At 62.4% G+C, this 40958-nt stretch carries 37 protein-coding genes, 1 tRNA gene and 1 other RNA gene (1 of these 39 cut by a window edge); 24 read left to right on the top strand and 15 right to left on the bottom strand.

What is annotated here, in order from left to right:
- Nucleotides 1-382: 382 nt before the first annotated feature.
- A complete protein-coding gene (locus GX444_15185) occupies nt 383-1963 on the top strand; it encodes a hypothetical protein (protein ID NLH49922.1) in 1581 nt (526 codons plus the stop codon).
- A 139-nt stretch (nt 1964-2102) separates the two neighbouring features.
- A tRNA-Thr gene (locus GX444_15180) sits at nt 2103-2174 on the top strand.
- Between the two features lie 101 nt (nt 2175-2275).
- On the opposite strand, the gene GX444_15175 is transcribed toward GX444_15180, so the two are convergent.
- Together GX444_15175 and GX444_15170 are read right to left on the bottom strand one after the other, a co-directional pair.
- Nucleotides 2276-2626: a hypothetical protein gene (locus GX444_15175; protein ID NLH49921.1), complete on the bottom strand. Its 351-nt coding sequence runs from the start codon at nt 2624-2626 to the stop codon at nt 2276-2278.
- A 6-nt stretch (nt 2627-2632) separates the two neighbouring features.
- The gene (locus GX444_15170; protein NLH49920.1) at nt 2633-3037 is read right to left on the bottom strand and encodes a hypothetical protein; all 405 of its coding nucleotides are present in this window, start codon (nt 3035-3037) and stop codon (nt 2633-2635) included.
- 214 nt (nt 3038-3251) lie between these two features.
- Here GX444_15170 and GX444_15165 point away from each other — a divergent pair, with 214 nt between their 5' ends.
- Nucleotides 3252-5183 (top strand): hypothetical protein, encoded by a 1932-nt coding sequence (locus GX444_15165; GenBank protein ID NLH49919.1) that lies wholly within the window; start codon nt 3252-3254, stop codon nt 5181-5183.
- 98 nt (nt 5184-5281) lie between these two features.
- Entirely contained in the window at nt 5282-7114 is a 1833-nt protein-coding gene (locus GX444_15160) for a hypothetical protein (GenBank protein ID NLH49918.1), read from the top strand.
- A gap of 3 nt (nt 7115-7117) precedes the next feature.
- On the opposite strand, the gene GX444_15155 is transcribed toward GX444_15160, so the two are convergent.
- From GX444_15155 to GX444_15135, 5 genes are all read right to left on the bottom strand, one after another.
- Complete coding sequence (locus tag GX444_15155) at nt 7118-8692, bottom strand: hypothetical protein (GenBank protein NLH49917.1); 1575 nt, start codon at nt 8690-8692, stop codon at nt 7118-7120.
- Nucleotides 8693-8711: 19 nt separating this feature from the next.
- Nucleotides 8712-10262 (bottom strand): class I SAM-dependent methyltransferase, encoded by a 1551-nt coding sequence (locus tag GX444_15150; protein NLH49916.1) that lies wholly within the window; start codon nt 10260-10262, stop codon nt 8712-8714.
- Nucleotides 10263-12113 (bottom strand): hypothetical protein, encoded by a 1851-nt coding sequence (locus GX444_15145; protein ID NLH49915.1) that lies wholly within the window; start codon nt 12111-12113, stop codon nt 10263-10265.
- A 313-nt stretch (nt 12114-12426) separates the two neighbouring features.
- On the bottom strand, nt 12427-13095 hold the full coding sequence (locus GX444_15140) for a hypothetical protein (GenBank protein NLH49914.1): 669 nt from the start codon (nt 13093-13095) through the stop codon (nt 12427-12429).
- Between the two features lie 118 nt (nt 13096-13213).
- Nucleotides 13214-13669, bottom strand: coding sequence for a hypothetical protein (locus GX444_15135; protein ID NLH49913.1), 456 nt, complete (start codon nt 13667-13669; stop codon nt 13214-13216).
- Nucleotides 13670-13747: 78 nt separating this feature from the next.
- Here GX444_15135 and GX444_15130 point away from each other — a divergent pair, with 78 nt between their 5' ends.
- A complete protein-coding gene (locus tag GX444_15130) occupies nt 13748-14098 on the top strand; it encodes a hypothetical protein (protein NLH49912.1) in 351 nt (116 codons plus the stop codon).
- A 2-nt stretch (nt 14099-14100) separates the two neighbouring features.
- On the opposite strand, the gene GX444_15125 is transcribed toward GX444_15130, so the two are convergent.
- The gene (locus GX444_15125) at nt 14101-15837 is read right to left on the bottom strand and encodes a S41 family peptidase (GenBank protein ID NLH49911.1); all 1737 of its coding nucleotides are present in this window, start codon (nt 15835-15837) and stop codon (nt 14101-14103) included.
- Between the two features lie 129 nt (nt 15838-15966).
- On the opposite strand from GX444_15125, the gene GX444_15120 reads away from it, so the two are divergent.
- From GX444_15120 to GX444_15085, 8 genes are all read left to right on the top strand, one after another.
- Nucleotides 15967-16680: an MBL fold metallo-hydrolase gene (locus GX444_15120; protein NLH49910.1), complete on the top strand. Its 714-nt coding sequence runs from the start codon at nt 15967-15969 to the stop codon at nt 16678-16680.
- Nucleotides 16681-16849: 169 nt separating this feature from the next.
- Nucleotides 16850-17377 carry a gamma carbonic anhydrase family protein gene (locus GX444_15115; GenBank protein NLH49909.1) on the top strand — a complete coding sequence of 176 codons (528 nt, stop codon included), beginning with the start codon at nt 16850-16852 and terminating at the stop codon, nt 17375-17377.
- Between the two features lie 12 nt (nt 17378-17389).
- Nucleotides 17390-19231, top strand: a complete 1842-nt coding sequence (locus GX444_15110) for a sigma 54-interacting transcriptional regulator (protein NLH49908.1) — start codon at nt 17390-17392, stop codon at nt 19229-19231.
- An 11-nt stretch (nt 19232-19242) separates the two neighbouring features.
- Complete coding sequence (locus tag GX444_15105) at nt 19243-20784, top strand: protein kinase (GenBank protein ID NLH49907.1); 1542 nt, start codon at nt 19243-19245, stop codon at nt 20782-20784.
- 605 nt (nt 20785-21389) lie between these two features.
- On the top strand, nt 21390-22190 hold the full coding sequence (locus GX444_15100; protein NLH49906.1) for a hypothetical protein: 801 nt from the start codon (nt 21390-21392) through the stop codon (nt 22188-22190).
- Nucleotides 22191-22220: 30 nt separating this feature from the next.
- Nucleotides 22221-22874: a DUF1566 domain-containing protein gene (locus GX444_15095; protein ID NLH49905.1), complete on the top strand. Its 654-nt coding sequence runs from the start codon at nt 22221-22223 to the stop codon at nt 22872-22874.
- A 148-nt stretch (nt 22875-23022) separates the two neighbouring features.
- Nucleotides 23023-23289, top strand: coding sequence for a hypothetical protein (locus GX444_15090; protein ID NLH49904.1), 267 nt, complete (start codon nt 23023-23025; stop codon nt 23287-23289).
- Nucleotides 23290-23338: 49 nt separating this feature from the next.
- A complete protein-coding gene (locus GX444_15085; GenBank protein NLH49903.1) occupies nt 23339-23806 on the top strand; it encodes a hypothetical protein in 468 nt (155 codons plus the stop codon).
- Nucleotides 23807-23953: 147 nt separating this feature from the next.
- Here the strand turns inward: GX444_15085 and GX444_15080 are convergent, their stop codons facing one another.
- The 7 genes from GX444_15080 to GX444_15050 all read right to left on the bottom strand — a co-directional run bounded on the left by GX444_15080 (nt 23954) and on the right by GX444_15050 (nt 29719).
- A complete protein-coding gene (locus tag GX444_15080; GenBank protein ID NLH49902.1) occupies nt 23954-24538 on the bottom strand; it encodes a gliding-motility protein MglA in 585 nt (194 codons plus the stop codon).
- 62 nt (nt 24539-24600) lie between these two features.
- Entirely contained in the window at nt 24601-25212 is a 612-nt protein-coding gene (recR, locus tag GX444_15075) for a recombination protein RecR (protein ID NLH49901.1), read from the bottom strand.
- 2 nt (nt 25213-25214) lie between these two features.
- Nucleotides 25215-25532: a YbaB/EbfC family nucleoid-associated protein gene (locus GX444_15070; protein NLH49900.1), complete on the bottom strand. Its 318-nt coding sequence runs from the start codon at nt 25530-25532 to the stop codon at nt 25215-25217.
- Between the two features lie 11 nt (nt 25533-25543).
- The gene (gene dnaX, locus GX444_15065; protein ID NLH49899.1) at nt 25544-27229 is read right to left on the bottom strand and encodes a DNA polymerase III subunit gamma/tau; all 1686 of its coding nucleotides are present in this window, start codon (nt 27227-27229) and stop codon (nt 25544-25546) included.
- 78 nt (nt 27230-27307) lie between these two features.
- Nucleotides 27308-27569: signal recognition particle sRNA large type (gene ffs / locus GX444_15060), an RNA gene on the bottom strand.
- Nucleotides 27570-27772: 203 nt separating this feature from the next.
- Nucleotides 27773-28975, bottom strand: a complete 1203-nt coding sequence (locus tag GX444_15055; protein ID NLH49898.1) for a hypothetical protein — start codon at nt 28973-28975, stop codon at nt 27773-27775.
- 102 nt (nt 28976-29077) lie between these two features.
- The gene (locus tag GX444_15050; GenBank protein NLH49897.1) at nt 29078-29719 is read right to left on the bottom strand and encodes a nicotinate-nucleotide adenylyltransferase; all 642 of its coding nucleotides are present in this window, start codon (nt 29717-29719) and stop codon (nt 29078-29080) included.
- Between the two features lie 73 nt (nt 29720-29792).
- On the opposite strand from GX444_15050, the gene folK reads away from it, so the two are divergent.
- The 11 genes from folK to GX444_14995 form a co-directional block, all read left to right on the top strand.
- Nucleotides 29793-30284 (top strand): 2-amino-4-hydroxy-6-hydroxymethyldihydropteridine diphosphokinase, encoded by a 492-nt coding sequence (gene folK / locus GX444_15045; protein NLH49896.1) that lies wholly within the window; start codon nt 29793-29795, stop codon nt 30282-30284.
- A gap of 80 nt (nt 30285-30364) precedes the next feature.
- Complete coding sequence (locus tag GX444_15040) at nt 30365-30622, top strand: MoaD/ThiS family protein (GenBank protein ID NLH49895.1); 258 nt, start codon at nt 30365-30367, stop codon at nt 30620-30622.
- A 55-nt stretch (nt 30623-30677) separates the two neighbouring features.
- Nucleotides 30678-32732 carry an aldehyde ferredoxin oxidoreductase family protein gene (locus GX444_15035; protein ID NLH49894.1) on the top strand — a complete coding sequence of 685 codons (2055 nt, stop codon included), beginning with the start codon at nt 30678-30680 and terminating at the stop codon, nt 32730-32732.
- Between the two features lie 79 nt (nt 32733-32811).
- Complete coding sequence (locus GX444_15030; protein ID NLH49893.1) at nt 32812-33963, top strand: hypothetical protein; 1152 nt, start codon at nt 32812-32814, stop codon at nt 33961-33963.
- A gap of 84 nt (nt 33964-34047) precedes the next feature.
- Entirely contained in the window at nt 34048-34944 is an 897-nt protein-coding gene (locus GX444_15025; GenBank protein NLH49892.1) for an ABC transporter substrate-binding protein, read from the top strand.
- Nucleotides 34941-35729 carry a heme ABC transporter ATP-binding protein gene (locus GX444_15020; GenBank protein NLH49891.1) on the top strand — a complete coding sequence of 263 codons (789 nt, stop codon included), beginning with the start codon at nt 34941-34943 and terminating at the stop codon, nt 35727-35729. Before GX444_15025 ends, GX444_15020 begins: the two co-directional genes overlap by 4 nt.
- Nucleotides 35723-36778: an iron ABC transporter permease gene (locus tag GX444_15015; GenBank protein NLH49890.1), complete on the top strand. Its 1056-nt coding sequence runs from the start codon at nt 35723-35725 to the stop codon at nt 36776-36778. Before GX444_15020 ends, GX444_15015 begins: the two co-directional genes overlap by 7 nt.
- A 102-nt stretch (nt 36779-36880) precedes the next feature.
- Nucleotides 36881-38101 carry a radical SAM protein gene (locus tag GX444_15010; GenBank protein ID NLH49889.1) on the top strand — a complete coding sequence of 407 codons (1221 nt, stop codon included), beginning with the start codon at nt 36881-36883 and terminating at the stop codon, nt 38099-38101.
- Nucleotides 38098-39339 carry an ABC transporter ATP-binding protein gene (locus tag GX444_15005; protein ID NLH49888.1) on the top strand — a complete coding sequence of 414 codons (1242 nt, stop codon included), beginning with the start codon at nt 38098-38100 and terminating at the stop codon, nt 39337-39339. The genes GX444_15010 and GX444_15005 overlap by 4 nt, the downstream gene beginning before the upstream one ends.
- Nucleotides 39336-40352 (top strand): radical SAM protein, encoded by a 1017-nt coding sequence (locus GX444_15000; GenBank protein NLH49887.1) that lies wholly within the window; start codon nt 39336-39338, stop codon nt 40350-40352. The genes GX444_15005 and GX444_15000 overlap by 4 nt, the downstream gene beginning before the upstream one ends.
- Before the next feature lie 154 nt (nt 40353-40506).
- On the top strand, nt 40507-40958 hold the start of the coding sequence (locus tag GX444_14995) for a radical SAM protein (GenBank protein ID NLH49886.1). The gene runs 1111 nt beyond the window's last position; only the first 452 of its 1563 coding nucleotides appear in the window; it begins with the start codon at nt 40507-40509; the stop codon falls past the right edge of the window.

Below are 40958 nucleotides of genomic sequence, written 5' to 3'. Positions count from 1 at the left end.
TCCTTGGACATCGATACCCCCGGGTGGTGCGGCCGTCGCGGTTGCGGCTCCCGTCGGCCTCCGGCCTCCGTCCGTCGCAACCGCAACACGACCCAACATCACTCTATCAGGTGTCTCGCCTTCAAAGGGGGTCAGTATGAAGAAGCCCTCATCCCCAACCCTTCTCCCACGTTAGGAGCGTGGAAGAAGGAAGCCAAACCCTTAGGCCTTTTCCTTCGCCTGCGCGCTGCGCGCGGGAGAGGGTCGGCGAAGCCGGGGTGAGGGCGAACCGACTTTCTTGATTTCGCGCGGTCGGTAGGCGAGGATGAGTCGCACCCGATGCCGGAGAAAACCTTTTGTCACGACCGACCGCCGAATGCCGATCACACCGGGACGCGCCGCGATGAACGAGCGCCGCCGTCGCCCCTGGCTGATGCTCGCCGTCGCGGCGACCGTCGCGGCCGTCGCCATCCGGCTGTGGCTGATCGACCTGCCGTTGGAACGCGACGAGGGCGGCTACGCGTACATCGCCGATCGCTGGCTGGCCGGCGAAACGCCCTATCACGACACCGTCGATTCCAAGCCGCCCGGCGTCTTCGCCGTTTATGCCCTGGCGCTGGCCGCGCACCGTAGCGTTGTCGCCATTCATGCGACCCTGATCGCGACGACGCTGCTGTCGGGGTTGCTCCTGTTCGGTCTGATCCGGCGCCGGTTCGGCGAGCGCGTCGCCGGCCTGGCCGCGGCCATGCTGGCGCTCGCGCAAGTCGCCCCCGCCTATTTCGGCTTTTCGGCGAACGCCGAAATGTACCTGGTCGTGGCCATACTGGCGGCCTTTCGGCTGGCGGACGCGCCGGGTTTCGCCAGTGCCTTCGCCGCCGGCGGACTGCTGGGCATCGCGGCGCTGTTCAAACCGGTGGCGCTGACCGAAGGCCTGCCGCTGGCGATTCTGCTGTTGTGGGGAGAGGAAACGCTTCGCCGGCGAATCGTTCGCGCGGCGGTCGCCTTGTCGGGTTTTGTTTTCGTCATCGTCGCCGTCTGGTCGTACTTCGCGCTACAGGGCGTGGGCCGCGAAATGGCCTTCTGGTCGTTCGGCTACAATTTCGGTTACGCGGGCCGGCTGACCGCCGCGCAACGGCTGGGATCGCTGCTTTACGAAATCGGGAAGCGCGACCTTTTAATGCGCGACGGGTTCGTCTGGCTGGCCGCGCTGGCCGGACTGGTTGTTTTTCTGCGGCGGCGGCGGCGCTTCGACTGGTTTGCGGCCACCTGGTTGTTTTCGGCGTTGCTGGGCGTCGCCGCGTCGGGCCGGTTCACGCCGCATTACTGGCAGCAGTGGTTGCCGCCGCTGTGCCTGGCGGCCGCGGTGGGCGCCGACGCCGTTTGGCGGCGGCTGGAGGAAAAGGGCCGGCGGCCGGTCGTCTTCGCGGCCGGCGCGCTGGGCGTCGCGCTGCTCGCGGTTTATCCAACGCTGACCGATTTGCCGCTCATCGCCCAGGGGCCGCGGCTCACGCGCACCCTGTTCGGCCTGAATCCTTTTCCGGAAGCGCCGCTGATCGGCGAATACCTGGCGCGGCACACCCGGCCGGACGAAACGATCTACATCGTCGGGTCGGAGCCCGAATTCCTGTTCCATGCCCGGCGCCGGCACGCTTCGCCGCTTCTCTTTTACGCGCCGCTGACCGCACCGACACCGCTGGCCGCCGATTTGCAGCGCCGGGTGTGGAACGATCTCGAACGGGAAAAACCGCGTTACCTCGTCTGGATGAACCTGAGCACTTCGCTTACGCTCGAGAAAAACTCGTCGCTCGACCTGTTGGCAGGCTTGAATTTCCTGCTGGCCGAGGCGTACGACCGCGAAGCGGCGCTCGTGGCGACCGCGCCCGACCGGACGGCGTTTTTGACCGCCGACCTGCCGCCGGCCGGCAAGGGACCGATCGTGCTCGACCTCTACCGGCGGCGCGATCCGCCTGCGGCGCCGAAGTGATCGCGGCGAAAAACAAACCGGACAAATCGGCCCGTTTTGCCAATAAAACGCCCGAAAAATGCACTTTTGCACCTTCCGAAAACGCCGAAAAAGGGGCTTGCATTAAATTTCCGAATCGCTATGATCTGCGTCTGCTCGCGCCTTCGTAGCTCAGTGGTAGAGCACCTCCTTGGTAAGGAGGGGGTCACCGGTTCAATCCCGGTCGAAGGCTCATTCACCCGCCCCCGAGGCGGGTTTTTTATTGCCGGCGACCATAAAAAAATGCCCGGCCGAGTGGCCGGGCGTGGATCTTCGTTTGCCTCTTCGTGATGGCTAGGGCCGCAGACGGGCCGCCAGGGATTCCACCCGCCGTTGCAGCCGTCGGATGCGTTCGCGCAAGCCGTCGACTTCCTCGCGGGTCGGAATCTGCAACGCGCGGGTGACCAGCGCGAAGCGCAGATCGACGAACCGGCTCATGTCCTCGCGGCTCTTTTTCGCCCGCTCGTGAAACGACGCGCCGAAGCGGACCGCTTCCTCGGGCGTGATCGACCCCTTGTCGGCCAGGTGGCCGATGAACGAGCCGATCTGCGTTTCCGTGCGGCTCAAGGCGTTCTGCGCTTCTCCCAGCAGCTCCTTGAGCACGTCCGGGACCAACGAAACCAGATGCGGTTTGGAATCGGTCATCGGGATTTACTTGCCCTTCTTCTTGCCTTTTTTCACCGCCGCTTTTTTCGCCGGGGCCTTCTTGGCCGCGGCCTTGATCGGCTTGTTCAGCGCCTTCAGGTCTTTCGACAACCGGGCGACGTCGGCTTTGACCACTTCGAGTTCGTCGCGGGTCGGCAGATTGAGCGCCTGCCACGTCTTGTTCATGCCGGAAGTCAGATAGCCTTCCACTTCGCCGCGTGCTTTTTGCACCTTTTTCAGCAGATCGTCAAACACCTTCTTGATCTCGCCGCTGTCGAGCTTACCGGCGTTCTCGACCAACCGGTCGCGCGCGGCCTCGATCGCTTTTTCGGCCTTGCCGAGCGGCTCGGCGACGCTGTTCAAACCGTCTTTGATGAAATCGGGAATCATTTTTTTCGCTTTTTCGACCATGACCACCCTCCTTGAGTAAAAAAAGCCTGGGCTTTTGGGTAAATCTCATTCAGTTGCGGGCAAAATATAACACGGTGCGTCATAACCGTCAAATGAAATGTTGCACTGCGTCAAAAATATTTATAAATCATTATTATCATTCATTTATTTTCAATAATTTGACAATGCATTTTCTGTAGTATAGGCTATGAAAAACCAAAATGAGGCCCGCCGGATGCCTGCCGTCGCCGATCGCCGCGAACCATTGTTGTTCCTGCTCGTTTTCGGTCTGGGCGCCTATTTGCGACTGACCGGCCTGGCCGCCGAAAGCCTCTGGACCGACGAGATCGCCGCGATTCTCGTCGCGCGGGTCGACAGCCTCCTGCAGGTGATCGTGAGCATCGCGGTGGCCGACGTGAACCCGCCGCTCTTCTATGTTCTGCTGCATTTCTGGCTGCGGCTAGGCGATGCGGAAGCGGTCGTGCGCCTGTTGCCGGCCCTCGCCGGCCTGGGGATGATCGTCCTGACCTGGCGACTCGGCCGCCGCCTGGGCGGGCCGCGAATCGGCCTGCTCGCCACATTGCTGGTCGCCCTTTCCCCCCTGGCCGTCTATCTGTCGCACGAGGTGCGCTATCACACGCTGGCGGGCTGTCTGGCGCTCGGGACGCTGCTCGCCGCGGGGCGCTATTTCGAAACGCCGAGCCGCCTCCACCGCAACGTTCTGGCGGTCACGCTGGCGCTTGGATTTTACACGCATTATTACCTGTTGCTGCTGCCGCTCGTGCTTTTCGTCTGGCGGCGGCGGTTGTCGCGCGACCGGCCGGCGCTGCCCGGCCTGCGCGGCCCGCTGCTGCGCACCGGCTTGCTGTTTCTGCCCTGGATCGCCATGATCGCCTATCAGTTCCACGCCGGCACGTATCGCTTCCGGCCATCGCAAAACATCCTGGAGACGCTGTTCGACCTGACCGGTTACCTGACCGTCGGCCAGGCGGACGCGCGGCTCTATCTCGATCCGGGCGGGTGGCGGCGGGTTTTGTTCCTGCCGCTGTTGGCGCCTTTCTGGGCCCTGTTGATCGCCGGGCTGCGGCGCCGCGAAGCCTGGGCGCGGTCGGCGGCCGCCGGCTTTTTCTGGCCGGTCGGAATCGTGCTGATCGCCTCGCTGTTCCTGCCGGTTTACGGCCACCGCTACTTCCTGCCGTTTCTGCCGCTCTGGTTCATCGTCCTGGCGGCGGGGGCGGACTCGCTGCAATCGTGGCGGAAGCCGTTGGGGGCGCTCGCCCTGTTGGCCGCGTGTCTCATGATGGTCGGCAGCAATTGGGCGCAGCGCACCGATCCGCGTTATCAGCGCGAGGATTGGCGGGGACTGGTCGACTATTTGCAGGAAGCGGGCGACAGCAACGTCGTGCTGGCGATCAACGACTACCAGAGCGGCCCCTGGCGCTATTACGCCGAGAAAATGTCGTGGCGCGACCCGCCGATCCGGTCGCTGTCCGGCGCGAACCGGCGTGATTTCTTCCGGCTCGATCCGCCGGCGACGGTGGCGGCGCGGCTGGCGGAGATCCGGCGCGGCGGTTTCGAACGCTACTGGGCGCTGGCTCACTTCGAGCAAATGTACGACCCGCGCGGCGAGGTGCGCGCGCTGCTGGATCGCGAACTGCTGGCCGATCCGAATTACGATCTGGAGGCGATGTTTCGCGTTCCGGTGCGCGTTTATTGGCGCGACCGCGAAACGGCGCGGCGGGCCGTCGGTTCGCACTTCGCACCGCGCGTCGATTTCGGCGCCGACGATTTCGACCGGCTGCAACTGGGCGGCGCCTGGACCCACGTGCAGGAGCCCTGGGCGTGGCTGGGCGACCGGGCCACGGTCGATCTGCATGCCGTCGCGGGCGCCGCGACCGTTCGCCTGCGGGTGCAGTATCCGCCGACATTTCACGACGGCCGGCCGGTGCGGCTGCAACTGGCCTGGAACGGCACGCCGCTGGCCGAATTCAGCATACAAAGCGCCGCGCCCGAAACGCTGGAAGCGCCGCTACCGCAAAAACTCGCTCCGGATTCCTTCGGAGAACTGACCCTGACCGCCGCCCCGACCTTCGACCCGGCCGTCAAAATCGGCGGCGCCGATCACACGCCGAAATCCGTGCTGGTCGATTGGGTGGAAGTGCAATAGACGATATGGGGGTTTCGGTTGATTTAATGGAATAATTTGACACCCGCCGGGGTTTCTCCTAACAATGGTGTCAGGCCCGTTTCGGAAGGAGTCCTACCGTGAAAGCGACGTTTTTCCTCTTGCTGCTGCTCGCGCTGCCGCTCGCCGGTTGCAACCTGAGTTGCCTGATCCCCGACGACGACGATAACGATGACGCCTCTCCCGCCGATGACGATGACGACGACAACGATGACAACGACGACAACGACAACGACGACAATGACGACAATGACGACAACGACGACAACGACGACAACGATGACAATGACGATAACGACGACAACGACGACCTGACCGGCAACTATTACGGCTCGATCGACCTGGACGGCGAACCGGGCTATGAATACCTCTACTACGATTACACGGTGTCCGGCTCGTTCCCCAACGCCGCCTATCATTACACGGTGCAGGTGCGCCGCGCGGCCGACGACTCGGTGGTGTGGGAACAGGGTTACGACGTCGGCAACGGGTCGATGATCTTTTCGCTGGCCGACCTGGACGGCGACGGCACCTTCGAGGTCATCGAGAATTTCATCTACTACAATCCGACCGGCGGCGAACTGATGGTGAAGGACGGCAACGAGGGCTTCGAAACCGTCTTGGATACCGGCCTGTTCGCCGACGTTTCATTGTACGCCGAAGGCGATTGGGACATCGACGCCGACGGTAGGCCCGAACTGATGGTCAAGGCCAACCCCTCCTACGGTTCCGGGCAGTCCGGTTGGATCCGCTGGTACGACGGGAATGACGACTACGCGACGGTCAAAGAGTTGGCCGGCGGCATCGAGAGCATCATCGACGTGAAGGTCGGCAGCGTCGACTCGCTCAAAACGCCGGTGGCTTTCGACGGCAGCAGCGCGGCGGAATACCTTTATTACGAAACCTATTTCACGGCGGCCGACCAAAAAACCAGTTACAACTACGACGTGCGCGTCCGTCGGGCGGACGACGACGCCGCCGTCTGGACCGCCACTTACAACATGCCCAGCGGCGCCTACATGAACTTCACCGTCGCCGACCTGGACGCCGACGGCACGTACGAAATCATCGAAACGGCCAATTTCTCCGGCACCGACAAAACCTCCGGCCAGGTCGATGTGCGCGACGGCAACGAGGACTTCATCATCGTCTTCAACACCCAGGAAGTGACCGACGCGACCTTGTCGGCGCGCGGCGGCTACGACATGAACCGCAACGGCTTGCCCGAGCTGTGGGTGCGCGCCACGCCGTCCGGCGACACCGCCGGTTGGATGCGCTGGTACGAGGCCGGAGCGGATTATCAACCCGTGCTGGAATGGCCGATCGCCGCCGGCGGCAAGCTCGACGTGGTGACGCGCCTCACCGCCGACAACCTGCTGGGGCCGGTCGATCTGGACGGCGAAGCGGGGCTCGAATACGTCGCGGTCGTCGGCACGCCGATCACGGCCGGCAAGGCGCTGACGGCCTGGGAGGTTTCGGTCATCGACGCGGCCAACGGCCAGGCGGTCTGGTCCAACACCTACGGCGTGAACGGCACGGTCGCGGCGCTGCTGGCCGATCTCGACCGCGATCAGACCTACGAACTGGTCGAACAGATCAATTACCAGGTCGCCTCGGGAATGGCGGATGTCATCGACTACCAGGGCCGCGTGGACGTGCGCGACGGCAACCAGAGTTTCGACGTGGTGTTCGACACGCAACTGACGGCGGACACGAATCTGTACGCCTGGGTCGATTGGGACATCGACCGCAACGGCCGGCCCGAGCTGCTCGTTTACTCCAATCCCGAGGAGGACAGCGGCGTGGCCTATTACTACCGCTGGTACGAAGGCCTGAACGATTACGCGAACAACAAGAAGATCGAGGCGGCCGGCGCCGCGGGGCTCTACATTCGCGGCGGCTATCTGCCTTAAGGCCTATTCGGCCGGACAACCCGCGTCGAGCCGCCGCCGCAGATCGTCCGCCGACCCCCGGCCGCAGGTTTCCCGCCGGTCGAACAGATTTTTCAGGCGGCAGCTTTCACGGGCTTCATCCGCCGCGGCCTCCCGCGGCGTCAGCAACACCACTTGATTGTCGAACACCTCGGCCACGCGGTAACGCGCGGCGAGCATTTCCAGAAATTTCTCCAGGTAGTCGCGCGGATGCCAGCCGCTGGGCGTGCAATTTTCGAGATAGGTGTAAAGGATCGCGCGCGGCGGCCGCGCCGCGAACTCGGCCAGGAATTCATCGAGCACCTCGGGCGGCGTCGTCCAGGGCATTAAAAAGCCGTAGCGCCCCGGCGGCTGGCGCCCGGTCAGATAGTAGTAGGTCGAATCGTGCGGGAAGACGAAAATCGGCTCGTCCGGGGCGGTCAGCGACTCGACGCGCGCGGCGACCGCCTGCCAGCGCGGCATTTCGAATTTCCCCACCCGACCGTGATATTGGGCCGACGCGAACCACGCCGCCGGCAGGCACAACAAGAGAAACGGCGCCCCGTAAACGAGCCGCGCCGTCCGCCTGGCGCCCGTCACCGCCAGCCCGAAACCGATGGCCGCCGGCGCCAGCGGCGGCAAAAAATGATAGGCGAACATCGCCGGAAAAATCATCAGGATCGTGGCGACCAGCGAAACCAGCAACAAGCGGCGGTTCAGCGCCGTCAGGCCGGCGCGCCGCGTCGACAAATAAGCGAGAGAGGCCGCCGCCAGCCACCAAAAAGGCAGCTCGAGGTAGAACTCCGCCTCGCTCGGCGGACAAAAATAGGTGCCGACCTGGAACCGCCGGAGCGGGAACAGGTAGCCGGCCAGCAGATCCTTCCATTCGCCCTGCCAGACGGCCATGACGAGCAAGGCGATCCAGGGCAGGAACAGACCGGCCGCGAGCATGCCCAGGCGGGTCAGCGCCCGTCCTCGCCCTTGCCTCAAAAAGGAGGCGAGAACAACGGCGAGCGCCAAGCCAGCCGCCGGCCAGGTCGTCTGCTTGATGACGGTGGCCAGAAAATAGGCGAGCCCCGCCAGCAGGAACTTCCACCGCGGCGGCGTCGTTTCGTCGTCCCGCCCGGCCAGCAGATAAACAGGCGCCAGCAACAGCGGTGTCAACAGGCTTTCGGGTTCCCACAGCCGGCCGAGAAAAAACAGGTGAAAGATCGCGAAACAGGCGGCGGCGATCAACCCCGCCGCCGGACGGCCGTAGCGCCGGCCGAGGCCCAGCAGCAGGAGCAGCGTCGTGAGCATGGCGGCGGTCGCCGCGTAACGCAGCACCGTGAAACGATCGCCGAACACCCGGAACAATCCGGCGGTGACCCAGTAGATCCCCGGCCCGGTTTCGTTGAAGGCATCGCGGTACATCGCCTTGCCGTGCGACAGCAGGCGGCCGGTATTGGCGCGGCAACCCTCGTCCAGAAAAGGCGACGAATCGGTGAGGTAAAGGTGGACCGCCAGCGTCGCCGCCAGCAAGAAAGCGCCGAGCAGCCAGCCGGCTAACAGCGCACGGCGGTCGGGAACGGTGTTTTGCATCGCCGCCATTGTCCGCGATTTAAGCTTTTTCGCCAAACGGCGCGTCCGGCCCGGCCAACAGGCGCCGGGCGCGCGGCGAGCGCAGATCGACGATCCCGTTTTCCACCGGATAAACCCGCTCGCATTGCGGGCAGCGATAGCTCGCGATCCGGCCGTCCTCGGCCGGGTCCGCGGTCAGCGGCGGTCGATCGATCGCCTGCACCGGGCAGCTTTGCACCAGTTCCCACGGCAACTCCGCGCGGGGATCGACCGGTTCGGCGCGACCTTCGTGCACCTGGAAAAACGGGCCGACGCATCGCCCGCCGCAAAATTCCGGCCGGCAATCCTCGCCCACCCACCAGCAAGAAGGACAGCCCAGCGCCTCGTCGAGCCGGTCGGCGGGCGGTTCATTCCGGCCGATCGGAATCCACCACGGCGCTTCGCCGTCCCGGCTGAAGACGAAATGTTCCAGCCGCGCCGGCTGCTCGCCGCTGTCGACCCGCAGGTGAATGGTGCCGCGCGGCACCGCCGCCGGGGGCAATTCCAACCAAAGCCCGTTGCCGTTATCGCGGTTGCGCAACGCGACCGGCCGGCGCTCGACGAACACCCGCAGGCGATGGATGTTTTCGCCGCTGAGCCACAGGCGATTGTGCTCCGGGCGTTTGCGCAGCAGGAACTCGACCGCGCCGCGGGTCGGCGCATGCTGCGCGGCGACCGCGCGGCCGTCGGTCAGGCATTGCACGTGCGATTCGGGATTTTTTCGGCAGAACGCGCCGATTGCGCCGCCGAAGAGCTGCACCTCGGCCTTGACGGCCAACGCCGGGCCGAGCGGCGCCAGCAACAGGCGGCCCAGCGGGCCGGCGCTGCGAATCCGTTCGGTGATATACGGCGCGTATTGCATCTCGACTTCCTCGAACGCGGCGGCGAGCATGTCCTTGTAGGCGCGGCGGCTGAACTGCATTTCCGCGACCCCGGCGGCCACAGCCTCGCGGCCGTCGATATCGACCAGCCAGGGCAACACGTGCCAGCGCAGCAACCGGCGCGCGAGCGGGCCGAGCGAATGCAGGGCGCGGGTCCGGGTCAGGTGCAGCGACAGCCGCCGCCGCACGGGTTCGTCGCCCACGAGAAAACAACCGCCGGGAGTCAGCACGCGGCGCAGTTCGGCCAGCACCGGCCGCGGATCGGGAAAATGGTGCAAGGTGCCCCAGGCCAGGGCGAACGGCAAACTTTCGTTGCGGAGCGGCAGTGCGTGGGCGTCTCCCCAGACGCGGCGCGGCAGGTGATCGACCGCCAATCGCTCGGCGTAGGCCGTCATGGCGGCCAGCGCCTCGCGGCTGATGTCCAAGGCCATGCCCTCGGCCCGCAAATCGCCCGCCAGAATCAGGCTGTTGGCTCCGGTCTCCGCGCCAATTTCCAAAAACGGCGTCAACCGCCGCTCGCCAAGCGCGAGATGCCGGAAAATGTCGCGCCGTTCCCGCAGGCACAGTTCCATGTACGACAGGGTTTGTTCGTTGACGCCCAGGGCGTGAAAACGGCGAAAAGCCACCTCGCCTTGCAACTGGCGATCGTTCTGGGGAGTGAAGAGTGGCATCTACCGTTCCTGGTAGATCCGGCGGATATATTCCTTGGCCTCGCGGCAGTCGTGATCGACTTCGAGCGCCTTGACGAAATACAGTTCGGCCATGCTGCGGTCGCGTTCGGCGAAGTACATCTTGCCCAGCACCACGTACCCGGTCGCCTTGGCGGGGTTCTGATCGATGCCTTCCTGCACCAGCGTGGCGGCCTGAATGAAGCGATCCGGCTCGTTGGGAAAGGCGTTGTAGAAAGCCCACCCTTGATAAACCGTGGCTTCCGGCGTGTCGTAGCCGTGTTCGAGGGCGATGGTCAGCGCCCGATAAGCGCGCTCCCATTCCTCTTGATCGAGCAGCGCGACCGCCATTTGAAACAACTGAACCGGCGGATCGTTTTCAGAAAATTCCGGCGCGGCCTCCGCCTCCGGTTCCGGCAAATCCGGCAAGTCGGCGAAAGCCGGTTCGTCGGCGACGGCCGGCGCGACGCTCTCCGCCTCGGCCGGCGGCTCTTCCGCCGTCGACCATTCGTCCGCCGCCGGCGGTTCTTCCGCCGACGACCATTCTTCCGCCGCCGGCGGTTCTTCCGCCGTCGACCATTCTTCCGCCGCCGGCGATTCGGCCGCTTCGCTCTCTTCAAACGGCGCCGAGGAGAGCGGCCGCTCCGCCGCAGAATTCTCGGCGCCGCCGGTCACCGCATCAGGCGCGGATTCGAGCGGCGCGAATTCCTCCGGTTCCGCCTCCTCGCGGGTCACGATGGTCGCGCGCGGTTGCCGGGTCGTTTCCGCGGCGTCGATGCTCGCGTTCAACAGATCGGCGAGGCTCTGTTCCTTTTTCGTCAGCGGTTTTTCTTCCGGCGCGGTCAATTTTTTGCCCGCCGCCACGGTTTCCAGCGCAGCGACGGTGTTCTGCAATTCCTGGATTTTTTGTTGCAGGCGGCGGCGCAATTCCGCGGTGGCGTCGTCAGCGGGCGGCGCGGGGCTTTCCGGCCCCTCGTCGGGAAATATTTCCTGAAGATCGACCCGCTCGGCACCCAGATCCTTGATCAATTGCCGCTTTGTCGCTTCCTCGCTTTGGACCTGGCGCTGAATGCGTTCGACGCTGGCTTCCGCCTGGCGGAACAAGCGATTGAGGATCGATCCGGCCGGAGCGGGCATTTCCGCCTGAATTCGGCGGGTTTTGCCTTTGGACTCGAATTTCGCGCTTTCGAGGGTCAACAAGGCGAAAACCAGGGCGCGGGCGTCGTTCGGTTTCAGGGCGGATTTTTCGATGATTTCGGCCAGCGTCGCGCCTTCGCCGATCCATGCGGCGATCTGCCGTTCGTCGTCGGTCAACAACAATTCGTCGAGGGGAATCGGCGGATCCGCCTGGATTTTCAGCGGCGTCTGCGCCCGTTTTTCCAACCGGGTTTCGATCATGCCGGCGTGATAGCGCTGCCGGATTCCATCGATGATGCGGCGCAGGGTGCGCAACGGATCGGCTTCGCCCTCGAATCCCGGCAAGCCGGACTTTTCATAAAAGCGATACTCGCCGCGGCGCCACGAAAACAACCCGAGCAGGTTCACTTCGTAATACCGCTCGGCCAGCCGCCGCACCATGGCTTCGTCGACGACCCGTTGATTGAGCAGCAACCGCAAGGCCGTGGTTTTTTCCTGTTCCGCCTTTTTCCGGAACTTTTCCAGCTCCTCGGCGGCAATCAAACCGAAGCGCGACAGGTATTGGGCGAAGTCGTCCTGATCGTACAGGCCACGGACGTACAGCACCGGACAGCCCTTGAACAGGTAGACGATCAGATCGTCGAAACCGTCGTTGAAGGCCAGGATACCGGTCTTGCGCGCCTTGAAAAAGCCGAAAAGCAGTTTGGCAACGTGCACTTGATCAAGGTTGCCCCGAATCGAAGCCACACCAAATTTATCGGCGCCGGTATTCATGGGAATCATGTTCGGCATAATGTCGGTTTGAATCCGCCCTGTCAAGAATTGACGTCAAATCCTCGCGTTGCCGATACATTTTTTTTTACCGCCCGGCCGCCCCGGTTTTTTCCTCGATTTTCTCCACTGTTCCGTTTTGATGGAATATCAAGAAAATCGCTAAAAAACCGGGGACCGGGCGGCGGCGGGAAAAAGCCGAAAAAAAAACCGGCCGGGCGGTTTCGCCCGGCCGGTCCGGTTGATTCGGGAAAAGCGATTAGAAACCGCAGGCGGAACCGTGCACGTCCTCCAACGCATCGCCGTTGGATTCTTTCAGGGTTTCGGAATTCGGATTGTCGACCGTATCGTCGTCGGCGGTATCGTCGTCGGCGGTATCGTCATCCGATTGGTTATAGGCGCAGTCGATAACGCATTGGCTGAGTTCGATGCAATCTTCCCAGCTCGTGTAGGCACAGTTCGTATAGCAATCCCACAGGTTACCGCCGGTAGTCTCGCAATCGTTCAGGGCGGGGGTGCGGTCGATCGGCTGATCGTTCTCCGGGTTGTACAACGTGTCGTCGCAGAGATCGTAAATGAATTCGATCGTGAAGTTGCACATCGTGACGCCGTTGTAGCATTCGTCGATGCAAGCCGCGACCTCGCCGCAATCGTTGGCGGTATTCAGGGCGCAGCCGGTCCAGCAGGATTTCAAGGTCAGATCGGTCTGATTTTCGCAATAAGCCACGGCCTCGGAGTAATTCAATACATTACCCTCGATGCCCAGGTGCAGTTTGCATTCGGTGTACAGGACGTTCAACGCGTCGCGACAGAGACCCTGCTCGACATCCTTGGCGATCACCGGATCGGCATCCAGCACCAGAATCACTCCACCAGCCAAACAAGCGATCGCGGCCGCCAGGACCAACAGCATTAGACGGTTATTCATCAACCCCTCCAGACTACAGAGTAGGGACGCATTTTATCTTCATTGGCCGTTGGGGGTCAAGTTTGCCCTGATTCCGCCTTTTTACCCCGGCCGCCGGGAAAAACCCGCCACCCCGGATTCACGGTTTGAAGAAATAAACCGCCGCCAGGCCGAGCAGCATGACGAAGATGAAGATCAACAAAGCCAACGGCGGCGAACAGGAAAATCCCTGCGGCTCGATCGGCGCGGCCGCCGGAAAATCCGGCTCGGGATTGCCGGACCCTCTCCCCGGCTCGCCGGCGGCGGCCAGCAGCGTGGCCCAGTGCGGATCGCCGTCGCAAAAAGCGGTCGCGACCCGCACCGCCTCTTCGTAATTCAGGCTTTGGTAAACCAGCACGCTATCGTCGACGCCCTCCGCAATGTGCCCAACGTCGAAGCGATCGCCGGTCTTGAGAATTTCCAGGTACTCCTTCTCCTGCCGGCCGACGGTGAAATAGTCCGCGTCGCCCCGAAAGGGATAGTCGCGCAGCAGGCGGATCACTTCGCCGGCGGTGGCCAGGGCAACCTGCCCGGCTTGCCTATAGACGGTAAACATGTTCATTATCCTAGCGCGTTTCCCCGGTGCGAACCAGCAGCGGCGCGAAACGGCTTTTCTTTAATTTCGGGAAGCATCATGAGATATTGCCGTCCGCTCCTGCTGTCGATGATCCTGTTGCCGCTGTTCGGTTGCCGCTGGTTCGGCCACCAGGCCGAGGAACAACAAGCCCTGCTGCAACGCGGGCAAGCGGCCGCCACGGCGCAGGAAGCGGTCTTGCACAACACCCCCGGCGAAACCGCCCGTTACGCCGACCGGCTCGAGGAATTGCTCGCCTGGGAACCCTCGCTGACCGACGACCCGACCGTGACCTTCGAATTCAAGGTTTCCGCCGATGACGACAGCGCCTTCGTGCTGCGCCGCGCCGGCGACGACTGGCGCGTCTGGTGCGACGCCGATCCGGGTTGTCGGGTGGAAGAAAAGAAGTAGCGCTATTTTTTCGCGGCGGCGGGCGCCGCCGGCTCGAACGCGCCGGGCACCTTGTCCAGCATCGCCTGCGCCTGCGCGGTCAGACCGCCGATTGAAAAGTCGGTCGCCTCGTCCAGCAGCTTGCGGACGAAGACCAGCAGAAAATCCGCGTCGTCGGAAAACGCCTCGGCGTCGCTTTTGATCAGGCCCTTCGCCAGGTAATGGTCGTAGAGGTTTTTCGCGTTGACCTCGAGCAGCGGCTGTTGCGCCGGCCGCTTGTTCGAATTGTCGATATGTCCTTCCAGCTTGGCTTCCGAATACAGGTCGCGGTCGGGGTCGTCGCTGTCGAAGCGGATGTGCGGCGTGATGCCGTGCGCCTGGATCGATTCGCCCGACGGCGTGTAGTACATCGCGGTCGTCAGCCGCAGCCCGGCCTCGTTGCGCAATTCGAAAATCGACTGCACCGAGCCCTTGCCGAAGGTCTGCCAGCCGACGACCAGGCCGCGCTGGTGATCCTTGAGCGCCCCGGCGACGATTTCGGAAGCGCTGGCGCTGCCGTTGTTGACCAGCACCACCAGCGGCACTCGCGTCCAGGCGCCCCGGCTGCTGGCGTAGCGCTCGCGTTCCTCCAGCGAACCGCGGCCGATGGTGTTGACGATCAGCCCGCCGGTCAGGAATTTGTCGGTGACCGCCACGGCCTGATCGAGCAAGCCGCCGGGGTCGTTGCGCAGATCGAGAATCAGCGCGCGCAGGCCGCCCGGCGCGGCGCTGAATTCCCGCAATGCCTTTTCCAGGTCGTCGGCGGTGCGCGCGTTGAATTGAATCACCCGCACGTGGCCGATGCGCCCCGGCAGCAGCTTGCTCTTGATCGCGATCGCCTCGATGCGCGTCCGGGCCAGTGTGACGTCGAAGGTCTTGTCCTCGCCCGGCCGCCTGATGGTCAGCACCACCGTCGTGCCGATCTTGCCGCGGATGCGCTTGACCGCCCAATCGATCGTCTGGCCGATCGTCTCGAGGTGGTCGATGGCGGTGATGCGATCCTTGCTGCGCAAGCCCTGTTGCTGGGCCGGCGCGCCCTCGAGCGGCGAAACGATGGTTAAAAATCCGCCCACCATGCTGATCTCGATGCCGACGCCGCCGAAGCTGCCTTCGGTTTCCTGCTTGAGCTGCTTGTAGTCGGTCAGTTCGAGAAACCCGGAATGCGGATCGAGCTTGTAGAGCATGGAATCCAGCGCCATCTGTTGCAGTTCTTCCGGCGACTGCTTGAGCCGCAAGGCGCTCCGGCAAAAGGCCACGCCGTCGAGCAGAACCCGCGCCAGGGCGCGTTTGTCCGCCGGCAGGTCGCGATCGAAGATCTGGCCGCCGCCCTCGATGCGCAGGTGGGTCGGGGCGACGGTCACTTTCACGTCGTCGAACGGGGTGGGAATCGGCGTCGGGGAGGCGTCCTCGGTTTCTTCCATCACCGGCGGCGTCACGTCCTCGCCCCGGTCGCGGGCGCGGAGGAATTCCTTGATTTTTTCGGTCTGCACCTCGATCTGGACGTCTTTTTTCAGGTGGTCGACCAAACCGGCCAGGGCGTTGGCGGTGATTTCGCGCGGATCGACCTTCTCGACGTAGTAACGTTCCACCAGGTCGAACACGTCGAGGATGACGGCCGTTTGCGGATCGGAATGGCAGCCCGCCGCCCAACCGAGCAGGATGGACAGCCCGATGGCGGCGCCCAACAAGCGCCATTGCCGCGCGAATCGATGAACCGGCACCTTGCCCCCTTGTGCCAAGGAATAAGGGTTTTATTTAGGTGTCCGCCCCGCCATTTGTCAACCTGGATCTCTTCGGTTGACACTCGCCCGCCCGGCTTTATCCTGCAAGGCACAGGAGGAGGCGCGACCGTGCAGATCGAAAAAGTGGAGAGCGGCTTTTTCAAGACCAACACCTACCTGGCGATCGACGAGGAAACGGGGCAGGCGCTGCTCGTCGACCCGGCGGGCGACTGGCCGCGCATCGCGACGATGATCAAGACCACCCGGGCCCGGGTCGCCGCCATCGTCAACACCCACGCGCATTACGACCACGTCAACCGCAACGCCGAGGCCAAGCGGCTGACCGGCGCGCCGCTGCTCATCCACGAGGCCGAGGCCGGCCGCCTGACGAGTTTCTCCGCCGCCTCGCTGTTGCTTCGGGGCCGCCCGCGGCTCAGCCCGCCGCCCGACCGGCTGCTGCGCGACGGCGACACGATCGAAATCGGCGCGCTGCGCTTCGAGGTGATCCACACGCCCGGCCATTCGCCCGGCGGCATCTGCCTGCGTTCGAAAAAATCGATCTTCTGCGGCGACGCCATCTTCCAGGGCGCCATCGGCAGCACCGACCTGAAGGGCGGCGATTACGACACGCTCGTCGCCGCCATCAAGGACAAGCTCTTCGTGCTGTCCGACGATATTTTCCTCCACCCCGGCCACGGCCCGCGCACGACCATCGAACAGGAACGCAAGTTCAATATCTTCGTCCGGCTGCGCCCGGAGCAGATCGACGAATTGATGTTCGGCCCGACGAAAAAAAAGGCAAAACCCCCAACGGCTGACGAACCGTCTCAAGGGAAAGATTGAACCAATGATCGGGTGCCACGGTTTTGGACGGCCGACGGCCAAAGCCGTGCTGGTCGCCGGCAAGGATTGAAACCATGAACGACATCTTGATCCTTCCTCTTAAATGGGTGCCACGGTTTTGGACGGCCGACGGCCAAAGCCGTGCTGGTCGCCGGCAAGGATTGAAACCATGAACGACACCTTGATCCTTCCCTTCGGTGAAACCCGGCCGCGCCTCGATCCGACCGCGTTCGTCGCCCCCGGCGCGGTGGTCGTCGGCGACGTGACGCTCGGCCCGGAGTCGAGCCTCTGGTTCGGCGCGGTCGTCCGCGGCGACGAACACCCGGTGGTCATCGGCGCGCGCACCAACATCCAGGATTTGACGGTCTGCCACGAAACGAGCTGGATCGGTCCGCTGACGATCGGCGACGACGTCACCGTCGGCCACCGCGCCATCCTGCACGGCTGCACGATCGGCGACCGCTGCATGATCGGCATGGGCGCCATCCTGCTCGACGGCTGCGAAATCGGCGCCGAATCCATCGTCGCCGCCGGCGCGGTCGTCCCCGAAAGGATGATCGTCCCCCCGCGCAGCCTCGTCGCCGGCGTCCCCGCCGTCGTCAAACGCGCCTTGACGGAAAGTGATCTGAAGCGTATCACCAAAGCTGCTAAACATTATGTGGAACGAGCCAGAGTATATGCACATTTCTTGAAATAGAGGATGTTGCCGATGGCGGTTTTGGTTTTTATTAAATCCTCTCGGATCAATGACTATTATGATCTGACGAAAAAGACAGTAGCCGTCGGTCGCGACGATACTTGCGAGATTTGTCTGGGCGACGGCAGCGTTTCGCGCCGGCATGCGCTGATTCAACATGAAAACGGCGCTTTTTGGCTCAAGGATCTCGGCAGTAAAAACGGGACTCGCCGAAACCAGGAAACCATCGACCGGATCTTACTGCAAAATGGTGATCGGCTTTCATTTGGCAACATCAACGCGATTTTCTATCTCGATCCGCCGACCGAAACCGCGATTGCTCCCCATGTTTCGGAAGAAACTTATTTATTTCAAACCGATACCCTGACGGCCGAACAGGAACGATTGCATTTCCTTTACGACTTGGCGGCGAATGCCGCAACAATGAATCAGCCGCGAGCGCTGGCGCCGCTAGTGCTTGAAGCCATGGGCGAACAATTGGGCGCCGAGCATACCTATTTCGGACTAGTGGAAAACGATACCCTAACCCAAGGTTTCTTTCGTTCTTTCACCGGCGAAACAGAACCATTTCTCCTGTCCCGTACCATCCTGACCAAGGTCATCAAAAGCCGAAAAGCCCTGCTTTTACAAAACGCCGCTCTGGAATCGACGTTGCAGGACAAAACCAGTGTTATCAATACGCGAACCAAATCCGTGGCCTGTGTGCCGCTGGGTGTGGGCGAACGGTTATCGGGCATTTTATATGCCGATACCCGTTCACTGGTAAAAGCATTTACTAAAAACGATCTCGCTTTTATGGCGGCAATCGGAGCGATCCTCGGTTCCTTGCTGCTTCAATGGCGAACCATTGTTGACTTGCGTTCGGCCAATCTTGAGTTGCAGGATCGTTTGGATGGTTATCGCCTGATCGGTTCCAGTCCGCGCCTGACCGAAACGCGCGAGACGCTTGAAAAATTCGCCCGCAAAGGTGAATCCTCGGTGTTGATTAACGGAGAAAGCGGCACCGGCAAGGAACTCGCCGCTCGAATGATTCATTTATTATCCAACCGCGCCAACCGTCCCTTCAACGCGGTAAACTGCGCCGCTTTACCGAAAGACCTGATCGAGGATGAATTATTCGGCCATGCCAAGGGAGCTTTCACCTCGGCGAATCACGACCGGCACGGTCTGTTTCAAATGACCGATGGCGGTTCGTTGTTTCTGGATGAAATCGGAGAAATGCCCCTGGCAATGCAAGCCAAGCTGTTGCGAGTGTTGGAAACCGGCGAAGTGCGCCCGATCGGCGACGATAAAACCGTTCGCGTATCGGTGCGAATCATTGCCGCCACCAATCGCGATCTGCCACAAATGCTGCGGGAAGGTACTTTTCGTCAGGATTTATTCTATCGCCTGCACGTCTTGTCGCTTCGTTTACCGGCCTTACGCGAGCACGCCGACGACATCCCTGAACTAAGCGACTATTTTTTGCGCGAGTTGCGCGGCAAGGTCAGTACCCGAGTAACCGGTTTTTCCGTCGAAGCGTTGGCGGCAATGAGTCGTTATGCATGGCCGGGAAACGTGCGCGAATTGAAAAACGTCATCGAACGCGCCCTTTATCTGGCTGACGATTCGCTGATCGAACCGGCGCATCTCCTCCTGGCCGGCGACGACGAAACGCCCGACGTAGAATCGGGAAGCGAGGATCATTACGCGTTGAAACAAGACGGTCCATTGGAAAAGGAAATCGAACAATTGGAGCGCGCTCGTATTTTGGCCGCGTTGGGAAAATATCATTGGCATAAATCGAATACCGCCGCCGAACTCGGGATAACTCGAAAAACCCTGGCGGCCAAAATCAAGAAATACACCCTTTAGAGCGAGGCGACTTGGCAAAACCACTGAACATCGGCCCTTATAAAATCATCCGTCCGCTTGCCGAAGGAGGGATGGGCCAGGTTTTCCTTGCCAAGTGCTCGTTCGCGGGCGGTATCGAACGGCAATGCGTGGTGAAAACCATTCGTCCCACGCATGCCGAAAAACCGGAATATGAAAAAATGTTCCGTCGCGAAGCCAAGATTCTCGCCGCCCTCAATCACCAAAACATCGTCCAGGTTTTCGATTTCAATGTTGACGGCGACCTGTTGTATCTCGTTATGGAATTTATCGATGGACGCGATTTGCAGCAACTCATTTACAGCGCGCGGCAAAAAGACGGTAAATTGCCATTGCGCGTAGTGCTGCGACTGGCGATTGAAATACTTCGTGGACTTGATTACGCACATCGCCGCACCGATGAAAAAGGACAAAGTTTGGGTATTATCCATCGTGACCTGACGCCCAACAACATCATGATTTCCCGCGAGGGTGAGGTTAAAATCACCGACTTCGGACTGGCCAAAGCCATGTTTGCCGATAGCCAAAGTCAAGTTGGCACCGTTAAAGGCAAATTGCACTACCTCGCTCCCGAACAGATTGAAAGCAAATCGCTCGATGTTCGAACCGATCTTTTTTCGATGGGCATCCTGCTCTATGAGATGATCACCGGAGAAAAACCATTTCAAGCGGATTCTATTTCGGGATTGCTGGCGAAAATCGTCACTGGCGATTATCCTCCACCGTCCAGCCGGGCCGATGTTCCGTCGGCCATCGAACAAACGATCAAACGCGCCTTGGCCAAGAATCCGGCCGATCGTTTTACTTCGGCAGCCGACATGTTGGCGGAAATCGAACAAATCCAAGCAGAACTAGCCCCCTCGCCAAGTACCTTGTTACGCGATGCCTATGCCGAATTCTGCTCCCCCGAAGAATCGCCAGTCGAGGAAATAGTGGAACGGCGTTTTACCGGGGAAACCTTGACCGTCAATCACGATGCCCCCGCCAGCGCTCGAAGCCGCATCACTGTGCGTTGGCACTGGCCCGTCGCGGCCCTCGTCATCCTAGTAATTCTGGCGGCGATCGCGATCGCTTTTAGACCTGAAACCACTTCGCCGACCGCGCCGGAAAATGAAATCGCAAATCCACCGCCCACACCGACTGTTGAGCCGATGAACCCGACTCCGGATATCGTTCTCCCACCGGAAATACCGCTGAAAACCGAAACACTGCCGATCGTGAAAAAGCCGACGCCGACTCCTGCTATTCCCCAGTTCACGGTTAAACCCGCGCTGACACCCGAATCGACTCCCGTTCCGACACCAACGCCGACCGCCGAGCCGGGTTACCTGATCGTCGGCGACCTAAACCCCTATGCCGAGGTCTATGTTGACGGTGTTTACAAAGACACCAGCCCGACAGGAAAAATCGCGTTGTCGGCGGGGCCACATTCAATCACTTTAAAAAACCCTAAACTTAGCACGTCCGCCCTTTATTCATTGACGATCTATCCCGGGAAAATATCCAGCTTGACGAAATGGCCCGCGACAAATTAGTCGAATCTTTTACTCGCAATTTGTAACCAATCTACTCATTTCGTGACGAAAGGCACAATTTAATTTGCTCTTTCGAAATACCATCCAATGCATTACTCAATTTATTTTCCCATGATATCAATTACTTTCGCATAATCCATTCAACACAAGCCATTTGGCACATTTGTTGATTAGTCCTTCTTTCGTAAATGAAAATAGATGCAAAAGGAGGATTGTCCATGGGAAATAGGTCATTGCTTTTCGTTGTATCGTTGCTGCTTTTTTTTGTTATACCCTACTATACCATTGCCTGTTCGAGTGCCCCGGCTCCCAGGTATGATCCTCAGCCATCCTATGTTTCGCCGGAGTCTTGTGCCGAACGATGCAAATGGGCACAAAATAACTACCGTCAAAAATCCGCGGCACTCTCTGCCATAATCGCTGGAAAAACCTTCTCGGATTATCAATCGTCTCAACAGAAAAACGTATGGAACGCCTTGGCTGGAGTTGCGGCCGGCGCTACCGCGAAAAGCGTCGCGGAGTCGGAGGTCGAGGTTGCTAGGCAACAAATGATCCAGATGTGCGGTTGTCAATAATTCAACACGAGTAAATACTATGGAAAGGAGGTGAAAAAGGACACCATGCGAACGTTTTTTATTGGGATGCAAATTCTGGCGTTGATAGTGCTGCTGGTTTGCGGAACTCCGCTTGCGGCAAGCGCCTCATCCATCTGTTCCGAGATCTTGGCCAAGGGCAACAGCCTTTATCAGGACATGAAGTACGCGGAATCCTCCGGGCTTCTGAGCGAGGTTCTGGCTGAGCCTGCCTTATGCACGGCCCAGGAACAAGCCGAGATACACGTGCTGCTGAGTAAACTGAAATTGGTGGAGGGAAATCGCGATGCCGCGATCAACGAAATGACGGCGGCATTGAAGCTCGATTCCTTCATCAGTTTGGATTCGCAAACCACATCGCCCAAGGTGATCCAGGTTTTACACGAGGCGCGTTTGTTGTTGGAAAAGGAAGCAACGGATACCAAGAAGGTCTTAACAAAGCCGGCGAACAAGGTATCTTCCGGAAAGCGGATCGCCGCTTGGACCACTCTGGGCTTGGGTTCGGCGAGTGCTTTGGCCGGCGGAACACTTTTTGGTTTGGCTCTCAACGAAGACCGACTGCAAAAGGATGCCGCGTCGAACAAAGACTGGGATGATCGAGATATGCATTGGCAAAACACAAAAAACCTTGCCATGTCTTCCTATGTCCTGGCTGGCAGTGCCGCGGTTCTGCTCGGTATCTCTACCTATCTTTTTCTCACTTCAACGCCATCTACATCCAAGACCAAGGTATCGGGAAAATCATTTGATTTTCTCTTGGTGCCCACTGCATCCCTACGGGAAACAGGTTTGCTGATGAGTCTGAGATTCTGACCGAAAACCAAAAAGGAACGGAGGACTACCATGAATAAAGCCCTTTGCCTCGCACTCCTCTTGATGTTGAGCGCGATTGCCATTTTCGTCGTTTCCGCTTGCTTCAGCGAAGCCGACGACGATGACGACAACGATAACGACAACGATAACGACAACGATAACGACAATGATGATGTTTCAGATGACGATAACAACTCGGATGATGACGATGATCAACTTGAATGGCAAGATCCGCCAAACACCGAATTCATCGACTGGGGAGACGCGGTCACCTACTGTAAGAATTTGGATTTGAATGGACATTCTGATTGGCGTTTACCATCAGTCGAGGAGTTACGCTCATTTATTGTCGGATGTTCTGCAACCCAACCCGGAGGAAGTTGTCCATTCACCGATTCATGCACCGACATCGATACTTGTGTAAACTCTTCGTGCGATGGCTGTGCCATTGATCAGGGTCCGGGATCTCCGAACTGCTATTGGGGAGAAGGATATTCTGGTGTTCCTGGAGCTCCGCCTAGTGGCTGTGGGTGGTTTTGGACTTCCGCGGCCATATCTGGGGGTAGCGGTAATGGCGCGATAGGCATCGATTTTTGCAATGCCCAGGTTGGCGGCCATGATAAGGACGAGGGCGATGGCGGACAATCATCCAACGTGCGTTGCGTTCGTGGCGGCAATAATTAGCAACATAGAAATATAACACGCCGATAGCGACTATCCAGATTTGTCAGGTTTTGAAAAAAATCTGAGATAGAAAGGAGAGAGGAATATGCGACACAAGATGAAAATGCTCACATTACTCAGTTTGCTGTCATTTGCGTTGGTAATCACAATGCCTGCATGTTTCCAGGAATCAGGCGATGACGACGATGATAGCAATAACACGGGCGATAATGATAGCGAGAGCGATGACGACAGCATCAATGATGACGACAACGACAATGACAACAATGATGATAATGACGACGATGACGATGATAATAACGATGACAACGACGACAATGATAACAACGACGACAATGACGACAATGACAACGATACGAGCCCAGACACACTAATTTGGGGCGAGGGTCATTGGGACCTGAATACTTGGGGTTAAGCTCAAGACAAACGGAATAAACCTTGTACTTCACTCAGGAGAATCTATCATGAAAAAGGGATACTTGCTGATTTTGATGGTTGCCGCGTTTGTTGCGGTCATCGCATCCTCGATCACCGTTTACGCTACAGGGCGCCATGGCCTTTTCGCACTTAGTTTACCTCACACCTTCACGGCCGGATCGACCGCGGTGGCTTCGGAAGTAAACGAGAATTTCACCTACCTCGCAAACGCGATTGAAGACGGGCCGATTGTTTACAAGACGGCAGGCAGCTTCTTAACTCTTGCGGCCGGTGAAGAAAATACCGTGTATTCCCCCAATTGCGAAACTGGCGACATTGCGGTTTCTTGTCAATGCATTGCAGAAAACGCGGGCGATTACCTTCTTCGTGGAATGACTGCGGTAGAATTTCCCAACGCCAGTGACCGCTGTTCTTGCGCCTACGTAAACAACACTGGCTCCTCCGGTCAAGTCCGAGCTTATGCGATTTGTATGAAAGCACAGTCTGACGATTAACTACGGCTTCACAAATAAGTTGGTGGGCATTGACCGCGATAATGCCCACCAACATTTTATTTATTTATTCACGACCAACGAAGAAAATTATTCTGTCCATATCATGCAACCCATCGTTTGCGATACCGATCGCGACGGGTTTTCGCCCTACTTCTCGCCCAGCTTGCTCAGAACTTGCAGACTGACGGATTTGAGGGTTTCGAGGACGCCGTGGCCGGTGCGGGCGTTGGCGGGGAAGGCGGGTTTGGCCTCGGGATTGAGGATGCGCGAGAGGTCGTCGGGCGCGAGGCTCGAATCGAAGTCGCGCATGTTGTATTGCAGCACGAGCGGCAGGCGGCCGAAGTCGTAGCCGCATTCGCGCAACTGGCGGCGCATCGCGTCGAGGGCGGCGAGGTTTTCGTCGAGCCGTTCGCGGCGCGAGTCGGCGACGAACACCAGGCCGTCGACGCCCTTCAGAATCAGGCGGCGGTTGGTATCGAGCCGCAGCGAGCCGGGCAGCGTGTACAGGTGCAGCCGCGCGGTGAATTCGCCCATCTTGCCCAGAAACAGCGGCAGAAAATCGAAGAACGTGGTGCGGCCGTCCTCGCCCGAGAGCAGCACCAGTTCGCCGCGCTTCTCGGGCGGCGTCCGGTGATAGACGTACTTCAAGTTGTCGGACTTGCCCACCTGGGCCGGCCCGAAATAGACGATCTTGAAGTTGATCTCCCGGTTTTCGTAATTGATGAGCGTCATTTTGCCTTCGTCCCCCAGCGAACGGCGCGCCGCTTACCGCGACATTGTATCACAGCCCTCGTTCAAGTGGAGGAGGTCACTTTCCGGCGGCCCTCCAGGCTCATTTTCAGCGTGACGCTGTCGGCGTACTCGAGATCGGAGCCGACGGGCACGCCGTGGGCGATGCGCGTGACCTCCACCCCGCGGCCCTTGAGCAGATCGGCCAGATAGGAGGCCGTCGCCTCGCCGTCGCGATTCGGGTTGGTGGCGAGGATGACCTCGCGGACTCCGCCCGCGTCGACGCGCGCCAGCAGCTCGGCGATGCGCAGTTCCTCGGGCCCGACGTTGTCCAGCGGCGACAGCGCGCCGTGCAACACGTGATAGCGGCCGCCGAACGCGCCGGATTTCTCGAGCACCATCGTGTCCTGCGGCTGCTCGACCACGCACAGCACGTCGCTGCGCCGCCGGTCGTCGGCGCAGATACGGCACGGCTGCGTGTCGGTCAGGTTGAAGCACTCCCGGCAGAGCTGCATTTTCTCTTTCACTTCCAGCATCGCGGCGACCAGGGCGTGGATGTCGTCGGCGGGCGCGCGCAGGATGTGCATGGCGAGGCGTTCGGCGGTCTTGCGGCCGACGCCCGGCAGCGTGGTGAGCCGGAGCACCAGTTCCTTGAGCAGGCCTTCGTCGAACAGCATGGCTAGAAGAGGCCGGGGATGTTCATGCCGCCGGTGACCTTCTGCATTTCGGCGGTCATCATTTCCTGCGCCTTGCGCAGCGCCTCGTTGACGGCGGCAACGATCAGATCCTGCAGCATTTCGACGTCGTTCGGATCGACCGCGTCCTTCTCGAGGCGGATCGAAATCACTTCCTGCTTGCCGTTGACCACCGCCTTGACCATGCCGCCGCCGGCGCTGGCCTCGACGTGCTTCGCGGCCAGTTCTTCCTGCACCTGCATCATCTGCTGCTGGGCCTTTTGGGCCATTTTCATGATATTGCCCAGACCACCCTTGGACATGGCGCCTCCTTTTATTCGGGTTCCGCGGTCTCCGCGGGCTCTTTCACTTTAACGCTGATTTCCGCCTCGGGAAAGATTTCCTTCAGCCATTGCACCGCCGGATGATTCATCGTCTCGCGCTGCACCGTCTTGGTCCGTTCCTGCGCCGCGCGCCGGGCGTTCATCTGGTCCTGCACGCTGTTGGCCCCGCCGGGGCCCTCGACCGCCTCCAGCGCGACCGTGACCCGGGGGCCGAACAATTCGCGCGCCACGCCGGTGACGAACTCGAGTTCCAGTTCGAACGAGCGATGCGGATACCCCTTGGGCAACGAAATCGTCAGGCGCTCGCCCGCCAATTTCACCGCGTGCCCGTCCAGCACCTTCGCCAGCGTCGGCCGTTGCCGCAGCAGCGCCGCCGCCAGCGCCGCCGCCGGATCGGCCAGCGGATCGCCGGCTTCCGCCGCCGGTTTCGCGGCCGGAGCTTCCGGGGCGACCGGCGGCTTTTCGCCGGGCCGGGGCGGCAACGGCCGGCTTTCGAAGGGCCGCGCGGCCGGGCCGGGCCCGCCCGCTTCCAGGCCGCTCTTCCATTCGGCGATCCGCGCGACGAGGTTGTCCAGCGAGGTCACCTTGGCGCCCTGAGCCAGGCGCACGAGGGTCATTTCGAGCACGAGGCGCGGCTGGCCGCTGCGCAGCACCAGCTCCTCGGAATCGGCGAGCAGGAAAAACAGGTGCTCGAGCGTTTCCAGCGCCGTGTCCTTCACCTGGGCGGCCAGCGCGGCAAGCTCGGCCTGGCCGGCGTCGATCAGCAATTCCGGCTGGCGCGCCACCTTGACGGCGACGAGGTTGCGGAAGTGCTCGAGCAGGTCGGCGAGAAAATCCTTGACGTCCCAGTTGGCCGCGCCCATCCGTTGCAGCACGTCGAGCAGCGCAACCGGCTCGGCCTTGAGCACCGCGGCGGAAATGTCGAGCAGCGCCTGGCGATCCACCACGCCCAGCACGTCGGCGATTTCGGCGAGCGGCCGGTCGGGACCGTAGGACAGCACCTGGTCCATGTACGACAGCCCGTCGCGCACGCTGCCGGCGGCCTTGCGGGCCACGAGCATCAGCACGTCGCGCGGCACGGCGACGCCCTCGGCGTCCATCAGCTTTTGCAGGTAAGCGGCGATCGGCGCCAGGCCGATCATCTTGAATTCGTATTGTTGCGTACGCGACAGCACCGTCTCGGGGATGCGGTGCGGTTCGGTGGTGGCGAAAATGAAGACGACGTGCGGCGGCGGCTCCTCGAGGGTTTTGAGCAGCGCGTTGAAGGCGCTTTTCGAGAGCATGTGCACTTCGTCGATGATGTACACCTTGTAGCGGCCGCGCGCCGGCAGGTACTTGACGTTTTCGCGCAGCTCGCGCACGTCGTCGACGCCGGTGTTGGAAGCGGCGTCGATCTCGAAGACGTCGGGGCTGGCCGAGGCGGCGATTTCCTTGCAGGACGGGCACTGGCCGCACGGTGTAGCGGTCGGTCCCTGGGCGGCCTCGCAATTGAGCGACTTGGCGAAGATGCGGGCGACCGTCGTCTTGCCGACGCCGCGCGTGCCCGTGAACAAATAGCCGTGGGCGATGCGGCCCAGGGCGATGGCGTTGGTCAGGGTGCGGGTCACGTGTTCCTGGCCGACGAGGTCGGCGAAGGTCTGCGGGCGATACTTGCGGGCCAAAACCAGATAGGACATTCCGGCGCACCTTTGTGAGCGAACCTTGGCGATCGGGATTCAGCCGCCGGTCCGGCGCTCGTCCGGCGCGTCAACAGGCCGCGCACCCTTCTTCGACCCGCCCGCAATGTCGCGTTCTTCCCCGAGGGCGTTGGTCAGGTAACCCACGGCGCCCAGACGTTCCTCCTTAGTGCTGCTTCCTTCCGGATCTGACACGGTTCGGAGGCGTCTGCCGCGTGGGGCCCAACCCGCTGACCCGGGGTAACGGACCGGCACTGCGCGCTAAGGCCTCGGTCGGGGATTCCGCCCCTCTATAGCGGATTGAGGGTACAGGGCACCGCTGGCTCCCCGCCTAGCGCGGCCTGTTCACGCGCCGAAATCGAATCTGTCCCGATCGCTCCGGATAAAGACCCCTTGCAATAGAACGGAAATGCTAGACGGACCCCGCCGGGGCGTCAAGAGGAAAACGGGCGGCGGACCGGCCGGGGACCGGTTCCGGACCATAAAAAACGCGCCGGAAAAACCGGCGCGTCGACCTTCAAAAAGTGAGGGGTTTCGGCGGAGTTATTCGACGCCGAAGCTGTTGTCCTCGGGCGGCAAGGTCTGGCTGTCTTGACCGTTATGGCGTTCGTAAACCTCGTGGATCATCGGCTGGTTGGCGTGATCCAGGCCGCCGATGGCGCGCATGAAACCGTAGGCCCATTCGCGGTTGCGGTGCTTGAAATGGAAGTTCGTGATGCCGGCGACGATCTTGATGTGGCCCCACAAATCGAGCGCGTCGAGCGATCGGACGGTGGGCGCCATGAAGGTCGAGTGCTGCGCCTTGTCGTTGGAGGTCGATCCGCTTTTCAAAATAATGAGCTGGGCGAATTCGCTCGGCAGTTGTTCGAAGAAATACGCGCCATTTTCCGGCTCGCCGGTTTTCTTGTCGTAGGTCAGCACCGTCCGGTCGTCCTCGGCGCAGATCACCGTGATCGGGATGGACGGATCGATCAGCGGCGCCCATTCGCTCGGCCGCGGACCGTAAAAGGTAACCGGTGGCCAGACGCCTTCGGAATCGGTGAAGTCGGGCAGCGCCTCGAAGACGCAGGCGATCGGATTCGGCCAGATGTCCAACCGGTCCATGCCGGTGGTCAGCGCCGTCGCCAACGCCGCGATGCGCGCCCCGAAACTGTATCCGCCGAAGATGATCCGGTCGGGATCGGCCAGCCCCATCTTCACGGCTTTTTTGATGGCCGCCAGATAAGTGATGATCCCCTTCGTAACCGAATCTTCCTCCGGGAACGGAAACGGCACGTCCATGTTCGGGTAAACGACCAGGTACCCTCGGCTGGCCTGGCGTTCGAACATCTCGCGCTGGCCGATCGGCCAGTTGGCGCTGTAAATGCCGTGGCCCCAGACGATCGTCGGATACGGGCCCTCGTCGGCTTTGTCGTCGCTTTCGGGAACGAACAGATAGGCCGTCCGATCCTGATAAGGTTCGGGCAGGTGAACCAGACGCTGAACGACTTTGTACGGGCCGTAGCCGAACGCCGGATTATCACCGAGCGGCGGTTCGTAAATCTGATCGTCGGGCGCGTCGCCCGCCTCCAGGTTGTCGTCCTGATCGGTGTCGTCATCGGCGCCGCTCAAATCGTCGGGCGCCGCCTGATCGGATACGGAGGCATGATCGGAATCGGCTTCATCGGATGCGTTATCGCAGGCCGTGAACGAAACCATCAGCAAAAGTGAGAAGAGAAGAAGCGCTGAATGGAAAAAGGGTCTCATGCCAATCACTCCGCGATGCAATCCCCGACCCTACCCCCAATAAGAACCTGGCAGCGCGCACAATATATACCATCAGGCAGGCCGGAACAAGCCAATATTGAATTATTCATAAAGATGGTTCACGCGAATGTAGTCTTCCACCGCGGGGGACACCAAAAAGCGGATCGAGCCGCCTTCCTGCCGGCGGCGCCGGATATCAGAGCTGGAAATCTCGAGGCTGGTCACCGGCTGAAAGATGATTTCCTCTTTATTATCGACATGATACAATGATTCAGACACCGTTTCGATGCGTCCGGCCCATTCCTTGGGAAGGGCCTCGGCGGGGTGGCCGATCCGGCTGCCGGGGCGGGTCATCACCACGAAGGAAACCTCCCGGATGACCTCTTCCCAACGGTGCCAGGTGGTGATTTCCGCGAAGGCGTCGGCGCCGATGATGAAAAACAGCCGCGCCGCGGGCGTGGTCTCGCGGAAATGGCGGATCGTATAAAGCGAAAAGCTTTTTTCGGCGCGGTTCGCCTCGAAATCGCTGACGGCAAAGGACGGGTCATCCGTCACCGCCAATCGGGTCATCGCCAGCCGGTGCGCGACCGGTATGATCGCCAAGCCGTTTTTATGCGGCGGATCGGCGGCGGGAATGAAAATCACCCGGTCCAGCGCCTGAGCCTCGCGTACCTCTTCCGCCACCCGCAGATGCCCCAGGTGAATCGGGTTGAAGGTCCCGCCGAACAAGCCGATGCGTCGCATGGCGTTTACTCTAGCGGATGAACGCGGGGAAAGGCAATGTCCGCCGGATCCGGTTTTGTGCTATCGTGCGGGCATGGCGCAAGCGGCAATCGGTATCGGCAGCAGTCTGGGGGATCGCGTGGCGACCGTGCGGGCGGCACTGGAAGATCTCGACCGGTTGCCGTCAACGCGCCTGCTCCGCGCCAGCCGGCTCTACGAAAGCGAACCGGTCGGCGGCGTGGCGTTGCGGCGGTTCATCAACGCCTGCGCCGTGCTGGAAACCGCGTTGCCGCCGCGCGAACTGCTGGCGGCGCTGCTGGCCGTCGAGGCGCGGCATCACCGCGAGCGCGCCGCGCGCTGGGCGGATCGCACCCTCGACCTCGATTTGCTGCTGTACGACGAGTTGGCGCTCGACGATCCGCGGCTGACCCTCCCCCATCCGGAAATGGCCGACCGCGCGTTCGTGCTGATTCCGCTGGCGGAAATCGCCCCCGACTGGCGACACCCAGGGCGACAAGCCACGATCGCGGAACTGGCCGGCCTTTTATCGAACGAATCCCGCGCGAACGTTCGACTTTACCCCTGATTTATTATGCTTTTTTTTTCCATTGACACTTAAAATCGGCTCCACCATGATTTCCTATACTCTCGCGGTGGAGTCGTGAAATGTCGGTAAAAATCAGGTTCTTTTCGACCCTGCGCAACGCGGCCGGAGTGGACGGCGTCGAAGTTTCCGCCGGCACGGTCGGTGACGCGGTGCGTCGCTTGGAAGAACGATTTCGCGGCAACGCCGATTTCATTCGCTTGCTGAATATGTCCAACGTGATTTTAAACGGCAACAACGTCACGTTTCTGAAGGGCACCAGCACCCGAGTGGCGGACGGCGACGACCTGGTCTTCTTCCCTCCGCTCGGCGGCGGTTGAGCGCGCCCCGTACATCGATCGATCGATCGCCGGCCGTGACCGGCAAGGAGAGCTGATGGCGACCAAATACGGCGGTTACATGGGCGAAGCCCTGTGGATGGACCTGGACCAGGGCACGCATCGCCCGTTCGAGATCTCCGACCGCGACCGCGAATTGTTTCTGGGCAACAAAGGCCTCGGTACGAAAATCATCTGGGACCATCTCAAGCCGGGTATCGATCCGCTCGGCGAGGAAAACCTGCTGGTGATCACCACCGCGCCGCTCACGGGAACGGGCGCGCCGTGTTCGAGCCGCTTCAACGTTTCGTGCAAAAGCCCGCTGACCGGCGGGGTCATGTCCTCGAATTCCGGCGGCACCTTCGGCATCAACCTCAAGCGGGCCGGTTACGACGCGCTGGTGCTGGCCGGCAAGGCCAGGCAGCCGATCTACATCGAGATCACCGAGGATAAAATCGAGATTCACGACGCCGCCGATTTGTGGGGCCTGGACACCGAGGAAACGCAGGCCGTCCTCGCCAAACGGCACGGCAAGAACATCGGCCAGATGGTGATCGGCCCGGCCGGCGAAAACCTCGTCCGGTTCGCCTGCATCATCAGCGGCGAACGCGCGCACGGGCGCGGCGGCGTCGGCGCGGTGATGGGCAGCAAGATGATCAAGGCGCTGGTCGCCAGCGGCAAGAAAAAAATTCCGATCCCCAATCCCGAGGAATACAAAAAAGTCATCAAGGAATGGATCGACCTGCTCAAGGCCCATCCGGCCACCGGCGGCACCCTGCCCGCCTACGGCACCCTGGGCATGATGGGCAAGGCGAACATCCTGTCGGTTTTGCCGACCCGCAATTTCCAAAAAGGCTCCTACGAGTTCACCGACGAGATCGACGGTGAAGCCCTGGTGAAAAAGCACCTGAAGAAAAACACCGGTTGCCTGAGCTGCCCGATCCGCTGCGCCCGCGTCGTCGAAATCAACGGCAAGGAAGTCAAAGGGCCGGAGTACGAAACCGTCGGCATGTTCGGTTCCAATTTCGGCAATCGCGATCTGTGGAAAATCTGCGAGTGGAACTACCTACTGGACAAAATGGGGCTGGACACCATCAGTGCCGGCAGCGTCATCGATTTCGCCACCGAGCTGACCGAAAAGGGATTGTTGAAAAGCGACCTGCAATGGGGCGACGCCGCGCGGATCGCGCCGCTCATCGAGGACATTGCGCATCGGCGCGGGCTGGGCAACGACCTGGCCGAGGGCGCCATGCGGCTGTCGTGGAAATACGGCGGCGAGGCCTTCGCCATTCACAGCAAAGGGTTGGAACTGGCCGCCTACGAACCGCGGCGCTCGGCGGGCATGGGCTTGGGTTACGCCACGGCCAACCGCGGCGGTTGCCACCTCAACGCCGGCTACATGATCTATTTCGAAAATCTCGGGCCGGTGAACGTCAGCCCACTTTCGACGCTCGGCAAGCCGCAGTTGGCGATTTTTCAGCAAAACGCCTTCGACGCGATCAGCGCCTGCGGCACCTGCATTTTCACGAGCTACGCCGTGCTGCCGGGCATCGCCAGCAAGGTGAAGCCGTACGGCACGATGGCCAAGGTGCTGGACATCACACTGCGCGGTTCGGGCGGAGTGCTGGGAATGGTCCTCAACCTGCCCGCCGGCATGATCCCGTTCCACCTGCCGTTGATCCCGCATTCGAAGGTCATCGGCACCCTGACCGGCATGAAGATGAGCCTCGGCGAATTCCTGGCGGCCGGCGACCGGGTGTACAACCTCGAACGCATGTTCAACATCCGCGAGGGCCTGGTCGAAAACCGGTTGCCCGACCGGCTGACCAAGGAGCCGCAGGATCCGAAAAATCCCGCGACGAAGGTGGCGCTCGGCGCGATGCTGCCGGTTTATTACAAAACCCGCGGCTGGGATTCGCGCGGCATCCCGACCGTCAAAAAGCTCAAGGGGCTGGGGCTGGATTTCCTCCTGTCCGCGCTTCCCGACGCGAAGAAAACCATGCCGGAATTGCAGGGCGCCTTCCATACGCGCCTGGTCGAGATCGACGGCGAACAGGACGTGACGATCAAAAATATGATCGCGCGCAACGCGGCGGTGAAGAAACCGAAATAGCCGCGATCGCCCGGCCGGTCCGTCTTCCCACCCTGCGGCCTTCCGGCTAGAATCGGCCTGATCCTCACGGCAGGGTGCCATGAAAAAGCGCGTCCTCATTCTTTTGCTGTTGCTCGGCGGCGCCGCGCCGGCCTGGGCGGTGGACGTCGGGGGCGACGTCTATTTCCAGTACAGCTACACTTTGCCGACCTACGATTCGGCGTACGATCCGCGCTCGAGCAACAACGACTTTTCCGCGTTCGACATCACCCGTGCGCGCCTGGAACTGTTCGGCGAGCCGCAGCCGAACTGGCTGGCGCACCTGGCCACCGACGTCGAACGCGTCCACGATTATCAGGCTGACGTCAATGGCGACGGAAAATTGGAGGACGTGACCACGCCCGACGCCGGCCGCTTCGCGCTGGTGCTGCGTTACGCCCACCTGAACTGGCAGCCGAAAACGTATGTCGGCGTAGACGCCGGCATCATCGAAACGCCGTGGATCGGGTTCGTCGACCAGGCGAACGGCTTTCGTTTCGTCGACCGGCTGCTGGCCGAGCGGGCCGGCTGGCTGGGACAACTGACCGACGTGGGCCTCGCGGTGAAGGGCGATTTTCCGGGCCATTACGGCTCGTACCGGGCGCAAATCGACAGCGGGAACGGCGCGCAGGATTTCGAGGCTTCCAAGCAGAAAGCCGGCGAAGGCCGGGTGACCTTCGTGCCGGCGTTCGCGGCCGGCGTGCTGGGCCATTTTTCGTTGTCGCTCGGCGGGCGTTACAACACCAGCGAAGATCCGCCCGGGCCGGCGCTCGACCGCGACGCCGTCGGCATGGCGCTTCTGCACTATCGCTGCCGGTACATCAACGCCGGCCTGGAAGGCAGCCTCGATTCTCATTGGGGGCGCGAGCGCCAAAAGCCGACCAGCAATGGGATGGCGGCCACCGGCTGGCTGTCGGTCAAACCGTGGCCCTGGTTCGAGCCGTTCGCGCGGGGCGAGCGGTTCGACCCCGACCTCGATTCGAGCGGCCGGGGGCGCGCCGCCAGCCGCCTCGACGGCGAGACGCTCGCGGCCGACCGGGACGGCTTTTGGGGCCTCCTGGCCGGGCTGGGCTTTCACCCGATCAACGACGTGGACGCGGCGTTGGCCGGGCGGATTACCTGGTTCGACGAAACCTATCGCGGCGGACCGCACGACGGCGAGACGATCGCGCCCGCGGCCTCCCTGCTCGCTTCCCTGGCGTTTTCCTTCTGACCCGGAACCGCCGTTTTACTTGACAGTGCCCGCGGCGCCGGACCATCATGGCGCCGAACGATGCCACCCGATACGGAGTATCCCATGCGACCTCGGCGGCGAATTCGGGCCTGCTGGTTGCCGGCGTTGATCGCGCTGTGCTTCGCCTGCGCGCCCGGGCCTGCCGCCCCCCCGCCCGCCGCCGCGCCGGCGCGCATCGTCTCGCTGCTGCCCAGCTTCACGCAAATCGTCGTCGCGCTGGGCGCGGGCGATCGCGTGGTCGGCCGGACGCCCTTCTGCCCGACCGCCGGGCTTTCGCCGCAAGCAGTCGAGGTCGGCGCGGCGCTGGACGCGAACTACGAGCGCATCTTCGCCCTGCGGCCGGACCTCGTGCTGGTGAAATCATCGATGCAAGCGCAGCGCGAACGGCTTGTCGCGCTGGGCCTGCCCGTGCTTGCCCTGCCGACCGAAACGATCGCCGACGCCTACACCGCCATCGCCGCCATCGCCGAAAAACTCGGCCGCGTCCCGGCCGGACAGGCGCTCGTCGAGCGTCTGCAAAACGACCTGCAAACCGTCACCGACCACGTCAAGAAACAACCGCCGGCGCGCACGTTGCTGGTCATCGGCCATAACCCCGGCGAGCTGCGCGGGATCTTCGCCGCGGCCAAGGGCACCTTCCTCGACGAACTGCTGACCATCGCCGGCGGGGCGAACGCCCTGCTCGATTCGCCGATCGCCTATCCGCAACTCGGCCAGGAGGAAATCCTGCGCCTGGATCCCGAGGCGATCGTGGCGCTGTTGCCGGGCGCGGACGATTCGCCCGCGGCCCAGGAGCGCGAGCGGGCATTGTGGCGCGCTCTGCCCTATTTGCGGGCCGTGAAGGCCGACCGCGTTTTTCTGATCGCCGATCCCGACGCGGTCACTTCCGGCCTGCGCATGGCGGAGATCGCCCGCCGGATGGCCGCGCTGCTGCACCCCGTCCCGGAGCCGCCGCGATGAAGCGCCTCGAAGCCGCGCACGTCGATTTCGCCTACGCCGCGCCGCCTATCCTGCGCGACGTCAGCCTGGCGGTCGCCGCGGGCGAAATGGCGGCCCTGGTGGGGCCCAACGGCGCGGGCAAGTCGACCTTGCTGAAAATCCTGAGCGGCTACCTGCGCCCGCGACGCGGCACGGTCGCCTGCAACGAACGGCCGTTGGCGGATTGGGCGCCGGTCGAACTGGCGCGGCATCTGGCCGTGGCGCCGCAGTCGCCGGCCTTTCATTTTCCGTTCACGGTCGCGCAGTACGTCCTGCTGGCCCGCCATCCGCACCGCGGCTGGTCGCCCTTTGATCGCGAGCCCGATCAGGCCGCCGCGCAAGCCGCGTTGGCGGCGATGGAAATCGCCGATCTGGCCGAGCGCAACGTGTTGGAGCTGTCCGGCGGCGAACGGCAGCGCGTCGTCGTGGCCGCCGCCCTGGCACAGGAACCCGAAACCCTGCTGCTGGACGAGCCGACCGCGTCGATGGACTTGCGCCACCAGACGGCGCTGCTGGCCGCGCTCGGCCGCCGCAACCGCGAACACGGCCTGACCGTCCTGCTGGTCACCCACGATCTGAACCTCGCGGCGCGCTATTGCCCGCGGGTGATTCTGCTGGCGCGCGGCGGCATCGTCGCCGACGGCCCGCCCGTTGAGGTGCTGCAACCGGCCCTGCTGCGCGATGTCTACCAGGTGGGCATCGAAATCGGCCGGCGCGCCGACGGCCGGACAGCGTACATCCTGCCGGTGGAGGACGAGTCATGTTGAAAGGCGCGCTGACTCCCCGGCGGCTGCTGCTCGGCCTGGCGCCGTTTGTCGCATTTTTCCTGTTCGCGCTGATCGGCGGGCCGGCGATCGGGCCGGTGACGATCGATCCGCTCGACGCCTGGGCGCAGCGGCACGACCTGGCCGGCAACCTGAACGCGAGCATCTTTTTCCTGACGCGCTTGCCGCGCGTGCTGCTCGCCGCGCTGGTCGGCGCGGCGCTGGCCGCGGCGGGCACGACCTTCCAGGCGCTGTTGCGCAATCCGCTGGCCGAGCCGTTCACGCTGGGCATCTCCTCGGGCGGCGCTTTCGGCGCGGTGCTGGCGATCAAATTCGGGCTGGGCGCGACGGCCCTGGGCGTCTCGCCGATCGTCCTGGCTTCCCTCGCCGGCAGCGCGGCCACGGTCTGGCTGGTCTACCGGCTGGCGCGGACGCGCGGCGTGCTTTCCGCGACCCTGCTGGTGTTGGCGGGAGTGACGATCAGCTACTTCTTCGCGGCGGAAATCCTGCTGGTCTTTTACCTGGCCGACTACACCGAGACCTTTCAAATGTTGCGCTGGATGATGGGCGCGCTGGACGTCATGGTGAGCGCGAATTTCTGGCAGGGCACGACCGCCGCGCGCGCCGGCCTCGTTTTCATCGGCCTGGGATACGCCGCCGCGTTGGCGGTGCTGCTGGCCCTGGCCGGCGCGCTCAACCAACTCAGCCTCGGGCCGGAAATCGCCGCCGCCCGCGGCGTGAACGTGCGAAACGTGCAGCGCCTCGCCTACGGGTCCGCGTCGCTGCTCACCGGCCTGATGGTCGCGCTGGCCGGGCCGATCGGTTTCGTCGGCCTGCTCGTGCCGCACGCGGTGCGCCTGCTCGTCGGGCCGGACCACCGGATCCTGTTGCCCGCCGCCGCGCTGGCCGGCGCCGGGTTTCTCATCCTCTGCGACGCCCTCGCCCGCACGTTCCTGGGCCCCGCCGAGATTCCCGTCGGCGTTCTGACCGCCACGATCGGCGGCCCGTTCTTCCTGATTCTATTGCTGCGGGCCAAGAAGAACGGGCTTTAACGCCGTTCCCCGGCCGCGGGCAGGCTTCATTTTCATGTTGCGACCGGATGCCGCTGGAAAATACCGATTCGGAATCGTTGCCAACTGCTTTATAATGGCCCGATGAACCGCCCGTTGCCGAATCCCGACGAAATCGCCGGTCTCCTGCCCGCCGACCCGGCGGTGCGGCGCCTGTTGCGGGAAGCGGCCGACGAAAACCGGCCGGAAGCCGACCGCCGGGCCGATTGGCGCCTGCTGGGCGCGCTCGCGGGCCGGGCCTTAGTCGGGCCGCGTCTGGTCATTCTCGACGTGGTCGGTCGCTGCAACCTCAACTGCGTCTATTGCCGCGACCATTCGCCCTACATTCAGGGGCGCGAGGCGTGGCGCGACGAGGAAATGCCCTTCGACCTGGCGCGGCGGCTGATCGACGAAACAGCCGCGCTCGGCGCCGAACAGCTCACCGTCGTCGGCGCCGGCGAAAACCTGTGCCACACCCGCTTCGTCGACCTGGTCGTGGCGCTCAAGGCGGCGCCGTTGCGGTTCGAAATGGCGACCAACGGCCTGGGTTGGACCGCGGAGGTCGTCGATCTGTTCGCCGATGCCGCCGACGCGCAGATCAATTTTTCGCTCAGCGCCGCCACGGCCGAAACCTGGGCCGCGTTCCGGCCGGAAATGGCGCCGGAGTTGTTCGCGCCGATCGAGGCGTCGATCGCCGCCCTGGCCCGCCGCCCGGGCGGCCCGCGGGTCGGGATCATCCACGTACTCAACAAGCGCAACGTCCGCGAGGTGTTGCCGATGATCCGCCGCGCCATCGAGCTGGGCGCGGACGAGGTGCAGTACAAGCTCACCGAAATCAACGAGGCCGCGCGGCCGCTGCGCCTGGACGCCCCGGAAATCGAATCGATCCGGCTGGAAATCCGCGAAGCGCGCCGGCTGGCCACCCTGGCGGGCGTGGCGATCCACGACAACATCGAATTCCAGCTCGACCACGTGGAGCCGGAAAGCGGACTGTACACCCGCGGCCTCTACGACCGCTGGCCGTGTTTCGCCGGACTCGAAATGCTGCGCATCCGCCGCGACGGCGCGATCAGTTTTTGCTGCGGGCTGAAATTCCTCGGCGACGCCCGCCGGCAGTCGCTGGCCGATTATTGGTACGGCCCGGAATCGGCCGCGGCCCGTCGAGCCGCTCTGGACTTTCCCCGCGGCGGCAACCTGCTCCTGCCGGCCGGCAATCGGCTGCGCGACGAGGAATGCGATTACTGCTACAATTACATCCTCAACGACCAGTACCGGCGCCGCGCCTTGGCGGCCGGCGTCTGGAACGCATTGCTGGAGCGCGCATGAAGGCGGTCGAAGTCCGCAACCTGACCAAGGATTATCAGATCTACAGTCGGCGCGGGCAGAAATTCAAGGAGCTGCTGACGCTCAACAACCGCCGCTACCACGAGATCAAGCGGGCGCTCGACGACGTCAATTTCACCGTCGAAAAAGGTGAGTGCCTGGGAGTCATCGGCGACAACGGCAGCGGCAAGTCCACCCTGCTGAAAATCCTGGCGCGCACGTCGTTCCCCACCGCGGGCGAAATCGAAATCGACGGCGAGGTCAGCTACATCCTCGACCCGGCCACCGGTTTCAATCCCGAATTTTCCGGCCGCCAGAACGTCTTCACCAAGTGCGCCCTCCTCGGGCTGACCACCGCCCAAACCGAGGCGCTGTTTCCGGTGATCCACGAATTCTCGGGGCTCGGCGACCGCATCGACCACCCGATCAAGACCTACAGCACCGGCATGACCGTGCGCCTGGGCTTTTCCGTGGCGATCCACGTGCCGTTCGACGTGCTCCTGGTCGACGAGGTGCTTTCGGTCGGCGACTACCTGTTCCAGCGCAAATGCATTTCCGCCATCCGCGTCTTCAAAGACACCGAAAAAACGATCATCGTTTCGAGCCACAACCTGTCGGAAGTCGCGGCGTTCTGCGATCGCATCCTGCTCTTGCAGGAAGGGCGCATCGGCCGGCTCGGCCGCACCGAGGACGTCGTCGCGGCGTACGTTCGCGAGTGCAACGAACGCTACAGCCGGGTCGATGCCGCGCCACTGCCGGTGAACGACCGGGAACTGAACGGCTGCGCCGAACGCCTCGGCAAGGTCACCATTCTGGACGTGGCCTTTCTCGACGGCGACGGCCGCGAAACCGACACGTTCCAATGCGGCGCACCGCTCACCGTGCGGGTACGCTTCTCGGCCGACGAGGAAATCGACAATCCCTGCCTGCGGCTGCAATTCCTGCGCAACGACGGCCTGCTGGCCGCCGGGACCAACACCTACCGGCATGATCTGAATTACGGCCGGATGCTCGGCCGCTACGAGGCGCGCTGCACGTTTCCAGAGATGAACCTGCTCAAGGGCGAATACTACGCCAACATCGGCATCTGGCCCGACGAATACCAGAGCTTCCTGGTCAAAACGCCTTACGACATCCGCCAGTTCCTACATGTGATCAAAATGGAAAGCTCCCGGTTGGACGGCGGCGGCATTGTGCGGCTTGTCAATCGTTGGGAACTGGACAAGCTGGACGAGTCATGAGCGAGCCGCGCCGCCGCAACGCCGACTTGCTGGCCACCGAACGCGCCCAGGGACGGACGCGCCTGACGGCGCTGCCGGTCGAGCTGCAAATCGAGGCGACCAACCGCTGCCGCCGGCGTTGCGCGACCTGCGCGCGATCCTATTACGACGCTGCCGCCAACCCGCTCGGCGACCTGACTCCCGCCCTGCTCGACCGCCTGGCCGAGCATTTTCCGCTCGCCGAGCGCGTGTTGGTCGGCGGCTACGGCGAGCCCCTGCTGGCGCCGCTCACGGCGGCGATCGTCGCGCGGGCGGCCGCCGCCGGCTGTCATACCGTGCTGATCACGGGCGGCGGCGACTTGACCGCCGAGAAAGCGCGCGAACTGGCCGATGTCGGGTTGGGCGAGTTGCTGCTGAGCGTCGACGCAGCCGACGACCGCGGAATGCTGGCCCGCCGCGGCGTTACCTTGCGCGAGGTGCTCGACAACCTGACGTTCTTTCGCGTCCTCGCGCCGGCCGCCAGGGCCGGCTTCAACGTGACGCTGCAAATCGACAACCTGGACGAACTGCCGCGCCTGATCGAATTTGCCGCGGCCAACGGCGCGGGCTTCGTCGCGGTCCACCATCAAAAAATTTACACGCGCCGGCAGGCCGGCCAAAGCGTGCTGCGTTTTCCCGACCGGGCCGCGTCGGTCTTCGCCCAAGCCGCGCGACTCGCCCGCGAAAAAAACGTCGAACTCGCTCTGCCGCCTTTATCCGGTACGGCGCCGTGCGAGCAGCCCTATCGCCTGCTGGCCGTGCGCCACGACGGCTGGGTGCAAGGCTGCTGTTCGGCGATGTTCGTCGCGCCGCTGCCGCGCGTGCTGTTGGGCCGGCTGCCCGCCGACGACCTGCTGACGCTGTGGAACGCCCCGCCGCTGATCGCCGCGCGGCAATGGACGCTGGGCGAAGGTCCGGCCGATTTCCCATGCGCGGGCTGCGCGTTCCGCGTATTCACGCCGGCCGCCCACGAGCGCTTTTTAGACGGGTGTTGAAAAACACCCGGCGTGCGATCCAGGGATGGATCGCCATTTTCGGCAACTTCCGAAGTTGCCGAAAATGAAGCGAAAGAAAAACCACGCTTTTTGTTGAGCGCGGTTGAAAAAGGCCAGGACGGCCTTTTTCAACAGACTGTTGACGGAGCCGCCGATGACTGAAGCGCTGTTCTACGCCGACAGCCCGGCCGAGAACGATTCGTTCGCGGGCGCCGGAGCCTTCGCGGCGGCGGTGGCGGCGCTGCGCGACGGCGCGCCGGCCCGGCTCGTGCCGACCCCGGCGAACTTCTGGCGGCTGGGGCGGACCGCCCGCCTGCCGTTGTCGCTACGCGGCGTCGGCCTCGCCCTGCCCGATTTTCAACCCGCCGACCATCAGCGACTGGGCGAACCGTTCCGGCGGCATCTGGAGGAGTTACGCGCGCGCCTGGCGGGCACGCCGGTCGCCGTCGCCGATCCGTCGCCCGAATTGAACGAACTGCTGGCCCGTTACGACGCCCACCTGACGCCGGCCACCCGGCCGAATCTGCTGCGCCTGCTGGGCGCGGTGTCGGACGGCTGCTTTATCGGCCCGCACACCTTTCACCTGGACATCTCGAACCGCTGCAA

It is taken from the genome of Myxococcales bacterium, from assembly GCA_012517325.1.
Classification (GTDB): Bacteria; Lernaellota; Lernaellaia; order Lernaellales; family Lernaellaceae; genus JAAYVF01.
The sequence above is the reverse complement of the archived record's forward strand: the minus strand, read 5'-3'. Positions and strand labels throughout refer to the sequence as shown.

Coding starts and splice junctions, on each gene's coding strand:
- GX444_15175 (NLH49921.1), bottom strand. CDS start 2,626: ATGACCGATTCCAAACCGCATCTGGTTTCGTTGGTCCCGGACGTGCTC.
- GX444_15110 (NLH49908.1), top strand. CDS start 17,390: ATGGCGGTTTTGGTTTTTATTAAATCCTCTCGGATCAATGACTATTAT.
- GX444_15005 (NLH49888.1), top strand. CDS start 38,098: ATGAAGGCGGTCGAAGTCCGCAACCTGACCAAGGATTATCAGATCTAC.
- GX444_15000 (NLH49887.1), top strand. CDS start 39,336: ATGAGCGAGCCGCGCCGCCGCAACGCCGACTTGCTGGCCACCGAACGC.
- GX444_15185 (NLH49922.1), top strand. CDS start 383: ATGAACGAGCGCCGCCGTCGCCCCTGGCTGATGCTCGCCGTCGCGGCG.
- folK (NLH49896.1), top strand. CDS start 29,793: ATGGCGCAAGCGGCAATCGGTATCGGCAGCAGTCTGGGGGATCGCGTG.
- GX444_15055 (NLH49898.1), bottom strand. CDS start 28,975: ATGAGACCCTTTTTCCATTCAGCGCTTCTTCTCTTCTCACTTTTGCTG.
- GX444_15150 (NLH49916.1), bottom strand. CDS start 10,262: ATGCCACTCTTCACTCCCCAGAACGATCGCCAGTTGCAAGGCGAGGTG.
- GX444_15085 (NLH49903.1), top strand. CDS start 23,339: ATGAAAAAGGGATACTTGCTGATTTTGATGGTTGCCGCGTTTGTTGCG.
- GX444_15030 (NLH49893.1), top strand. CDS start 32,812: ATGAAAAAGCGCGTCCTCATTCTTTTGCTGTTGCTCGGCGGCGCCGCG.
- GX444_15080 (NLH49902.1), bottom strand. CDS start 24,538: ATGACGCTCATCAATTACGAAAACCGGGAGATCAACTTCAAGATCGTC.
- GX444_15070 (NLH49900.1), bottom strand. CDS start 25,532: ATGTCCAAGGGTGGTCTGGGCAATATCATGAAAATGGCCCAAAAGGCC.
- GX444_15035 (NLH49894.1), top strand. CDS start 30,678: ATGGCGACCAAATACGGCGGTTACATGGGCGAAGCCCTGTGGATGGAC.
- GX444_15170 (NLH49920.1), bottom strand. CDS start 3,037: ATGGTCGAAAAAGCGAAAAAAATGATTCCCGATTTCATCAAAGACGGT.
- GX444_15165 (NLH49919.1), top strand. CDS start 3,252: ATGCCTGCCGTCGCCGATCGCCGCGAACCATTGTTGTTCCTGCTCGTT.
- GX444_15130 (NLH49912.1), top strand. CDS start 13,748: ATGAGATATTGCCGTCCGCTCCTGCTGTCGATGATCCTGTTGCCGCTG.
- recR (NLH49901.1), bottom strand. CDS start 25,212: ATGCTGTTCGACGAAGGCCTGCTCAAGGAACTGGTGCTCCGGCTCACC.
- GX444_15050 (NLH49897.1), bottom strand. CDS start 29,719: ATGCGACGCATCGGCTTGTTCGGCGGGACCTTCAACCCGATTCACCTG.
- GX444_15020 (NLH49891.1), top strand. CDS start 34,941: ATGAAGCGCCTCGAAGCCGCGCACGTCGATTTCGCCTACGCCGCGCCG.
- dnaX (NLH49899.1), bottom strand. CDS start 27,229: ATGTCCTATCTGGTTTTGGCCCGCAAGTATCGCCCGCAGACCTTCGCC.
- GX444_15095 (NLH49905.1), top strand. CDS start 22,221: ATGAATAAAGCCCTTTGCCTCGCACTCCTCTTGATGTTGAGCGCGATT.
- GX444_15155 (NLH49917.1), bottom strand. CDS start 8,692: ATGCAAAACACCGTTCCCGACCGCCGTGCGCTGTTAGCCGGCTGGCTG.
- GX444_15140 (NLH49914.1), bottom strand. CDS start 13,095: ATGAATAACCGTCTAATGCTGTTGGTCCTGGCGGCCGCGATCGCTTGT.
- GX444_15015 (NLH49890.1), top strand. CDS start 35,723: ATGTTGAAAGGCGCGCTGACTCCCCGGCGGCTGCTGCTCGGCCTGGCG.
- GX444_15025 (NLH49892.1), top strand. CDS start 34,048: ATGCGACCTCGGCGGCGAATTCGGGCCTGCTGGTTGCCGGCGTTGATC.
- GX444_15040 (NLH49895.1), top strand. CDS start 30,365: ATGTCGGTAAAAATCAGGTTCTTTTCGACCCTGCGCAACGCGGCCGGA.
- GX444_15010 (NLH49889.1), top strand. CDS start 36,881: ATGAACCGCCCGTTGCCGAATCCCGACGAAATCGCCGGTCTCCTGCCC.
- GX444_15115 (NLH49909.1), top strand. CDS start 16,850: ATGAACGACACCTTGATCCTTCCCTTCGGTGAAACCCGGCCGCGCCTC.
- GX444_15090 (NLH49904.1), top strand. CDS start 23,023: ATGCCTGCATGTTTCCAGGAATCAGGCGATGACGACGATGATAGCAAT.
- GX444_15135 (NLH49913.1), bottom strand. CDS start 13,669: ATGTTTACCGTCTATAGGCAAGCCGGGCAGGTTGCCCTGGCCACCGCC.